This window comes from Streptomyces sp. NPDC048506, assembly GCF_040651315.1.
GTDB lineage: Bacteria > Actinomycetota > Actinomycetes > Streptomycetales > Streptomycetaceae > Streptomyces.
This window is the reverse complement of the sequence record NZ_JBEZIX010000029.1, coordinates 1-57,671: the sequence shown is the minus strand read 5'-3', so window position 1 is coordinate 57,671 and position 57,671 is coordinate 1. Positions and strand designations below refer to the sequence as shown.

The following is a 57,671-nucleotide window of genomic DNA, read 5'->3' as shown; positions in this document are numbered from 1 at the left end:
GTCAGCTTGCTCCTGCACGCCCGAGCCGAACGCCGACTCCATCCCCGACTGGCCGCCCACAATCGCGGCCAGCGCACTGTTCAACGCCGACGTGATCTCGTCCGCCCGCGACTTGAACGAGTCGAACGCCGCCTTGCCCGAGCCGTTGAACTTGCCCTCCAACGGCTGCGCTGCCTGGACGAGCTGGTGGATCAACGTCCCCAGTTCCGTGCTCGACCCCTGCGATTTCGACCTCAGGGTCGAGAGCGTCTGCGCCCCCATGTCGAACTTCATCGGGCTCCCCCCGCCGGACTTGACGATCGTATGTACGGTCATGCCTATCAACCGGGTCATGGCCGGTGCAATTCACAATCACTATGTTATGAGCAGGGTGTGACAATGGCTCAAAGCTGCCAGGAGCCCCACCCGTCACCTGCTGCGATGTGCTGGAAGTTGTGGATGTGCACAGGGGTGGCCGGCTGGCCCCAACGTCCAGGTGCTCTCACGCGCCTTTCAGATGCCGCATCAGGCGCTCGAAGTCCTGCCAGCCGGACAGATCCGATGGGTCTCCCGGCAGCGGGTAGTACAGCGCAGGGCAGTTCTTCGGGCCGAGGGGGACCGGCGGCTGGGACAGCGGCGTGTTCCGGGCACGGTCGCCGGGCATCTGGCGGACTTCCTCCGCGCCGAGCACGAAAGCCAGCGGGACACCGGGCCCCTCGAAGCGAGGCGGCACCGTCAGCTCGCGTTGAGCCTTGCGGAGCTGGACGAGCATCGACAGGAGCCGGTGGCGGGTGGCGAGCTGCTCCGCTGCTCTGGGCAGGGCGTCCACCGGCGGCTCCTCGTCGCCTCCGTAGCCGAACATCAGCGTGACGTACTCCTCCACGCCCGCCTTCGTACGGCTTACACGCACCGTAGCCAGGCCCGGCCGGGCACGGCTGCCGACCACCACGAACCAGGCCGGCTCCGGCGCCCGCTCGTAGGCGAGGTCGGTCATCTGACGCGGCGACCAGGGGAGGTTGGCGGGTTCCGCGGTTCCCCAACCGGCGGGGGCATCACCGGTGAGTTCGCGCCAGATCGACTCCAGCGCACCGCCAAGGACCAGACGTTCGTCAGCGGGGTGGACCGTGCGGAATGTGATGGCCAGCTGATGCTCGCCAGTGGCCGTGGCCTCCTGGTAGGACGATGCCACCGGGGTCCGGGGGGCGTCTGCAGTTGCGTCGGCCGCCAGTACCGGTGCGAACATGCCGTCCTTCCAGCGCACAACGGCTCCGGACAGCCCGTCGTAGTAGCCGTCCTGCTCGTCGCGCACGACCCAGCGGGAGGGCCAGTTGCTGAGGCTGTGGCGTACGGCCGGGGAGAGCATGGTTCCCGGCGGGGTGACGACCTGGAGGCCCAGCTCGGCGTTGGCGGCGGTACGAATAGCGTCCTGGAGCCAGGCCGTCATGGCGATCACCGGACGGTCCATGATGACGACGGCGACCTTGTCGGTGAGCACGTCGACGGCTGGCTGCGCGGCATCGGGCGTGGACGCCACGCTCACACCGTCGGTCTTCACCACGGCCAGGGACTGCGCTGCCTCCGGCGGCCAGGCGGAGCCGTCGGCCAAAGCCGCCAGCCGGGCAGCGAAGGTACCGGCGAGCCGCTCGGCTTCTTCGACACCAGTGGTGGCGCGGGCTTCGGTCCACCAGTACGGAAGCGCTGGCGGGGTGGCTCCAAGCAGCCGCTCGGCCTCCCCGTCGACCTGCACGAGCAGCGGTGCCTCGACGGAGACGAGCGGTCGGCCCTCAGCGTCGCACAGTCGCACGACGGCGCCCTCGCCCGCCATGTCCACCAGATTGTCAGGGCCTCCGGAGAGCAGGCCCGCGAGCATGGTGGCTGGGTTGGGCATGCGCTGGGTGAGGGCGATGACGTCCTTGGTCATGGGGTCGTCTGGTCCTTCGTCGTTCGTGGCATGGATGCCGTACGGGGCGTGGCTCGGGTGCGCGGGAGGGCTCTCCGGTGTCACCCGGGGGAGTAGACGGTCTGGATCAGGCGGTTGGGCTGGCCCCTGCGGATGAGGACGCCGCGGCCGGCTGGCTGCTGAGAGGCGTAGACCCCGGGGAACAGTTGACCCTCGCCGCGGTCGCCCGCCATGAGGAGTGCCGAGGATCCCGATTCGCGCAAGCCCTGCACCAGGGGTTCGTAGATGCCGCGTGAGGCTCCTGCCACGCGGCGGGTCAGGACGAAGTGGAGGCCGATGTCCGCCGCGGAGGGAATATACGGAAGGAATGGTTCCAGCGGTTCCTGACCGGCGGTGGTGAGCACGTCGTAGTCGTCGACGAGAACCACGATCCGCGGACCGCCGCCCCAGCTTCCGGGTTCCAGGTCCTGGGGGCCCGCGGCGTCATCGGGCAGCCGCTTGTCCAAGACGGTGGCGATACCGGTGGCCAGGCCCGCGCACATCTTGGCGTTGTAGGCGTAGCCGCCGTTGAACTCCTCGGGGATGGCGCCGCGCAGGCTGCGCCGGGGGTCCATGACGGCGAAGACCAGCTCGTCCACGCCGTAGCGCTCGATGAGGCCGCCGGCGATGGTCTTCAGGAGATTCGTCTTGCCGCATTCGCTGTCGCCCATGACCAGCAGGTGCTGGTCATGTCGGAACAGGTCGAGCAGAACGGGATTGAGCGCCGTCTGGTCCAGGCCGATAGGTACCCGCTGGGGTTCGGCGACCGGACCCGGCAGGAGGTGAGGCTCCAGGAGGTGCGGCAGCACTCGCACCGGCTGGGCGACCTCGCCGCTCCAGGAGGCGCGGATCGTCCGGACTGTCCGCTCCAGGACGGCGCCGAGGTCCGCGGTGTCGGCAAGTCCGTCCGTACGGGACAGCGCCACCTGCGCAAAGAGTTTGCGATCGGTGAGCACGCGACCGGGCTCGTCGGGCGAAAGGGTCGCGGCGAGCTTGTGGTCGATGCTGGACTCGCTGGGGTCGTTCAGCCGCAGCTCGACACGGGTGCCGAAGTTCGACTGGACGGCGATGCGCACGTCGTTCCAGCGCAGCATCCCGGCCACGACGTGGATGCCGTAACCGCCACCGCGCTTGAGAATGTCGGAGATGCCGTCATCCAGCTCTTCGAAGTCGTCGCGCAACGCGCCGAAGCCATCGATGACGAGCACGATCTCGGCGGAGGCCAGCTGGGGCAGCCGGCCCGCCACGTGCAGGTCACGCAGCTGTGAGATGGAGTCGATGCCGTGCTCGCGGAAGAGATCCTCGCGGGCCGCGAGCATGCTCCGTACTTCGTCTACGGTGCGGGCCGCGCGCTCGCGGTCGGCGCGGCTCGCGATGCCGCCGACGTGCGGCAGGCCCGATAGTGCGGCCAGGCCGCCGCCGACCAGGTCGAGGCCGTAGATGCCGACCTCCTGCGGGGTGTGGGTCAGTGCCAGTGAGAGGACGAGGGTGCGCAGGAGCGTCGTTTTGCCGGATTGTGGGCCACCGATGACGGCTGCGTGGCCGCCCGCCAGCGTGAGGTCCAGGTACCACTGTCCTTGCCACTGACGGGTCGGGTCGTCGAGCATGCCGAGGGGTACCTCGAGCGGGCCGCGGCGCTTGGTCAGCTGCATCCCGCGCAGGCCGACGTCCAGGGGACCGGCGACCGTGTCGAGGCAGAGCGCGTCGGGCAGCGGGGGCAGCCAGATGCGGCGCACCGGTCTGGCGGCGTGCGTCAGCTGCTCCACCATGACACCCAGCTCCGTCGGCCCCATCTCGCGACGCCGCACCGCTGGTTCCGGCGTGCTCGGATCATCCGCATCGACGGTGCTGTTGAAGGTCTCGTAGGAGAAGGCGAGGGGCCCGGCGTCCTCTTCCTCCGAGCGCTGCACGGGGCCGCGATAGGCACCGGAGACGTAGCTCGCCTTGAAGCGGTCGTAGTGGCTGGTATCGACCTTGAGGTAGCCGAATCCGGGCAGCGGCGGCAGATGGAAGGCGTCCGCGGTGTCCAGCACCGTACGGGATTCGTCGGCGGAGAAGGTCCGCAGGCCGAGCCGGTACGAGAGGTAGGTGTCCAGGCCCTTGAGATGACCGCTCTCGATCCGCTGGCTGGACAGCAGCAGATGCACCCCGATGGAGCGGCCGATTCGACCGATGGACAAGAACAGGTCGATGAAGTCCGGTTTGGCGGCTAGGAGTTCACCAAATTCGTCGATGACGACGAACAGATGCGGCAGGGCCTCCAGGTCGGGCCGCCGGCTGGCGCGCAGGGCCGCGTAGTCGCCGATGTCGGCGACGTTGCCCGCGTCCTTGAGGACCTGCTGGCGGCGCTTGACCTCGCCGGCGAGCGAGGCGTGGACGCGCTCGACCAGGCCCGCCTGGTTCTCCAGGTTGGTGATGACACCGGCAACGTGCGGGAGATCGGCGAACGGCGCGAAGGTCGCACCGCCCTTGTAGTCGACCAGGACCAGGGCGAGGTCCTCGGGTGGGTGGGTGGCCACCAGCGCGAGGACGATGGTGCGCAGGAGTTCCGATTTCCCGGAGCCGGTGGCGCCGACGCACAGGCCGTGCGGGCCCATGCCGAGCTCCGAGGACTCCTTCAGGTCCAACAGCACCGGCTCGTGGGAGTCGTTGATGCCGATGGGGACGCGCAGGAAGGCACGTTCGCCGCGCGGCGCCCACAGGCGCGGGAGGTCAAGTTGTGCCACGTCGTCGACACCGAGCAGCTCGGCGAAGTCGACGGGCCCGGTCAGCGGCGCGTCGGTGAGTGATTCGGCGGACAGCCGCAGCGGTGCCAGCATCCGGGCCAGGCCCTCGGAGAACGGGATGGCGACCTCGTCCACAGTGCCGTGCGCGCTGACCGGCTCCTGCCCGCGCAGGTCCTCGATGACTATCTGGTCGCCATCGAGGGTGATCCGGACGGCGACATGCCCCGGCTCCTGCACCCGCTGCTCAAGCAGATAAAGGACGGTGACACCCATCTCCCGCAACCCGACCGCTTCGTCAGGACGCGGCAGGTCCACGGCGTCCTCGCCGTGTCCGTCAGCGACGACAAGCAGCCGCGATGTCATGGACAAGGCGTCATTGTCGGCCAACCCGCGGCGCACCTCGGCCGCATAGGACGCTCGGCGGCGCAGTTCGGGGCCGAGCTGTCGAGCAAGCTGCAGCGCGGAGGGGGCGATACGGCGAGCGGCGACCGGGCCATCGAGCTGCTCGGCATCGAGCAGATGCGGCATCCACTTCGCCCATTCCCAATCGGCGAGCCGGTCGCCGGGCACCGCGAGCGCCATTGCCACGTCGTCGGGGGCGTGCAGGGCCGCGGTCTGGACGAGCAGAGCGCGGGCGACGCGCAGGCAGTCCTCGCGGGGGCCGATGACGCTGATGTTGCCGACGCGGTCGAGCGGGACGGTGAGGGGGAGTTGGGTGCCGGTGCGGAACCGCCCCATCAAAGCCGACGCCTCGTTGAGCATGAAGCGGTCAGGCGGGGTGAGGACGGACGAGCTCTGCTGAGCGATCTGCAAATCGCGCACCGGCATCTCGCCCGTGCCGACACGTACGCGCAGGAAGTCGCCATCGATACGACGGCGCTCCCACAGGCGAGCCGGATCACGCACGATGTCATACAGGGCAGGCGGCGGCGGATTGAGGACCTCGGCGCGCTCGCGCCGCGCGCGCTCCTCGGCAGCCAGCTCCTCGCGCAGGTCCTCCAGATAGGCGAGATACGCCTCGCGCTGGGTGCGCCGGGTGCGTTGGGCCTTGCCACGCTGGGAGAAGACGAGCGCGACGGAGCCGATGACGGTGACGACGAGGATGATCGCGCCGAGCCCGGCGAACTGACTGTTGCGCACAACCGTCATCATCACCACGGAGGACATGACGCCGGCGACGGGCAGCAGCGACATCGCGATGTTGCCCGCCTTCCCTTCAGGGAGGTTGGGCGGCGCCTCAATGATGCGCGCCTCGGGGGTGGCCGGAGGCCGTGTGGCCCTGGCCGGGCGATGTATCAGTCGGGTACTCATCGTCGTCCGTCATTCACGGTCGGGCTCGGCATCTGTTCAGTGACGCTTCTAGGAGAGGGAGAGTTGGAAGACGTCCGCAGCGAGGCGGGCGGCGGCTTTCCTAGTCGGGTGCGCGAGCATGGTGGTACGGATCGGGCCACCGCCTGCCAAGTGCCGGTCGTACGGCAGGACCTGGACGCTAGCCCCGGTGGTCCTGAGCTTCTGGGCCGCCTCGTCGAGGTCGAGTCCTGAGTGGGGCATCATTTCGGTGAGCACGACGACCGTGCCGGCCATTACATGGCGGGGCAGTCCCTGCATCCACTGGAGCACCGAGTACGTGCTGGTGATGCCTTCCGGAGTGGCGGGGGTGGTCAGAACACGGCCATGGGCGGCGGCGAGTGCAACACGGGCAACTTCCGCGGGGAGCGTCTCGCAGTCGATGACCATCACACCGAAGTAGCGCCGCAACGCAACCACGGCCCGCTCGTATGCCCGGCTGTCCAACATCACGCCGATCTGGCCCTGGCTCGCGGGCAGCAGCCAGGCGTTGTTAGGGAGCTGGACGAGATAGCCGGTCACGTCAAGCAACGACATATTCGGCTTGACGATGTCCGCGATATCGCTGGTGGTCCAGCGACACGACTTGGCACCGAGCCGCAGCGGCAGCGAGCCGAGCGCCGGATCGGCCTCCAAGAAGAGGACCGGGTCTTGCCGGTAGTGCGCGTACGTGGCGCCCAGGAGCGTGGTAACAGTCGACTTCCCGGATCCGCCCCGAATAGAGGTGACGGCGATCTGCCGGCCGGTCGTCACGGGCTGCTGGAGCATCCAGGCAGTGCGGGTGATCTCGGCGACCTCACGGGCGGCTGAGGAGGAGAGCGTACGGCGCACCGCGCGTACAGCACGCGCGGCGAAGGGCTCACCGTACAGCGGCTTGAGGCGCACCGCGTCGTCCAGGCCCTTGTCCACCACCGGCGGGGAGTCAGGAGTGTGGGCGATCGGAGCCCGTTGCGTCTGTTCCTGGTACGCGGCCGGCTGCTGCTCCCCGCCCTGATAGCCCGCCTGATGCTCCTGCCCCTGGTACGGGTAGGCGAACTGCCCCGGCGTAGTACCCGCATGGGTGGTGATCGGCGGCTGGGCGCTCTGCGAAGGCAGGTCCGGATCCTGCGCGGAAGCGCGGTGCGCCTGCCCGTCGAGGCTCGGCGCACCCTGCTGGACGCCGCCTCTCAGGTCGCGCAGCACGTCACCCTGCCAGCCGTCTCCGTTCGGCATACCTGCCCTTCACCCCCACCCTGCTGCCCCGCCCGGAGCGCCTGTACGTCGACTCAGAACTGGTTGAGCAGTTGCCCGTATACCCCGAACACACCGAAGACCAGCGGGAAGAGCCCCACCATGCCAACGGACTCGACCAGATCGCCCATACGCCGCAGCCGCACCTGCACATGCTCGGGCACCTGCACCGCCAAGACGACCAGCGGCAGCGCCGCAGCCACACACAGCACGGCCAGGGGCCCGGCACCGCCCGCATGTTCCATCCACACCATCACCAGGCGCACCACGAGGCACGACGCGGCGATGAGGAGCGCAACAACCTCAGCGATCAGCGGGAAAGCTCGCGTCCTCGACGCAAGCACTACGACGATGAGCGATGCCAGCGCCACGGTCCATATGGTCGGCTTCTCGGCCAGAGTGAGCAGCCAGCCGGCAGAGGTTGCCGAGACCGCGGTGACGATCGTCGAGAGGGCAAGGCCGCGGTGTGTCCCCGCGAGCGCGGTACCCACCTGGTGACGGCTGACAGAGATACCGCCCGAGCGCCGGTCATCGAGCGCGGTAAGCCCCGACGCCATCAGGGCAAGCCGCGGCAGCACACCGAGCACCACCAGCGAGAAGACAGCCATGACGGCACCGAGCCGGGCCGGATCACCCTGAACAGCGGCAACCGCTTCCCACACGGCGGCGATCGTGGCCGTCGTCACGGCGCCAACGAGCCCGCCCTTGCCAAGCGGCGAGAAGTAACCGAGGAACACAAGCGTCAAGACCAGCGCACCCGCCACGCCGGCGAGCCGCGCGGTACCCGGCCAGCCGTACGCGTCGGCGGCTGTCCACGCGATGAGAACGCCAAGCCCACCGGAGGCGACCAGAAGCGCGGTCGCCAGACCCCGGTTTCCTCGTCCTATCCTGGCGACGAGCGCACCGGCCGCCAAGAGCACGAGGGCGACGGCCGAGAGAACACCGACGAGGGCGCCGAGCGGGAACTCACGACGGGCGAGCAGCGCGGCGGTCACTGCGAAGGCGACGGTCGCCGCACCCGCGCTGGCCCGGCGTGCGACGGGACGCCAGCGCCAAGCACGCAAGTCGAGGTCGTTAGCCACCTGATCGGTGACATCGTGTACTACGGGAGCGGGCGGCGCAGAGTGCGTCGTGACAAGCCGAAGTACAGCGCCGTCGGCTATCCCGGCCGACACCAGCGTGCTGTCGTGCGGCAGGACAGAGCCATCGGACGTAACCAACTGCCGCGCCATCGGACGGGATGCGGGCCGATCGCCCAGCAGCTGCAATACATCCGGGAGCAGCTGCCCCACAGGCATGTCGGAGCGCAGGACGACGTCAGCCCGGCGTCGCTCGCCAACCAAGGTCACTCGGCTCAGTTGCGCCTGGGAAGTCGTTGTTCTGCTCACCACTTACGGGAACCTATCATCGCGGCGTTGACGAACCCTCGGGCCAAACTGGACAGCTGTGCTGCAGACTTCCATTCTGGCCCCGCGTCAGGGAACCCCTCTCCCACGACGGGGAGCTCTTCGCGGATTTGCCAGGAACGCTGCAGACTCTGTCCGAATCCAATCTGTGGACTTCTAGGGTTTCGCCGATCTCGTCGACTGCTCGTACTGCTGCATCTGACGCTGCTGCTTCTCCTGCTCAGCCTTCTGCTGTGCCAGCGTGTGCTGAAGGAACGACCACCCGACACACCCCGCACACAGGACAGCCGTGATGGCGATCCCCGCGAACACCTTCCCAAGGCGCTCGTCTGCGGTGCGCCGCCCCCGTTGCGCGCCGAACAACAGGGCATCCCGCAACCTGCGCCGACGTACCGCCACCGACTCCAGCAGCTGACTGTCGTAATCCCGTGCCATCTCCCCGTCCGTCGCCTCGATCGCCCGCGCCTCAGCCGCGGTTGATGAACCTCGACCATATGCGGCGATGCGCTGACAGCCACCCCGAGGTCCTCCCACATGATGGCGCACTTCTGAGGCTGCCGGAGCAGTCGGCCCATCGGCACCTTGATATGCCGTGCGTGCGCATACGGTCCCTCACTACGGCGCCTGGCTGACGCGCCCAATGCCCAGCGACCCTTGCGTGCCCGGATTGACGAGACCCTTGTTCGCTGAGCAGCCCTGTCGGCCTCGGGTGCCACACCAGGGACGGGCTGCGCTCGACACCAAGGGCGGGTACTCCTGCAGGCACGGGGGCCGCACCACCGTCTGTGTGCCGTCGTCGACTGCCGCTCACCCGCAGGCGCGCAGAGCGTGCGACCAGACCACAGCGACAGAAATCTCTCGGTCAGCTCACGGAAGAGCCACCGTTCAACTGCTCGCCGGAGTTTGCGCCATAGGGAGGTACAAAGTGAAGGTGGAGCCGCGATTTGGCTCACTCGTGGCGTGGATCTCACCGCCCAGCAGCCGTGCCACTTCCTTGCAGATCGAAAGCCCCAGTCCGGTACCGCCATACTTGCGGCTGGTGGTCCCGTCTGCCTGCTTGAAGGCTTCGAAGATGACATCCATCTTGCCGGGATCGATACCGATTCCGGTGTCGGCTACGGAGAAGGCGAGCATGTCGGCATCTGGGAAAGGTAATGAACCCCACTCCAGCAACAGTTTACGGATAGCGACCGGGACATCGGCCCCGGCCTGCCGTATGACTAGCTCGACGGTACCGTCGTCGGTGAACTTCACCGCATTGGATAGCAGGTTGCGCAGTACCTGCAACAGCCGTCGTTCGTCGGAGTGCAGCACCTCAGGAAGGTCCGAGGACGCGCGTACGAAGAAATCGAGCCCCTTCTCGGCGGTCAGAGGCCGGAACGTCGCCTCGACATAACCGATGAGTTGCGCTAATGCGATTCGGGTTGGAAAAACGTCCATTTTCCCGGCCTCGACCTGCGACAGATCGAGAATATCATTAATGATCTGGAGGAGATCGGACCCGGCTCCGTGGATGGTTTCAGCGAATTCCACCTGCTTCGGGGACAGGTTTCCTTCGGCATTATCGGCCAGTAGCTGAGAAAGAATCAGTAGCGAGTTGAGAGGGGTGCGCATCTCATGGGACATGTTCGCCACGAACTCTGTCTTGTGGCGCATGGCTACCGCGAGGTACTCGCTGCGCTCTTCCAGGACCTGCCGTGCCTCCTCGATTTCGTGGTTGATCACTTCGATTCTTTGGTTCTGCGCACGCAGTTGCTCGGCCTTCTGCTCCAGTTCAGCGTTCGAAGATTCCAGGTCGTTTTGTCGCTTCAACAGCTCGTCGCCACGATCCCTCAGCTGTTGAGTCAATTCCAGTGACTTAACGAGTTGCGACTCGGTCTTCTCGTGCTCTATCACCTGTCGGTGACTCTCATCAATCAGGGTGGTCACGTTGGCTGGGATATCTTGGGCGCGCTCACTTAACCAACCCTGAGCTTCGGCCACGCGCTGCGCCGAGAGGAGATCACCTTCGGCGGCTCTTTCTTCCATCATTGTCAGCCACCTCTGGAAGTCCGCATCGGCATCCACCCAGTTGCTGAGCCTTCGCCACTCGCGAATGAGCGCCTCATGGGCGATTTCAGCGGTACCTGGACCGTGCGACCCCAGCACGACGAGGCGGTGTTCCGGGGCCGCCAATTCCTGAGCGACGTGCCAGTCGTGCTGAAGGTGATCTTGATATGCCGTGGCGCGCACTGCATCAGCGGCCCCGCTGCGTGCTCTCACCAGCGACAGCAGCACGCGGCGGATGCGGTCCTCTTCCAGGCGCCGCGCCAGCGAGGAGAAAGCCTGCTCAGCATGCCGGTTCAGCGCCCCCGTGACACCTCCCACGCTGTGATAGCTGTCATAGGTGATGTGATGCTGCCTTTGCTGAGGCCAAAGTTCAGTTAAGGCGAACTCCAAGAGTGGTAGACCGCCGGGCCCCTTGCTTGCGTCAGCCGCAATCATTTCGGGCAGCCGTTCGGCGAAGGTGACTCCCGTCATCCGCGCCGGCTCAACGATCACCCGAGTCATTGCTGTCTCGTCCAGAGGCGAGACGTTGAGCTGTCGGTCTTGTAGGCGCGATCCAATGTCCGGAAGATTCAGTAAGGTGGGTAAAAAGTCAGATCGCAATGTGCACACCAGGCGCACGTTCGGAGTGTGAGGATACTCCTGAGGAGGTAGAAACCTTTGCAGAAAGTGCAATGTTTCCTCTGCCTCCCCGTCTATAGAACTGAGAAGTTCTTCGAACTGATCAGCAACAAGAATGAGCCGCTGATTCGATGCGAGAGCAGTCTTCGCCGCAACGTGCCAGAACCCCTCCTCGCGCAGAATCTCCGCCATGCCATCGAGATCCTTTACCCGGTCGCGCCCGGAACCTTCGACCTCCAATAGTGCACGGGAAACCGCATAGAACGGAGAAGAGCCGGGCCGAAACGTGACTACTCGCCACCCCTCAGCTTGCAATGCAGGCTTTAAACCGGCTGCTACAAGGGACGTTTTCCCCACTCCAGAGGGCCCCGTCACCATGGCCAAAGGCTGCGCCTTGACCATCTCGTGCAGGCGGGACACTTCACTCTCCCGCCCGACAAAGAGACCAGCTTCCGCGTCTTCCGGGGTGAAGGCATGGAGGCCGCGGTACGGACAGGCGGGAAGCATGCTGCGCCCAAGCACCTGAGGCCAGGCCGCTGCCACCTCCGCTGCCGGAACGGCGTACGCATCGCCGGCAGTCTCGACCCGACTGGCCACCGCGAGCATGGCTACAACAGCATCGCCCCACTGGTCCCGGATCACGACCGGAGCGCCACTGTAGCCGGGCTGCACCCTTAACGCTGACTCCGATTCCCTATCCAGTTGGATCATGCCGCCGCCAACGGCCCCACGGAGCAAGCAACTGCTCCAGGCGCCCGTCGCCGGTCGCGAAGGACTTGAGGGATATCCAAAGACGTCGGCTTCGTCGGCGCGACTTGCAGGAGCATCCAAGAGCCGTGCTGCGCCGGCGCCGGCTGGCAACGGCTCACCCCCAACCATCACCAAGCCGGCAGTATCACGCCCAGATTCCCCATCGCCTGCTGGCGGATCCCAGGCGTCGATCCGGCAGTTCCGCAACGGTGCGCCTTCGGCATCGCCGAGCAACACGAACTCAACCTGGACTCGCGCATTGGCATTGGGGCGGGCTCTGGTGGCCTTGTCCCGGCCCAGAGCCACGTTCACTACATGGGCACACGTCACAATGTGCTTCTCACCGACGACATAACCGACGCCCGCAGCTTGCCCGCTCGCGCTCTGTCGGATCTTGACGATGAAACCTTCTCGCGTCGCTGACACCGCTTTAGCTGGCGTCCGCCGTGCGCGCCCACTTGAGGCGAACGGCGAAATTCACTTCCGCTGTTCCCTTCGCGATGATCACCGAGGTGTCGCCGCCCACCTTGAGCCCGAACTCAACCTCGGCCTCATCGGGGCCCAGTTCCCGCAACGTATCAACCACCCGGGCAAGTGTCGGCCGGACCTGGGCCATGGCATCGTCCAAAGACACGCGCGCCCGGGCCACCACACCAGCGTCTCCCGCTGCAAGTTCAAGATCTGAGCCGACGAGTTCGACGTCAGTCTCGAACACCGTGGGTTCTTTGTCCCCATCATTCAACGGTACTGCGATAAGTCCCATACTCCACATCCCTGTTGGGCGACGTCCGCGCGCTGCCACTGCCACCACTGGCTGATGATCAGAGTAGGCAGCACTGGACTTGGGCGTGGAAGGTTCAGCCAAATGGCATCGTCGCGGCGACCCAGAACAAGGACATGCGTGTGGAGAGGCGGCACAAGCAGGCCCGACAGTCGCCGACGTCACCCGTCTTGCGCGGCCTACGTCGAAGACGGCGAGAGGGCATCGTGGGCAAGGAGCCCGGCCTGGGGCGGCATCTTGCGGTGATTCCGCAACTTCGACCGTGCATGAGGCCGAACCTGCCCGTCACCACAAGGCCGGTTACGTAGACAGGCGTGTCGGAGGGCGCCAGCGCGGTCCCAGCGTCGTGTCCACGAGGGGAGGGCGTCCCCGGGGGCTGCCATCGTCCATCGCCCGCGTCCCGATGCCGGGCTCGAAAACGCTGGTCAGGCCGCTCCGAACCGAAGGCTTCCCAGGGATTTTTCAGGGACTTTCAGCTCTGCCTCAGGGACTTTCCAGGGACTTTCCGCGGAGTAAGCAGGACAGGCCCTGACAGCCCTGAAAGGTGCAAAGTGCCTGGTCAGAGCCAGTTCCTTACCAGTTGGCGACGCTCATCAGGCCGTGCCCCTGTGCAGGTCACGTCGGCCGGGCACAGCTGCATGGACGAGGGTCCCGTGAGAGGTGTAAGTGTCACCCGTCGGCAGCCCCCTGCTGGCGCTGCTCCGGATGAACTCTCCCCGGAACAGCGCCAGTTGGCGGCATCGCCGCACTCGTCAGTACGAGTAGAACCCCGACCCCGACTTCCGCCCCAGCCGGCCCGCGTCGACCATGCGCTGGAGCAGCGGGGGAGCGGCGTAGAGCGGCTCCTTGTACTCCTCGTACATGGACGCGGCGACCGAGGCCACGGTGTCCAGGCCGATCAGGTCGGAGAGCTTGAGCGGGCCCATCGGGTGGGCGCAGCCCAGTTCCATGCCGTTGTCGATGTCCTCGCGGCTGGCGATGCCGGACTCGAACATCCGGATCGCGGAGAGCAGGTACGGGATGAGCAGGGCGTTGACGACGAAGCCCGAGCGGTCCTGGGCGCGGATGGCGTGCTTGCCCAGGACGTTCTGGACCAGTGCCTCGGAGCGCTTGATGGTCTCCTCGCCGGTGGTGAGCGCGGGGATCAGCTCCACCAGCTTCTGCACCGGGGCCGGGTTGAAGAAGTGGATGCCGATGACCTGGTCGGGCCGGGAGGTGGCGACCGCCAGCTTCACCAGCGGGATGGACGAGGTGTTGGAGGCCAGGATCGCGTCCGGGCGGGTCACCACCTGGTCCAGCACCTGGAAGATCTCGGTCTTGACCTGCTCGTTCTCCACGACGGCCTCGATGACGAGATCGCGGTCGGCGAACTCACCGAGGTCGGTGGTGAAGCTGAGCCGGTCGAGCGTCGCATCGCGCTCCGCGACGGTGATCTTGCCGCGTTCGGCGGCCTTGCCGAGGGAGTTGGTCAAGCGGGTGCGACCCAGCTCCAGAGCCTCGCCGGTGGTCTCGGCGACCATCACGTCCAGCCCGGCGCGGGCGCAGACCTCGGCGATGCCTGCGCCCATCTGGCCGCAACCGACCACTCCGACGCGTGCAATGTCGGCAATTGAGTTGGTCACCTCGTGCCTTTCGCTGATCTTCAGGGCCGGCGGTACGCCGTAAGGGTCCGACGCCCGGCCTCGGCCCCGACGTTACTCCGCGCGGTGCTGTGCTCCGGGCGCCGGGGCGGGCATTCTGAAGTCTCAGGACGGGATGAACCGGACAAGCTGGGGACTTTTGATGAAACGGATCACACGAAGGGGCTTTGCGGTGGCCGCGCTCGGCGCGGCCTCTTCGCTGCTCACCGCGGGTGCCGCGGTGCCGTCGGGCGGCACGGAGCGCCGCGAGATGCGGGGGGTGTGGCTGGCGACCGTCGGCAACCTGGACTGGCCGTCCCGCGCCAAGCTCACCCCCGCCGAGCAACAGCGCGAACTGCGCGCCCACTTCGACACCGCCGTCCGGCACCGACTGAACACCGTCTTCCTCCAGGTGCGCCCCACCGCGGACGCCCTGTGGCCCTCCCGGTACGAGCCCTGGTCGCAGTACCTGACCGGGCAGCAGGGCCGCGACCCGGGCTGGAACCCGCTGGACTTCGCGGTCCGCGAGGCGCACCGGCGCGGTCTCGAACTGCACGCCTGGTTCAACCCGTACCGGGTCGCCAACCACACCGACCCGGAGCGGCTGTCCCCCGACCACCCGGTGCGCCGGCACCCCGACTGGGTCGTCCCGTACGGCGGCAAGCTCTACTACAACCCCGGGCTGCCGGAGGTCCGCGGGTTCGTGCAGGACGCGATGCTGGACGCGGTCGAGCACTACCCGGTCGACGGGGTGCACTTCGACGACTACTTCTACCCGTACCCGGTCGCCGGCGAGAGCTTCGACGACGACGACGCGTTCGACGCGCACGGCGGCGACTTCGAGACCCGGGGCGCCTGGCGGCGGGACAACATCGACCGGCTGATCCATGAGACGGCACGGCGGCTGGACCGGGGCGGACGGCAGGAGGGGCGCCGGGTGCGCTTCGGCGTCAGCCCGTTCGCGGTCTGGCGCAACGCCGCCAGCGACCCGCTGGGGTCCCGCACCCAGGCGGGGGTGCAGACCTACGACGACCTGTTCGCCGACACCCGCCGCTGGGTGCGCGAGGGGTGGCTCGACTACGTCGTGCCGCAGGTCTACTGGCCCCTCGGCAGCAAGGCGGCCGACTACGCCGAGCTGGTTCCCTGGTGGGCACGGACCGTCGACGGCACCGGCGTCGAGCTCTACATCGGCGAGGCCCTCTACAAGCAGGGCGACGCCGAGCCGGCGGCCTGGCAGGACCCGGCCGAACTCTCCCGGCACCTCACCTTCGCCCGCCGCTACTCCCAGGTCGGCGGCCATGTCTACTTCTCGGCGAAGGATGTGGCCAAGGACCGGGTGGGCGCGATGGCACGGGTCGTGCGCGATCACTACGGCGGCGCGGCACGGCCGTGACCGGCCGTCCGCGCGGCCGCAGCGGGATCCGTGTGCGGTTCCCTACCGGCCGGGGCCGACATCGGAGGCCTTGGCGTGCTGGACGACCGAGTCGGGGCCCGGCGACATGATCGTCTCGTGCCCCTCGGCGTCGCGGATGCGGTAGGGCGGATCGCCGTTCGTACCCAGTACTTCGATGATTTCGACGACGTGGTCGCGATGCCCGACGGTCCTGCCGTGCACCACCAGCCGGTCGCCCTTGGTCGCGTGCATGAGCGGTCCTCCCCGCTTCGGGCGGCCATGCGACCCGGACGGCCGACGACGCGACGGCCGAGCGGATGGACGGCCAACGATTCCAACGGTGTGACGAGCCTGAGGGTGGCCCGGACGGCCGTACATGCCATCGCGGCAAGTTTACGTCCGGAGGCGGCCGGCGCACCTGGGCGGCGAGCCGGAAGTGCGGCGCCCGCCCGGCCGGTGTGCGGTCGTCCCGCCGGTTTCCCCGGCCCGCCCCGACGGGTGTGGGCGGGGCAGGGGGCCGGTGCGGCGCTGCCCGGTGGCGCCGCGGTCAGCTCCGTGTCCTCTGGGTGACCGCGATACAGGCCAGGACCGCCAGCGCCGTCGCCGGGGCGGCCGGCGGGAGCCGTTCGCCGAGCAGCAGCACGGACCACACCAGGGTCAGCAGCGGCTGGGCGAGCTGGAGCTGGCTCGCCTTGGAGATGCCGATCGTGGCCATCCCGCGGTACCAGACGACCATCCCCAGGAACTGCGAGCCGATCGCCAGCCACAGCAGCCCGCCGATCGCGTGCGCCGTCAGGTGCAGCGGCTCGGTGGACAGGGCGACCACGGCGCCGACCGCCGTCACCGGGAGCGAGAGCACCAGCGCCCAGCCGATCACCTGCCAGCCCGGCATGTGGCGGGCCAGCCGCCCGCCCTCCGTGTAGCCGGCCGCGCACACCAGCAGCGCCGCGAACAGGTACAGGTCGCCGCGGCTCGGCGTGCCACCGCTCTGCTGCACCGCGAAGCCGATGACGACGGTGGCGCCGACCAGCGCCGCGATCCAGAAGGTGCGCGAGGGGCGGGCCCCGGTCCGCACCGCCGAGCAGGCGGCGGTGGTCAGCGGCAGCAGACCGACCACGACGGCGGCGTGCGAGGTGGTGGAGGTCTGGAGGGCGAGCGTGGTCAACAGCGGGAAGCCGAGGACCACACCGCCGGCCACGACCGCGATTCCGGCCCAGTGGCGCCGCTCCGGCAGGCGCACCCGGCACACCGCGAGCGCACCGCCGGCCACCGCGGCGGCCAGCACGCTGCGGAGCATCACCACCGTCCAGGGGCCCATGCCCTCCAGCGCCAAGGCGGTCGCGGGGAAGGTGAGCGAGAAGGCGGCGACGCCGAGGGCGGCGAGCAGGGCGCCCCGGGCGGCCAGGTTGCCGCGGGCGGCAGGCGCGGCAGGCGCGGCAGGCGTGGCAGGCGCGGCGGCGTCCGGGACGGCGGCGGCGGGCGTCCGCGGGGTGGTGACCGCTATCGGGGCCGGTGCAGTAGCGCTATCGTTGGCTCTCATGCAAGAGCGTAGCAGCGTTGCTGAACTGGCCGCGATCCTCCGGAGTGAGCTGAACCGCTACTCGGCAGGGGAGAAGCTGCCATCGAGTCGTGCGCTCGTGGAGCGACATCGGGTCAGCCCGGTGACGGTCTCCAGGGCGCTCGCCGAGCTGGTCGCCGAGGGCCTGGTCGTCACCCGGCCCGGCGCCGGCGCCTTTCGGGCCGAGCCGCGCCACGAGGCCCCCCAGCCGGTCGACACCTCCTGGCAGGAGATCGCGCTGAGCGCCGAACCCGCCGGCGACCAGGTGCCGCGGAGCGTCGACGCCACGGGAGTGCTGGCCACCCTCGCCACCCCGGCCCCCGGCGTCGTCGAACTCAACGGCGGCTACCTCCACCCCGATCTACAGCCCGGACGCGCCCTCGCCGCCGCCCTGGCCCGCGCCGGGCGCCGGCCGGGTGCGTGGGGACGGCCGCCGGTCGAGGGCGTACCGGAGCTGCGGGCCTGGTTCGCGCGGGAGATCGCCGGCCCCGGCGGTGCGGTCGCCGCGAGCGATGTGCTGGTCACCGCGGGCGGCCAGAACGCGCTGACCGCCGCGCTGCGGGCGCTCGCCGCCCCCGGCGCCCCGGTGCTCGTCGAGTCCCCGACCTACCCGGGCATGCTCGCCGTCGCCCGCGCCTCCGGGGTGCGGCCGGTGCCGGTGCCGATGGACGCCGACGGCGTCCGTACCGATCTGCTCGCCGACGCCTTCCGTGTCAGCGGCGCACGGCTCTTCGTCAGCCAGCCGCTGTTCCAGAACCCGACCGGAGCGGTGCTCGCGCGGGAGCGGCGCCGCGAGGTGCTGCGGGTGGCCCGCGCGGCCGGCGCGTTCGTGATCGAGGACGACTTCGCGCGGCTGCTCGCCCACGACGACGCCCCCGCCCTCCCGCCGACCCTGATGGCGGACGACCGGCACGGCACGGTCGTCCACATCCGCTCCCTGACCAAGGCGACGTCGCCCAATCTGCGGGTGGGCGCCCTGGCCGCCCGTGGTCCGGTCCTGGACCGGCTGCGCGCCATCCAGGTCGTGGACAACTTCTTCGTGCCCGGACCGCTCCAGGAGGCCGCCCTGGAGCTCGTCGGCTCGCCCGCCTGGCCCCGGCACCTGCGGCTGATCGCCGGTGAGCTGAGCGTTCGCCGGAACGCCCTGGTCACCGCCTTGCGGACGCAGCTGCCCGGGCTCGCCGAGCGGGGCCTGGGGCCCGGTGCGACATACGGCAGTGGCCCGGGGTCGGGCGAAGGGTCGCGGCTCCCGTACGGCGGCTACCAGCTCTGGCTGCGGCTTCCGGACGGTACCGACGAGGCGGCGCTGGCCGGTGCGGCGCTGCGGGCCGGGGTCGCGGTCGCGGCCGGCCGCCCGTACTTCGCCGCCGAGCCACCGGCCGCGCACCTGCGGCTGAGCTTCGCGGCGGCGGCCGGCGTCGGTGAGATCACGGAGGGCATCCGCCGGCTGCGCACCGCTTGCCTGGAGGTGGGGGTGCCGGTGGTCTGAGCGCCCCGTCGGCCCGCCTATCCGTTCGACGCCGCCCCCGATGATCTGCGAACCTTCGCGGCATGACCGCGCACGCCCTCGACGGCTACCAGATCTCCACCGACCCGGCCCGGCTGGACGCCGACCTCGTCCACCACTGGCTGTCCACCGACGCCTACTGGGCCCTGGACCGTCCCCGTGACCTCCATGACCGCGCCGTCGAGGGCTCGCTCAACTTCGGCCTGTACGAGTCCGGTTCAGGGCGACAGGTGGCCTATGCCCGGATCGTCACCGACCATGCCACCTTCGCCTGGCTCTGCGACGTCTACGTCTGCCGCGACGACCGCGGCAAGGGACTGGGCACCGCCCTGGTCGAGGCCGTCGCCGAGCACATGACGCCCTGTGGGCTGAGCCGGATCACGCTCGCCACGAAGGACGCGCACGGCGTGTACGAGAAGATCGGCTTCCGCAGGATGGCGGCGCCCGAGCAGTGGATGACGCTCGGACTCATCGATCCCGGCCCGATGGGGATCTGACCGTCCCCACGGTGAGGGGGCTTCGGCGCCGAGGCGATGGGACCGCCGTCCCGAGGCGATGGGGGCCGTTCCCGACCTGCCGGGTTCTGAGCGGGATGTGCGCATGGCCGTCCGCGGAGCGCGGCACTGCTCTTACCATCGGCGAATGAGCGTTCGCCTCAAGCTGCTCGCCGCGGCCCGCAGCTCCTCGCTGCTGGAGACGCGGTTCGACGACGACCGCCCGCTCGACGTCGCCGGATGGCACGAGACCGAGCGGGCGGCCCCCGTGCTGTGCCGGCTCGCCGCCGCCGAACTGCGCTACTGCTCCCCGTCCGCCCGCTGCCGGGAGACCGGCGAGGCCCTCGGTCTGCGCCCGCTCGCCCAACCGGCCCTGCGGGACTGCGACATGGGGCGTTGGCGCGGGCGCACACTGGCCGAGGTGACCGCCGCCGAGCCGCGGGCGGTGGAGGCCTGGCTCGCCGACCCGCGCTCCGCCCCGCACGGTGGGGAGTCGCTGCTGGCGTTCATCAGGCGCGTCGGCAACTGGCTGGACACCCGGCCGACCGAGGACGCGGCCGGACTGCTCGCGGTGGCCGAACCGGACGTCGTACGGGCCGCCCTGGTCTATGCGCTCCAGGCGCCGCCGCACTCGTACTGGCGGATCGACGTCCCGCCGCTGTCGGTGACCACCCTCAGCGGCCGCCCCGGCAGCTGGAGCCTCCAACTGGAGGTGTGAGACGAGCCGCTGCCGACCGGCGACGCAGCCGCACGGAGGTGAGCGCGGCCTGGAAGGCGAGCGCGATCAGCACCGCGCCCGGAACCTGCCAGGCAAGGGCGCCGGTCGCGGCGAGCACACCGCACAGCAGGACGGCGAGCAGGGTGGGGACGGTGGAGGCGACGGCGATACGGGTACGGGTCCGGCGCTGCACGACAGACTCCTTCGGGTGCGGGTGCGGGTGCGGGTGCGGGTGCGGGTGCGGGTGCGGGTGCGGGTGCGGTGCGGGGCACGGCGTACGAGCGCGCGGGTGTCAGGGCTGGTCATCGGCGGTCCGGGCCCGGTCCAGGTAGGCGGTGAGGTCCTGCCAGCCGTCGGCCGGTGCCGCCGGGTCCCCGGACAGCGCGGCCGGGTCCGCCCGCCACGCCGCCCGCACGCCGCTGGAGATCTCCCGGTCGCCGCCGGTGAACAGCGTGCTCAGCTCGTCCATCCGCGCCACCAGCCGCCGCACCCGGCGGTCGCCCGGCGCGACGCCCGCCGTGCGCAGGCGTTCGGCCCGCCGGTACAGCTCGGGCCACTCGACGTCCAGGAGGTAGTGCGTCAGCGGGCCGAGCGAGCTGCCGTGCGCCCGGAGGGCCTGGAGCTGGTCGGGGTCCAGATGGCGGCGGAGCACCGTGTCGCCCTCCGTGCCGCTCGCGCCGGTCGCCCGTAGCGCGTCGAACAGCGCCGCCACCGTCGGCTCGCGTTCGGCGGTCAGTTCCCCGTCGAGCCGGCGCAGGGTGTGGCGCAGCCCCTCCAGCGCCGCGATCGACGCCTCCACCCCGGCGAGGTGGTCCCGTACGACCCGGGCCGGGTCGACCCCGCTGTCCAGGCACACGGCGATGGACTCCAGGTCGAGCCCCAGGTTCCGCAGCGCGAGCACCTGATAGAGCCGGACCACATCGTCCTCGGTGTACTCCCGGTGGCCGCCGGGGGTGCGTTGCGAGGGGCGCAGCAGGCCGATGGTGTCCCAGTGGTGCAGGGTGCGTACGGTCAGGCCGCCGGCGTCGGCGAGCGCCCCGACCTTCCAGGTGGAGGTGGTCATGGGGCAACGATGCATCCTCACGCGATGTGAGGTTCAAGTGCGCCGCCCCGCCCGGGTGCGCCACCCGGAAGGCCCAGCCGGCGCCTTCGGCCGTCCGGGGCACGCGCACCGCTGTGACCTGCGGGAAGAGGATGCGGGTCGGCGTCGGGCCCGGTGGATGGCCTCGGCGGGGGGCGCCCATCGAGGTGCGCGCCGCCGGGCCGGGCGCTTCTCTCGGGGTATGCGGATACGCCACATTCCCCTGTACGCGTTGGTGGCCGGCGCGCTGGCGGTGTCGGTCATGGTCTTCGGCGACGACGGTGCGGACGCCGCCACCGATGCCGCCGCGGATGCCGTGTCCGGCGTGGTGCACGACGCGGTGCACGACGCGACGACCGGGGCGGTCCCCGGCTCGGCCCCCGACCGTCCGGTGGTCGTCGAACCCGGCACCGTCGCACCGGGCGCCGCCTTCTCCGTCTCCGACGGCGGCAACTGCGCGGGCGATGTGGCCGAGGCGACCTTCGCCGGCGCCGACATCCCCGCCCTGCGACTGTCACCCCTGAGCAACCAGGTCAGCGGCACCGCGATCATGCCGGAGGGCATCGCGCCCGGTGCGTACACGGTGACCGTCACCTGCGGCCGCGGCGCGGGCGGCGCGCCGAGCCCCGCGGCGTACGACGGGTCCGCCGGGCGTCGGACCGCCGCGGACCGCGGTCCGACGGGCGCGGTCGACCAGGACGAGGACCGGGGCGGGGACCGCGGACAGGGACAGGAACAGGGACAGGAACAGGGACAGGAACAGGGACAGGAACAGGGACAGGAACAGGGACAGGAACAGGGACAGGAACAGGGACAGGGACAGGGACAGGGACAGGGACAGGGACAGGAACAGGAACATGGGGCGGACCGCGGCGGCGACGGGCGGACCTACACCGGCACGGTGACCGTCTCCGACGGCTCCGAGGAGGTCCTGCCACGGGGCGGCTCCCACACCGGCCTCGGGGGTGCGCACGGAACCGGCCCGGCGAGCACGGCGCTCGGCGTCCTGCTGTTCCTCGGCGCGGTCGGCTGGGGAGCCCTCGCCCAGCGCCGCCACGCCCGCACCACCCGGGACTGACGGCGCCCCTGACCGGTTCGTAGCTACGGGGGAGTGGCCCGACCGGCGGAGCCACCCTCCCCGGAGGACCCCGGTCAGGCCGGAACGGCCGGCGCGGTCGTGGCGGTCGTGGCGGCCGGGTGTTCCGCTGCGGGCGCTGCGGGCGTCAGGGCGTTGCGCAGGGCGCCCAGCCAGTGCGTGGTGGTGCGCCGGGCGAGGGCGCTCCCCGGTGCGTACGCCTCGAAGAAGTGCCAGGCGCCGGGGACGTCCTTGACCTCGACCGGCACGTCCGCCGCCATCAGCCGGTGGGCGTAGTCCAGCCCCTCGTCCCGGAGCGGGTCGAGCCCGCAGGTGAGGACGTAGGCCGGCGGGAGGCCGGCGAGGTCGGTGGCGCGGGCGGGGGCCGCGTACGCGGGGACGTCGGGGCCGCGGTCCGGGCCGAGGTAGGTGTCCCACGTACGCGCGATGCCGCGGCCGTTGATGATCCGGCGGTCGGTGATCCGGCGCCGGGAGGCGGTGTGGTCCCGGTCGTCCAGGCAGGGGATGAGCAGCCCCTGCCAGGCGATCCGCGGCCCCTGGCGGTCGCGGGCCATCAGGCACACGGCGGCGCTCAGACCGCCGCCCGCGGAGGCACCGGTGACGGCGATCCGCCCGGTGTCGACGCCGAGTTCGGCCGCGGACGCGACCATCCACTCCAGGGCGGCGTAGCAGTCCTCGACGCCCGCCGGGTAGCGGTGCTCGGGCGCCAGCCGGTAGTGGACGTTGACCACCACCGCACCCGCCGCGGCGCAGGCGTCGCGGGCCATCGGACTGGGCCCGTCCAGCTCCCCGTACGCGAAGCCGCCGCCGTGGAGGTACAGCACGCCCGGCAGGACCCCTTCGGCGCCGGCGGGGCGCAGCACCTGCACGTCGACGGTGTTGCCGTCGGGCCCGGGGAACGACGTCCGGCGGACGGTGACCCGGGTGTCGTGCGCGGTCATCAGGGGTGCCATCAGCGCCGCGAAGCCGGTGCGGAGCGCGGCGATGTCGGCGTAGGGGTTCTCCGGCCGCTGTGGCAACGCGGCGAGGATCTCGGTCAGTTCGGGATGTACGTAAGGGTTTTCCGGCGTGCTGGTGTGGGCGTCCACGCGGTATCCGTCCCCGTTCGCGGGCAGGGAGATGGCCGTCGAGATGAACCATCTCATTGATATGGTTTCAGTGAGAGGGAAGGTATGGTCTCAATGAGACCGTGTCAAGGGCGGTGCGGATGAGCGGGCGGAGGACGATGGCGGAGTACAGCCCGGCGAGGTACGTCGTGCTCGGACTGATCGCCCGGCACGGGCCGACGACGCCGTACGAGCTCAAGGCCCGGGTCGAGGACGACATCCAGCCCTTCTGGCCGATCCTGCACGCGCAGCTCTACCGGATCCCGACCGAGCTGGCGCAGGCCGGTCTGCTGCGCGAGGAGACCGAGGCCACCGGGCGCCGCCGGCGGATCTTCCACCTCACCGACGCCGGCCGCGCCGCGCTGGCCCGCTGGCTGGCCGACCCCGACACCCCCGAGGCGGAGACCCGCGACCCGGCGCAGCTGAAGCTCTTCTTCGCCGACCTCGGCGACCCGTCGGACGTCGTCGCGCTCGCCGCCCGCCAGGCCGAACGGCACCGCAGATGGCTCGCGCACTACGCGACGCTGCGCGCCGCGCTCGATCCGGCGCAGGACTCCCGGCAGCGGTCCCGGGCGCGGCTGCTGCGGCTCGGCGTGCTGCACGAGCGGGCCCATGCGGAGTTCTGGGAGTCGGTGGCCGAGGACCCGGAGCGGTTGGACGACTGAGCCGCGGGCCGCGGAAGGATCGGGAGGGCGCCCCCAGGGGCTGCCCGATGGGTCAGCGCCCGCTCCGCGTCGCCGTCGGCCCGCGCGTCAGCCAGGCGTTCGCCGCCGCCACCCGGCTGCCCACCCGCAGCTTGGCGTACGCGTGCTCCAGATGCTTGTCGACGGTGCGCGGGCTGATGTCGAGGCGGTGCGCGATCTGTTGGTTCGTCAGACCCTGGGCGAGCAGGGCGAGGACGGCGGATTCGCGGAGGGTGACGCCGGGCGCGGCCGGTGTCGGCGGGGACAGCCGGTCGAGGGCGTGACTGAGCCGGATGCGCAGCAGGGCGGCGTTTGCCACGTCGTCGTCGGAGAAGTCGGAGCCGCTGCCGCTGCGGCTGATCGCCACGCACACCTTGCGCGGAGCGCCGTCGAGGTAGCCGGCCGGGAACGACATCGCCAGCTGCTGCTCGGCGCCGAACGGCCGGTAGACGTCGGAGTAGGCGGCCAGGGCGTGGAACTCGCTGCGGGTCTGGAGCGTCGAGCGGCGCATCGGGGTACCGGGGCCGACGGTGGTGTGGGTCACCAGGGAGTCGGTCGCCGCCTCGCGGGTGAAGGCGTCCCGGACGTCCTGGCTCAGCAGGTCGGCGGGGAACGTGAGCGTACGGTCGGAGGTGCCGGCGCGCGGCGCCCAGATGATGCTGTCGCCGGGGACCGCGGAGAGCAACACCGGGAGCAGCGCCGGAACGAGGGTCTCCTCGTCGACGGCGTCGATCAGGAGGTCCACGACGGCCAGAATGCGTCGCAGACCGGCCTCCGCGGCCGCACTCATACTCCCAGCCTACGAGGGGGCGGGGGTGAGTCAAGGCGCGCTTGCCGGGCCCCCGGGGTGACACCCGGCCGGCCGGGGGAAGACCGGCCGGGCGCGTCAGGCGCGGTTAACGCCCGACGGCATAGACGCGGTTGACGGGGCTCTCGGCGGCGAGTCGCCAGTGGTGCAGACCGGCCTCGTCGGCGATCCGCCGCATCGCCTCCTCACCCGCGTGGTTCCCCAGTGCCTGCGGGCCGTGCTGGGCCAGCGCGGACGGCAGGCAGACGGCGACCGAGGCGGCGGTCACCGCCCGGCCGATGGGGTTGGTGTTCTCCAGGGCGTTCGCCGACGCGTTCGGCTCGACGATCATGCAGAGGCCGCCGTCGGCCAGCGCCTGCTCGGCGTGGCGCAGCGCGCCGCCGGGGTCGCCGAGGTCGTGCAGGCAGTCGAAGAACGTGATCAGGTCGAAGTCCTCGCCCGGGAAGTCCTGGGCGGTGGCGACGTCGAAGCTGACCCGGTCACCCAGTCCGTGTTCGGCCGCGATCCCACGGGCCGTCTCGATGGACGGGAGGTGGAAGTCGAAGCCGTGGAAGTGCGACCGGGGGAAGGCCTCGGCCATGAGCGTCGTGGAGTAGCCGTAACCGCATCCGACGTCCGCGACCCGCGCACCGCGCTCCAGCTTCTCCAGCACGCCGTCCAGCGCGGTCAGCCACTCCGGGACCAGCGCGGCGGTGTACCCGGGGCGGAAGAAGTTCGCGGTGCCGGCGAACAGTGCCGGGCCGTGTTCTTCCCAGCCGACGCCCTCCCCGGTGCGGAAGGCGCCCATCAGGCGGTCCTCGGTGGCGTAGAGGGACTGGAGCATGGTGAAGAAGCCGGCCGCGTAGGTGGGGAGTTCGGGGTCCGCCAGGACGGCGGCGTGCTCGTCGGGCAGCCGGTAGGTGTCGGTGTCCGGTGCGTAGGCGACGTACTCCCCGGCCACCTGGGCGGCGAGCCACTCGCGGACGTAGCGCTCGACGAGGCCGGTGCGGCCGGCGAGCTCGGCGGAGGTGAGCGGCCCTGCGCCGGCCATCGCCGCGTACAGGCCGAGCCGGTCGCCGAGCGAGGTGCACAGGCCGGCGACCGCGGCCCCGCCGTCGGTGATCACCCTCTCCAGGAACTCCTGCACCCGGCCGTCGTCCACTGCACCCCCGCGCGTGACGCCGGCCGACGTGGTCATGGCATTCACCTCTCCTTCTCCACTCCAGCAGTGCGGCCGCCCGTGCGCCATACGGGATTCGCCGTATGCGACGGGTCCGGGCACGGGCCGACACTGGGAGTGAGGAGGTGCTCCATGCGCAAGAAGATCGACTGCCGGGACTACCCGAGCGAGACGAAGTGCAGCCTCGTCATCTCCGGCGAGGAGGAGGAAGTGGTCCGCGCCGCCAGCGAGCACGCGGTCTCCGTCCACGGCCACACGGACGGCCCGGAGCTGCGGGAGCAGATCAGGTCGTCGCTGAAGAACGAGATGCCGCAGCACGCCTGAACCGCAGCACGCCTGAACCGCAGGACGCCCGAACCGGTTCCCGGCCGGCGCCGCACCTGCCGGGGGCGGGGGTCTTGCTGCGCCGACGGCCCGTCGCGCGGCGACGGGCCGTGGCCGAGCTCAGGCCATTGCATAAAACTGCCGCTGTCCGTATAGTCATGCCATCAAGGAGGAGGGTCCATGACGGTACGAGCAGCAGTGGCCGGTGCGAGCGGGTACGCGGGCGGTGAGGTGCTCCGCCTGCTCCTCGGGCACCCCGAGGTCGAGATCGGCGCGCTGACCGGGCACTCCAACGCGGGCCAGCGCCTGGGGGCGCTGCAACCGCAGCTGCTGCCGCTCGCCGACCGGGAGCTCCAAGCGACCACCGCCGAGGTGCTGGCCGGGCACGACGTGGTCTTCCTCGCGCTGCCGCACGGCCAGTCCGCCGCGGTCGCCGAGGAGCTCGGGCCGGACGTCCTGGTCGTCGACATGGGCGCCGACTTCCGGCTCAGGGACGCGGCGGACTGGCAGCGCTTCTACGGCAGCGAGCACGCCGGCACCTGGCCCTACGGCCTCCCCGAACTGCCGGGCGGCCGCGCTGCGCTGGAGGGGTCCAAGCGCATCGCGGTGCCCGGTTGCTACCCGACCGCCGTCTCGCTCGCGCTCTTCCCCGTGTACGCCGCCGGGCTGGTCGGGAGCGAGGCCGTGATCGTCGCCGCGTCCGGCACCTCCGGCGCGGGCAAGGCGGCCAAACCGCATCTGCTCGGCTCGGAGGTCATGGGCTCCATGTCCCCGTACGGCGTGGGCGGCGTGCACCGGCACACCCCGGAGATGATCCAGAACCTCAGCGCGGTCGCCGGTGAGCGGGTCACCGTCTCCTTCACGCCGACCCTGGCCCCGATGCCGCGCGGCATCCTGGCCACCTGCACGGCCGCGGCGCGGCCCGGTGTGGACGCCGCCGCGGTACGCGCCGCGTACGAGAAGGCCTTCGCCGACGAGCCGTTCGTGCACCTGCTGCCCGAGGGCCAGTGGCCGGCGACCGCCTCCGTCTACGGCTCCAACGCCGTGCAGGTGCAGGTCGCCCACGACGAGGCGGCCGGCCGGGTGATCGCGATCAGCGCCATCGACAACCTGACCAAGGGCACCGCCGGCGGCGCGGTGCAATCCATGAACATCGCCCTCGGTCTCGACGAGACCACCGGGCTCTCTACGATCGGAGTCGCGCCGTGAGTGTGACGGCAGCCAAGGGGTTCACGGCGGCGGGCATCGCCGCCGGGATCAAGCAGAACGGCAACCCGGACCTGGCCCTCGTGGTCAACACCGGTCCGCGCCGGGCCGCCGCGGGCGTCTTCACCTCCAACCGCGTCAAGGCCGCACCGGTCCTGTGGTCCGAGCAGGTCCTCAAGGGCGGCACCGTCTCCGCGGTCGTCCTCAACTCCGGTGGCGCCAACGCCTGCACGGGCCCCAAGGGCTTCCAGGACACCCACGCCACCGCCGAGAAGGTCGCCGAGGTCCTCGACCTGAACACGGGGGAGGTCGCCGTCGCGTCCACCGGGCTCATCGGCGTCCTGCTGCCGATGGACAAGCTGCTCCCCGGCGTCGAGACCGCCGCCGCCCACCTCTCCGAGCACGGCGGCGAGAAGGCCGCCATCGCCATCAAGACCACCGACACGGTGCACAAGACCGCCGTGTACGAGGGCGACGGATGGACGCTCGGCGGCATGGCCAAGGGCGCGGGCATGCTCGCGCCCGGCCTCGCCACCATGCTCGTCGTGCTCACCACCGACGCCGACGTCGACAGCGACGTCCTGGACGGAGCCCTGCGCGCCGCCACCCGCGTCACCTTCGACCGGGTCGACTCCGACGGCTGTATGTCCACCAACGACACGGTGCTGCTGCTCGCCTCCGGAGCCTCGGCCGTCACGCCGGAGTACGCGCAGTTCGCCGAGGCCGTGCGGGTCGTCTGCGACGACCTCGGGCGGCAGCTCATCGGGGACGCCGAGGGCGCAAGCAAGGACATCAAGGTCGAGGTCGTCAACGCCGCGACCGAGGACGACGCGGTCGAGGTCGGCCGCTCCATCGCCCGCAACAACCTGCTCAAGTGCGCCCTGCACGGCGAGGACCCCAACTGGGGCCGGGTGCTGTCCGCGATCGGCACCACCTCCGCGGCCTTCGCGCCCGACCAGCTGAACGTCGCCATCAACGGCGTGTGGGTCTGCAAGAACGGCGGCGTCGGCGAGGACCGCGACAAGGTCGACATGCGCTACCGGGAGGTCCACATCGTCGCCGACCTCGCGGCCGGCAGCGAGACCGCGACCATCTGGACCAACGACCTCACCGCCGACTACGTCCACGAGAACAGCGCGTACAGCTCATGAGCCAGCCCACCGCCCGTAAGCACACCGCGCTGCCCAAGGTCCGCACGCTCATCGAGGCGCTGCCCTGGCTGACCCGGCACCGCGGCAAGACCGTCGTGATCAAGTTCGGCGGCAACGCGATGGTCGACGAGGAGCTGAAGGCCGCCTTCGCCCAGGACGTCGTCTTCCTGCACCACGCCGGGCTGAGGCCGGTCGTCGTGCACGGCGGCGGCCCGCAGATCAGCGCGGCCCTCGACCGGCACGGCATCGTCAGCGAGTTCAAGGCCGGCCTGCGGGTCACCACCGAGGACGCCATGGACGTCGTACGGATGGTGCTCGCCGGGCAGGTGCAGCGCGAGCTCGTCGGGCTGCTCAACCAGCACGGTCCGCTCGCCGTCGGCCTCACCGGCGAGGACGCGCACACCATCACCGCCACCAAGCACCAGCCCCGCATCGAGGGCGAGTTGGTCGACATCGGCCGCGTCGGCGAGATCACCGCGATCGACACCGGCACCATCGAGGCCCTGCTCGCCGACGGCCGCATCCCGGTCGTCTCCTCGATCGCCCGCTCCCAGGACGATTCGCATGTCTACAACGTCAATGCTGATACGGCGGCTGCGGCTCTCGCTGCGGCGCTGGGCGCCGAAACGCTGATGGTCCTGACCGACGTCGACGGGCTCTACGAGGACTGGCCCCACTCCGACGAGGTCATCAGCCGGCTCACCGCCACCGAACTCGAACGGCTGCTGCCCGAGCTGGCCAGCGGCATGGTCCCCAAGATGCAGGGCTGCCTGCATGCCGTCCGCAACGGCGTGCACACCGCCCGGGTCATCGACGGGCGGGTCCAGCACTCGATCCTGCTGGAGATCTTCACCGACGAGGGAATCGGCACGATGGTCGTGCCGGACGCGGATACCGACGCGGACACGGACGCGGACACGGGCACGGGCACGACCGAGGGGGCGGAATGAGCGAGCGGAGCGAGCGAGCCGAGGACGGGTGCGCGCCGAGCGAGTGCGGGGCCGAGCGAAGCGAGGTATCGGCATGAGCCGGTCGACACACAGCCAGGGCCCGGTGACCAACGAGGGGCTGACCCGGCGCTGGCAGGGCGCCATGATGGACAACTTCGGCACCCCCCGCATCCCGCTCGTCCGGGGCGAGGGCGTCACGGTGTGGGACGCCGACGGCAACGCCTACCTCGACTTCCTCGGCGGTATCGCGGTCAACGCCCTCGGCCACGCCCACCCGGCGGTGCTCCGCGCGGTCTCCGACCAGGTCGCCACCCTCGGCCACGTCTCCAACTTCTTCATCGCCGAGCCCACCGTCGCCCTCGCCGAGCGGCTGCTGGCGCTGGCCGGCGGGCGCCCCGGACGGGTCTACTTCTCCAATTCCGGTGCCGAGGCCAACGAGGCCGCCTTCAAGATCGGCCGGCTGACCGGGCGGACCCATATGGTCTCGACGACCGGCGGCTTCCACGGCCGGACCATGGGCGCCCTCGCGCTGACCGGCCAGCCCGCCAAACAGGCCCCGTTCGCCCCGCTCCCCGGCGACGTCAGCTACGTCCCCTACGGGGATGTCGAGGCCCTCCGCGCCGCGGTCACCACCGACACCGCCTTCGTCATCCTGGAGCCCGTCCAGGGCGAGAACGGCGTGGTCGTGCCGCCGTCCGGCTACCTCCGGGCCGCCCGCGAGATCACCGCCGCCACCGGCACCCTGCTCGTCCTCGACGAGATCCAGACCGGCATCGGCCGGACCGGGCACTGGCTGGAGTCCCAGGCCCAGGGCGTCGAGGCGGACGTCATCACCCTCGCCAAGGGCCTCGGCGGCGGCCTCCCCATCGGCGCCACCCTCGCCTTCGGCCCGGCCGCCGACCTGCTCACGCCCGGCTCGCACGGCTCGACGTTCAGCGGCAACCCGGTCGTCTGCGCCGCCGCGCTCGCCGTCCTGGACACCATCGAGAAGGACGGCCTGCTGGAGAACGTCAAGCGCGTCGGCGAGCGGCTGCGCGCCGGGATCGAGGCCCTGGCGCACCCGTTGGTCGGCCAGGTCCGCGGTGCGGGCCTCCTCCTGGGTATCGTCTTGACGGAGCCGCTCGCGCCGCAGGCGCAGCGGGCGGCTCAGGACGCGGGCCTCCTGGTGAACGCGGTCGCGCCGGACGTCATCCGGCTCGCCCCGCCGCTGATCGTCTCCGACGGGGAAGCGGATACGTTCCTCCGGAAGCTGCCCGCCGTCCTCACTGCGGCCCAGCAGGGGGCCGACGGGGCACAACGATCCGGAGACTGACGAGACAGATGACCCAGCCGCAGGACAACGGGGTGCACAACGGCGGCCCGGCCGTACCGCAGACCCGCACCGCCCGCCACCGCCGGATCGTGGACATCCTCAACCGGCTGCCGGTCCGCTCCCAGAGCCAGCTGGCGAAGCTGCTCGCCGACGACGGCCTGTCCGTCACCCAGGCGACGCTCTCCCGCGACCTGGACGAGCTGGGCGCCGTCAAGATCCGCAACACCGGTGGTGAGCTGATCTACGCGGTGCCCAGCGAGGGCGGCGACCGCAAGCCGCGCGCCCCGCTGGGCGAGTCGGCCAAGGAGGAGCGGATGCGCCGGCTCTCCGGCGAACTCCTGATCTCCGCCGAGGCCTCCGCCAACCTCGTCGTCCTGCGCACCCCTCCGGGCGCCGCCCAGTTCCTGGCCTCCGCCATCGACCAGGCCGAACTGCACGACATCCTCGGCACCATCGCCGGCGACGACACCCTGATGCTCATCAGCCGCGACCCGCACGGCGGCCAGGCGCTCGCCGACCACCTGCTGCGACTGGCACAGAAGACGCACTGAAGACGCGCTGAAGACGCACTGAGGTGCAGTGAAGGCGCGCCGAAGACGCACTGAAGGTGCAGTGAAGGCGCGCCGAAGACGCACCGAAGACGCGCTGACGCCCCCGGACGCGCCTCGTCGCGCCCGAAATTACCGGTTGCTCCGAAATGTATGCATATAGTGACGGAGGTCTCACCATCCTCTGCTGCGTCGACCGAGCCCGGTCCGCAGGAAGGAGCACCGGAGCGTGAAACTCCAGTGGAAGGGCGGGTCGCGCATCGGGGCGGCCGGCGCAGCGGTCCTCTCCGGCGTCCTGACCCTGAGCGGCTGCGGTTCGAGCGGCGGTGCCGATACCGCGGCGGCGCCGTCCAGCGCCGCTGCCGGCGCGCACACCTCCGGCGGCATCGCCTGCGGCAAGGCGGCCACCCTCCAGGCGTCCGGCTCCACGGCGCAGCAGTACGCCATGAAGTACTGGATCAAGAGCTATACGCACGCCTGCCCGGACACCAGGATCAACTACACCGGCAACGGCTCGGGCGCCGGCCAGGACGACTTCCTCGCAGGGAGGACGGCGTTCGCCGGCTCGGACTCCCCGATGACCGCCGACCAGGTCGACCAGTCCAAGAAGGCCTGCTCGGGCAGCGGCCACGCGATCCACCTGCCGATGGTCGGCGGCCCGATCGCGGTCGGCTTCAACCTCCCCGGCGTCGACCGGCTGGTCCTGGACGCCCCCACCCTCGCGAAGATCTTCGACTCCCGGATCACGAAGTGGAACGACCCGTCGATCGCGCAGCTCAACAAGGGTGTCAAGCTGCCGCCGACGGCGATCCAACAGTTCCACCGCTCCGACTCCTCGGGCACCACGGACAACTTCACCTCGTACCTCGCCGAGGCCGCCCCGGACGCCTGGACGTACGGCCACGGCAAGGAGTGGGCGGCGCACGGCGGCCGGTCCGCCAAGGGGTCCTCGGACCTCGCCGCCCAGGTGCAGCGGACCCAGGGTGCGATCGGCTACTTCGAGCTGCCGTACGCGGTCGCCCGCATGATCCACACGGTCTCGGTCGACACCGGCGCCCCGGCTCCCGTCGACCCCAATGTGATCGCGGCGTCCCAGGCCATCGCCGGCGCCAAGACCGTCGACACCGGCAACGACCTCATGCTCACGCTCGACTACGGCACCAAGGCGCCCGGCGCCTACCCCATCGACGTCGTCACCTACGAGATCGTCTGCGACAAGGGCAACAAGTCGTCGACCTGGCCCGCCACCAAGGCGTTCCTGACCTACATGGCCAGCCAGAAGGGGCAGGAGAACCTGACCTTCCAGGGCTATGCCACCCTGCCGGCGAAGGTCGTGGACAAGGTCCGCAGCGAGATCGGCGGCCTGTCCTGACGCCCGTCCGGCGCGCGGGGAGTCGGCGTCCCCCCGGGTGACCGGGGCTGCGGGAACGGCCAGGGGCCCTGTCTCACCAGTGTGAGACAGGGCCCCTGAACTGCGATTGCACCGTCGGGACGACAGGATTTGAACCTGCGACCCCTTGACCCCCAGTCAAGTGCGCTACCAAGCTGCGCCACGTCCCGGTGCTCGAACCGGCCGGAGAGATCCCGGCCGGGGCGTGCAGAAGAAAAATACCCTGTCCCGGCCCATGAATCCAAAGCGGGTCCTCACGGGGGTGATTCCGGGGGGCTCGGCGGGGGTCGGTCTTCCGTGCTTCGATGGAGATATGGGTGAAATGTTCACCAGGGGTGGTGTCCGTGTGCGCCGGGTGTACGAGCCCGCGGAGACGGCGGACGGGACGCGGGTGCTGGTGGACCGGTTGTGGCCGCGCGGGATGGCCAAGGCGGACGCGCCGTTCTCCGAGTGGTGCAGGGACGCGGCGCCCTCCAACGAGCTGCGGCGCTGGTACGGCCATCAGGGGGAGCGGTTCGAGGGGTTCGTGGAGCGCTACCGGGCGGAGCTGGCGGACGCCGCCGCGCAGCGGGCGCTGGGGCGGCTGCGGGAGCTCGCCGACGAGGGGCCGCTGACGCTGCTGACCGCGACGAAGGAGGTGCCGGCGAGCCATGCGGCGGTGCTCGCCGAGGTGCTGTGTGAGGGGTCGGGGGAGCGGAAATAGCGAAGACTGCGGGCCTGCGATGCATCGATATCCCGTCGCTGACCTGCGCATTCGTCACTCCGTTGACGAAACATACGGTGGAATGCATACTTATACCAATCGCGAATGCACCGCAACGCGAATGCACCGTAAGGAGAAACCCGTGACCGAGCGCGTCGTACTCGCCTACTCGGGCGGCTTGGACACCTCTGTCTGCATCGGCTGGATCGCCGAGGAGACGGGCGCCGAGGTCATCGCGGTCGCCGTGGACGTCGGTCAGGGCGGCGAGGACCTGGAGGTCATCCGCAAGCGTGCGCTCGCCTGCGGTGCGGTCGAGGCCGAGGTCGCGGACGCCAAGGACGAGTTCGCCGACGAGTACTGCCTGCCGGCGATCAAGGCCAATGCGCTGTATATGGACCGCTACCCGCTGGTCTCCGCGCTGTCCCGGCCGGCGATCGTCAAGCACCTGGTCGCCGCCGCCAGGAAGCACGGCGCGACGACCGTCGCCCACGGCTGCACCGGCAAGGGCAACGACCAGGTCCGGTTCGAGGCCGGCATATCCTCCTTGGCCCCCGACCTCACGTGCATCGCCCCGGTCCGTGACTACGCGATGACCCGGGACAGGGCGATCGCGTTCTGCGAGGAGAAGAACCTCCCGATCGCGACGACCAAGAAGTCGCCGTACTCGATCGATCAGAACGTCTTCGGGCGGGCCGTGGAGACCGGCTTCCTGGAGGACATCTGGAACGCGCCGATCGAGGACGTGTACGAGTACACGGAGAACCCCGCCACGCCGCGCGAGGCCGACGAGGTCGTCATCACCTTCGCCGAGGGCGTGCCGGTCGCCCTCGACGGCAGGCCCGTCACCGTCCTGGAGGCCGTCCAGCAGCTCAACGCGCGGGCCGGCGCCCAGGGCATCGGCCGGATCGACCTGGTCGAGGACCGGCTGGTCGGCATCAAGTCCCGCGAGGTGTACGAGGCGCCCGGCGCCATCGCGCTGATCACCGCCCACCAGGAGCTGGAGAACGTCACCGTCGAGCGCGAACTGGCCCGCTACAAGCGGCAGGTCGAGCAGCGCTGGGGCGAGCTGGTCTACGACGGCCTGTGGTTCTCGCCGCTCAAGCGGGCCCTGGACGGCTTCATCGACGAGGCCAACCGGCAGGTCTCCGGCGACATCCGGATGACCCTGCACGGCGGACGCGCGGTGGTCACCGGCCGGCGGTCCGAGCAGTCCCTGTACGACTTCCACCTGGCCACCTACGACACCGGCGACACCTTCGACCAGTCGCTCTCGAAGGGCTTCATCGAGATCTTCGGCATGTCGAGCAAGATCGCGGCCAAGCGCGACCTGGCCTGAGCCGGTCTCGTTGACCTGACGACACTTCGTACGACGGCCACCTCCCCGCCCCCGCGGTGGGCGGGGGTCCCCGGTCCCTACGGCCTTGGGGGAGGTGGCGGCACATCACCACCCTTGCGAGGAGCAGCAGTGAGCAGCAACAGCGGTGACGTCCGGCTCTGGGGCGGTCGGTTCGCCGACGGTCCCGCCGAGGCCCTGGCCCAGCTGTCGGCATCCGTCCACTTCGACTGGCGGCTCGCGCCGTACGACATCGCCGGGTCCCGGGCGCACGCGCGCGTCCTGCACGGGGCGGGGCTGCTGTCAAAGGACGAGCTGGCGCGGATGATCGCCGGGCTCGACCAGCTCGAAGCGGACGTCGCCGACGGCTCGTTCACCGGCACCATCGCCGACGAGGACGTGCACACCGCACTGGAGCGCGGGCTGCTGGAGCGGCTCGGCCCGGACCTCGGCGGCAAGCTGCGGGCCGGCCGGTCGCGCAACGACCAGGTGGCCACGCTCTTCAGGATGTACCTGCGCGACCACGCCCGGATCATCGGCGGTCTGATCGCCGACCTCCAGGAGGCGCTGGTGGGCCTCGCCGAGGCGCACCCGGACGTCGCCATGCCCGGCCGTACGCATCTCCAGCACGCCCAGCCGGTGCTCTTCGCGCACCATGTGCTGGCGCATGTGCAGTCGCTGTCCCGGGACGCCGAGCGGCTGCGGCAGTGGGACGAGCGGACGGCGGTCTCGCCGTATGGCTCGGGAGCGCTGGCCGGCTCCTCGCTGGGGCTCGACCCGGAGGCGGTCGCCGCGGACCTCGGCTTCGAGCGCGGCTCGGCCGGCAACTCCATCGACGGCACGGCCTCCCGCGACTTCGTCGCCGAGTTCGCCTTCATCACGGCGATGATCGGGGTCAACCTCTCGCGGATCGCGGAGGAGGTGATCATCTGGAACACCAAGGAGTTCTCCTTCGTGACGCTCCACGACGCCTTCTCCACGGGCTCGTCGATCATGCCGCAGAAGAAGAACCCGGACATCGCGGAGCTGGCGCGGGGCAAGTCGGGGCGTCTGATCGGCAATCTGACCGGGCTGCTGGCGACGCTGAAGGCGCTGCCGCTGGCGTACAACCGCGACCTCCAGGAGGACAAGGAGCCGGTCTTCGACTCCTGCGACCAACTGGAGGTGCTGCTCCCGGCGTTCACCGGCATGATGGCCACCCTGACCGTCAACCGCGAGCGGATGGCGGAGCTGGCGCCGGCCGGCTTCTCGCTGGCCACCGACATCGCGGAGTGGCTGGTCAAGCAGGGCGTGCCGTTCCGGGTGGCGCACGAGGTCGCCGGCGAATGCGTCAAGGAGTGCGAGGCGCACGGCATCGAGCTGGACGAGCTGACCGACGAGCAGTTCGCGAAGATCTCGCCGCATCTGACGCCGGAGGTGCGCGGCGTCCTGAACGTCCCGGGTGCGCTCGCCGCGCGCAGTGGCCGGGGCGGTACCGCCCCCTCGGCGGTGGCGGTGCAGCTCGCCGAGGTGCGGGCCGATCTGGTGGTGCAGCAGGAGTGGGTGGCGGCCAAGCAGCCGCGGTAGTCAGGACAGGCACGTGACGGCGGCCCGTACCCGGAGTGACCGGGTACGGGCCGCCGTCGTGCGGGCGCGGACGCGGGAAAAGATGAGACATCAGTGTCTCATTCGGTTAGGCTATGTCTCATGGCTGTGGATCGTGAACGAGTGCTGAAGGAAGCCGCCGCGCTGCTCACCCGCCGGGCGACGACGTCGATGGACGAGATCGCCCGCGCCGCCGGCATCAGCCGCGCGACTCTGCACCGGCACTTCGCCGGCCGGGACGCCCTGATCAGGGCGCTGGAGGAGCACGGGATCGCCCAGTTCGGGCAGGCGTTGGACACCGCGCGACTGGAGGAGGGGGACGCGCCCGCAGCGCTGCGCCGGCTGATCGCGGCGTCCGAACCGGTCGCCGCCGTGCTGGCCTTCCTCTTCACCGAGAACCAGCTCTTCGAGGGCGGCGAGGTCAACGCCGGCTGGGCCGAGCTCGACGCCCGGATCACCGCGCTGTTCCGTCGCGGCCAGGACGAGGGCCACTTCCGGATCGATCTGAGCCCCGCCTGGCTCACCGAAGCGCTCTACGGACTGATGGGCGCCGGCGCCTGGGCCGTGCACGAGGGCCGCGTCGCCCGCAACGACCTCAACCACTCGATCGCCGAGCTGCTGCTCGGCGGCATCCGACGGAGCATGGAGAAATGACCGAGACCATAGCGTCGGGACGGGCCGGTTCGGCCCATGTGGACGACCAGCCCCGGCCGGGTCGCTGGCTCGCGCTCGCCGTCCTCGTCCTGGCCGTCCTGCTGGTCGGCGTCGACGCCACCGTCCTCGGCCTCGCCACCCCCTTCCTCAGCGAGGACCTGCGCCCCTCGGGGACCCAGCTGCTGTGGATCGGTGACATCTACTCCTTCGTCATCGCCGGTCTGCTGGTCTCCATGGGCAGCCTCGGGGACCGCATCGGCCGCAAGAAGCTGCTGTTGCTGGGCTCCGTGGGCTTCGGCGCGATGTCGGTGCTCGCCGCGTACGCCACCAGCCCGGAGATGATGATCCTGGCCCGCGCCCTCCAGGGCGTGGCCGGTGCGACGCTGATGCCGTCCACCCTCGCGCTGATCCGCAACCTCTTCCACGACCCCAGGGAACGCAGCCTGGCCATCGGCATCTGGGGCGCGATGGCCTCCGCCGGCATGGCCGTCGGACCGGTCCTCGGCGGCTTCCTGCTGGGGCACTTCTGGTGGGGATCGGTCTTCCTGATCAACCTGCCGGTGATGGCGCTGCTGGTGGTCGTCGGCGCCAAGGTGATCCCGGAGTCGCGCAATCCGGACCCCGGTCCCTGGGACGTCCCCAGTGTCCTGCTGGCCCTGGTGGGCATCGTCTCCGTCGTCTACGCCGTCAAGGAGGCGGCGGTGGAGGGCTACCGCTGGGACATCGCGCTGGCCGCCGCCATCGGTGTGCTGGCCCTGTTCGTGTTCGTCCGCCGGCAGCTCACCCTCGCCTCGCCGCTGCTGAACATGAAGCTCTTCCACCACCGGGGCTTCACCGGAGCGGTGCTGGCCGATCTGCTGACCATCCTCGGGCTGTCCGGGCTGGTCTTCTTCCTCTCCCAGTTCCTCCAGATGGTGCAGCTGCGCTCGCCGCTCAACGCCGGGCTGGTCGAACTCCCGGCCGCGGTCGGTGCGGTGGGCGCCGGACTGGCCGCCGGCTGGGTCGCCCGCCGGCTGTCCGTGCGGATCGTGGTGGCCGGCGGCCTCGCCATGGTCGGCCTCGCCCTCGTCGGCTGTACCACCCTGCACGGCGACACCGGCACCGCCGCGATGTGCGTCATCCTCTTCGTCGTCGGCGTCGGCGCCGGCTTCTCGTTCACCGTCACCGCCGACGTGATCCTCTCCAGCGTGCCCAAGGAGGAGGCGGGCGCCGCCTCCGCGGTCTCCGAGACGGCCTACGAACTCGGCGCCGCGCTCGGCATCGCCCTGCTCGGCTCCATCGTCACCAGCATCTACCGCGGCTTCGGCACCCCGGCCGGCGTCCCCGAACCGGCCGCCCACGCAGCCCGCGAATCGCTCGGCGGCGCGGTCGACGCGGCCGGGCAGCTCCCCGCCGACCAGGGCGCCGCGCTGCTGAAGGCCGCTCAGGACTCCTTCGTGGCCGGCGTGGACGTCGCGGCCGGGGTGGGCGCCGCGGTCCTGCTGGCCGCGGCCGGCGCGGCCTGGTTCCTGCTGCGCGGCCAGGAGCTGGCCAACAGCCCGGCCGCCGAACCGGTCCGGCCCCAGGAACCCGCCGCGACCGAGGCCCGGCACGGCTGACCCGCCGTCACGGCGGCCGGCACGGCGCGGTGCCGATCCGCCGGACGGCGGGCGCACCCGCTTCCCAGGGCGTGTCCGGTGGATCACACCGCCCGCACCCGCGATGATCCACGGGACACGCCTTGGGGGCGACTGTCCCCCGCCCGTTCACGCCCGGTACGCGCCCTGGTGACCGGTCGTCCCGCGCGGCTCGTTTGACTCTCCCGTCGTCCCCCTACGGACGGCCCGCTCAGGAGAGTGACGCAGTGCGCGACATCGGACGACGGTCCTTCTTCACCGCCGCGGGGGCCCTGGCCACCGCGAGCGCCATCGGAAGCAACGCCTACGCCACCGGCCACGCCCGCGACGCGGCCACCGCCGACGAGTACGTCGACGTCCAGCTCCTCAACATCACCGACCTGCACGGCTATCTACAGGGCGCCCCCGGCGCCCACTCCCGCATCACCGGGGCCGGCGGGAAGACCTACACCGTCGGCGGTGTGGCCTACCTGGCCGCCCATCTGGAACGCCTGCGCGACGGGCGCCGCAACTCCCTCTTCTTCGCGCCCGGCGACCTCTTCTCCGGCTGGGAGTTCGATGCCGCCGCCTTCTCCGACGAGCCCACCATCGAAGCGCTCAACGCCATGGGCATGGACTTCGCCTCGGCCGGCAACCACGAGTTCGACAAGTCCGCCCGGTTCCTGACCGAGCACATGGAGGACGGCGGGGGATTCCCGGTCGTCGGGCGGGACGACGACTTCGTCGACTCGACCGGCCACCGCTTCGCCGGCGCGCGGTTCCCCTACTACAGCGCCAACACGATCTGGCGGGACACCGGTGAACTCGTCCTCGCGCCGTACAACATCGTGGAGGTGGATGCCGGCCGGGGACGCCGGCTGCCGGTCGGCTTCATCCATCTGACCGCCATCGGCACCGAGTCGTTCCCCGGCTCCTACCAGCCCGGCCTGCGCACCCTGGACGAGTTGGAGACCGCCAACCGCTGTGCCGCGGAGCTCCGGTCGCGCGGCGTCCGGGCGATCGTGCTCAGCATGCACGACGGCGCGGTGGCCGGCAGCGACTTCACCAGCGGCAAGAACCCCTCCGGACCGGCGTACGAACTGGCCCTGCGCGCCTCGCCGCACATCGACGCCATCGTCACCGGCCACTGGCACAACGCCTTCACGATGATGCTGCCCGACCCCGACGGCCGGCCCCGCCCGTTCGTCGAGGCCGGCTGCTACGGCCAGATGGTCAACGAGATCAACCTGCGACTGGACCCGGACACCGGCGCGGTGATCCGGGAGCTGACCACCTCCGTCAACCACCCCAACACCCGGGACGTGACGCCGGACCCGGAGCTGAAGGAGATCGCCACCTACTGGGCCGACCGTGCCTCCCGGCGCGCCCGCTCCCCGATCGGCACCCAGACCGCCTCCTTCACCCGGCGGGGCAACGCGCAGGGGGAGTCCACCATGGGCGACCTCGTCGCCGACTGGGCGCTGTGGGCCGGTCGGCAGCCGCTCGGGCCGATGGACGATCCCACCGACCGCCCCGACACCCCCGCCCAGCTCGCCGTGATCGCCCTCGCCCCGCGCGTCGGGCAGACCGTCATCGCCGGCGACCTGCTCCGTGACGAGGAGACCGACGGCACCGTCACCTTCGCCCAGGCCTGGAACGCCGTCGGCTTCGGCGACCCGATCCTGACCGTCACCGTCAGCGGCCGGCAGATCCACGACGCGCTGGAGGAGCAGTGGGCGCCCACCACCGGCGGCGGCCTCGGCTTCTCCCCGCTGGCGGTCTCCGGCAACGTCCGCTACACCTTCGACGCCGCCGGCGCGGTCGGTCGGCGGGTCGACCCCGCCGACGTGTTCATCGACGGCCGCCCGCTCGACCTCAAGCGCCGCTACCGGCTGGCCGCTCCCTCCTACACCCTGATCAACCAGGACGGCTTCAGCGCCTTCACCGGATTCACCGCACCGGTCCGGCACACCCGCGACTTCGAGAGCTTCATCGCCTTCGTCCGCGCCAGGGAGGAGCTGGTGCCGGCCCCGCTCGACCGGGTGGCGGTCAAGAACGCCCATCTGCGCGGCGCCCGCACCGGCACCCTCACCGGGCGCCGGCAACTGCTCCCGGACGCCGGCATGGTGCCGCGGCCCGAGGTGGCGCTGCGCACGGCGCGGCCCGGCGGCGCCGAGGGCCAGCGCGCACCGGGCGGATTCCGGGTGCCCTGCTGACCCGGGGAGCACGACGCAGCGGGCCCCGTCCGGCTCTCGGACGGGGCCCGCTGACTGCGGTCGGTCGACAGGTCAGGCGGCCGCCCGGGCCTTGGTGGCGTAGATGTCGACGTACTCCTGGCCGGACAGCTCCATGACCTCGCTCATCACCTCGTCGGTGACGGCCCGCAGGACATAGCGGTCGCGGTCCATCCCGTCGTACCGGGAGAAGTCCAGCGCCTCGCCGAAGCGGACGGTGACCGGGGCGATCCGCGGACGGCCCTTGCCGCCGGGCTGCACCTTGTCCGTACCGATCATGGCGAACGGGACGACGGGGGCGCCGGTCATCAGGGCGAGCCGGGCGATGCCGGTACGGCCGCGGTAGAGCCGGCCGTCGGGGGAGCGGGTGCCCTCGGGGTAGATCCCGAACGCCTTGCCCTGCTCCAGGATCCGGCGGCCGGTCATCAGCGCCGCGACACCGCCGTGGCCGCCGTCCCGGTCCACCGGGATCATGCCGGCGCTGGTGAAGAACCAGGCCATCAGCCGCCCCTTGAGGCCCTTGCCGGTGACGTACTCGTCCTTGCCGATGAAGTAGACCGGGCGCTTGACGATCAGGCACAGGAACAGCGAGTCGATGAAGGTGACGTGGTTGCCGGCCAGGATCACCGGCCCGGTCGCCGGGATGCGCTCCATGCCCTCGACCTTGGGGCGGTACAGGACACGCATGACGAATCCGAGGATCGCCTTCAGCACAATGCGGGACAACGGGTCCTCCGGGTCGTGACTGGACAACGTCAAGCGGGCGCAGAACTCTGCAGCCCAGGACGATACTCGCGGGTTGGCGCCGCGCGCACATCGGGTTCACGAGGTCGATACGCACAGTTGACGTGAGTTACCACCATGTTCCCCCTGTTGTCGTCGTGCGTCTCCCCGACATGACCCGTCCGTGCCTACGATCGGCCCGGTTCCGCGGGCAGGTGCGCAACACGCCTTGGCGCACCCCGGAAAACACCCGGAAGCACCTGGAACACCACCGAAGACGCACACAAGGAGCGTGGGTATGCACAACGGGCAGCGGCCGGGACGACGGACGGTGCTGGGGGCCGCGGCCCTCGGCGCGGGGGCGGCGGTCCTCGGCGGGGCCGGCCAGGCGAGCGCCCGGGGGAGCGACGGGGCGGGCCACCGGCTGCCGGTGCCGCTGGTGATCGGCCACCGCGGCGCCTGCGGCTACCGCCCCGAGCACACCTTCGGCTCGTACCAACTCGCCCTCGACTTGGGCGCGGACGTCATCGAGCAGGACCTCGTCCCCACCAAGGACGGGCACCTGGTCTGCCGGCACGAGAACGACATCACCGCCACCACCGATGTCGCCGACCACCCCGAGTTCGCCGGCCGGAAGACCACCAAGACCGTCGACGGCAAGAAGCTCACCGGCTGGTTCACCGAGGACTTCACGCTCGCCGAACTGAAGACCCTGCGCGCCAAGGAGCGCATCCCCGACGTCCGCCAGCACAACACCCTCTACAACGGCCGCTGGGAGGTGCCCACCTTCGAGGAGGTCCTGGAGTGGGCCGAGCGCGAGGGGCGCCGGCGCGGCCGTCGGATATGGCTCTACATCGAGACCAAGCACCCCACCTACTTCCGCAAGCTGGGCATGGGCATCGAGGAGCCGCTCGCCAAGCTGCTGCGCCGGTACGGCCGCGACAAGGGAGGTTCCCCGAACTTCCTCCAGTCCTTCGAGCCCAGCAGTCTCCAGCGGCTGGGCCGGCTCGGCCTTCGGTGCCCGAAGATCCTCCTGCTCGACCAGCCGTCCGTCCGGCCTTGGGACTTCGTGGAGTCCGGTGACCCGCGCACCACGGCCGACCTGCTCAAGCCCGAGGGCCTGGCGTGGACCGCCGGCTTCGCGCAGGGCATCGGTCCCTGGTTGCCGCAGATCATCGCGCAGGACGCCGACGGGAAGCTCGGCGAGCCCACCACCCTCGTCCGCGATGCGCACGCCGCCGGGCTGGTCGTCCACCCGTACACCCTGCGCAACGAGAACAGCTTCCTGCCGCTGGACTTCCGGGTCGGCACCGATCCCGCCGCGTACGGCAACTCCCTCGGCGCTCTGAAGGCGTACTTCGCCACCGGTATCGACGGGCTGTTCTCCGACAACGCGGACACCGCGCTGCTGGCCGCCGAGGAGTTCCGCAAGCGCTGAGCCGGCCCGCCTCCCGGACCGGCCGCCGCCTCCCGACGACACCGCCACCTCGGCCACCGACTCTCATCTGCGTTGGGAATGTCACAGGCGAGCCGGTGGTCGGTCCGTTCCGCTTGTCCTGATTGCCTGCGCAGAATGCTCGTTGGCGGAGATTGCCGCCGCCACATTCCGGGGAGTCCGGAAGTCAGGGCACCACGTCCGGGCGCACACCCCTCTCACCCTCGCGCGTCCGGACCAACCGATAAGGGGAGGCATACGCGCATGGGCACGAGCGTGACCATCTCTGCGGCGACCGACCAGGATGCCGAGCAGATCCTCAAACTTCAGTACCTCTGTTACCAGACGGAGGCGGCGCTGTACGACGACTACGGCATCGAGCCGCTCACCCAGACCCTGGAGTCGCTCCGCGCCGAACTGGGCGAGGGCTGCGTGGTGGTGGCCAGACTCGGCACGGAGGTGGTCGGGGCGGTGCGCGGCACGGTCGACGCCGACGGCACCGCGTCGATAGCCAAGCTCATCGTGCACCCGCGGTTGCAGCGGCACGGCCTGGGCGGCCGGCTGCTGGCCGCCGTCGAGCAGCGCTTGACGGCCGAACGGTCCGCCAAGCGCTTCCGGCTGTTCACCGGCCACCGCAGCGAGGGCAACCTGCGGCTCTACCGCAGCCACGGCTATGCGCCGGTGGGCACCGAACAGCTCGGCCGGCGACTGAGCCTGGTGACGCTGGAGAAGGAGGCGCAGCAGCAGTCCGTCGCCACGGAGTTGGCGGCCCGGGCGTAGCCGAGCGGGCGCGGGCCCGCGTGTGGGGCGGGCCCGTACCGGCGACGGCGGACGGTGGTGACGACGCTGGACGGTTGTGACGACGGTGGACGGCTATGCCGTACGCGCCCGGCGCAGCCACAGCAGGCCGGTGATGGGCAGCAGGACCGGGATGAAGAGGTAGCCCATGCCGTAGTTCGACCAGACCGTGGTGTCGGGGAACGCGGAGGGCTCCACCCGGGTCCAGGTGCCCACGGCCAGCACGCCGACGAGCTCCACGGTGCAGCACACCAGGGCGGCCCGGCGGGCGGTGTCCCCGCCGCGGACGAGCGAGTAGGTGATGAAGCCGTAGACCACGCCCGCCAGTGCGGACAGGGTGTAGGCGAGCGGGGCCCGGTCGAAGTCCGTGGCGATCTGGAAGACGGAGCGCGACACCGCGCCGACGACCATCACCCCGTACAGCCAGACCAGCAGGATGCCGGGGCCGCTGATCAGTCTCCGGCGGGTGCGGGGCGCACCCTTCTCGGTGGACTCGTCGGTCGTCGCCACCTCAGCCTCCCCAGATGTCGAACAGGCGCACTTCGAGGACGGCCAGCACCACGCCGCCGGCGGCGACCGTGGCCGAGCCCCAACGGGTGCGCTCCGCAAGGGACATGAACCCCGCCGCGGGGATGCAGGCGAAGGCGCCGAGCAGGTACGCCACGAAGATCGTGGTGCCCTGCTCCGGCCTCTCGCCGCGCGCCAGCTGGACGATGCCGATGACGAGCTGGACCACGGCGAGCAGGCTGACCACTGCCATGCCGATGAAGTGCCAGTCCTTGGTCTGCTGGTCTCGGTAGGCGGCGAAACCGCACCACGCGGCGAGCGCGAGCGCGGCGACGCTGGTCGCGACCGTCAGGGCATCAAGCATGCGCAGACCCTATTACGGGCCAAAAGGCCCGAGGCGCGCACCCCCGGGGTGTCGCCCGTGGGGGCGGGCGGCACGAAGATCCCCCCGAACGCCCGCCCTCCGGCAGGGCCGGCCGCCGGCGGGCCGCGCGGCACGGACGCCGACCGTGGCGTTGACCACACGCACCACGCCGCGGAGCGGTCCGCCGCCGACCTCGTCGATGACCTGTCGGCGGTATCCGCGCAGGCCACGGAGGGGGCGGTGGCGATCGTCGGGGCCCGCCGGGGCGCCGTCCACGGGTCGGTCAGGCATGTCCGCTATACGGACAGGTTTGATCGGGCCGTCCTGCCGTCTGGTTTACTTGCCGCCATGACCACGACGAGCTACCGCACCCCTGCGACCGAGGCGAACCCGACGCCCGGTGCTCGTTGCATGTGTCGAATGTGTGACTGCTGAGGGCCCCCGCCTCAAGCCTCGCGCCCCGAAGCGAGACCGTCCCCCACGCTCCGAAGAATGGGCAGGGGGAAGCATCGCGAGCCGTACGTCGGTCCCCGACGCCCTCGGCCGCCCCGCGTCACCGGAACCCGGAGCCGGGCGCCCGCGCCCGCCGCCGCTTCCCGTTCCCCTCTGCCGCACTCGCAAGAATGCCCCGTGCCCGGCGCGATCCGCCGAGCACTCGACAGTGACGGAATTCCCTGTGATCACCACAACGGGCCTGACCAAGGTCTACCGCTCAGGAGACCGCGAAGTCACCGCCCTGGACGGCGTCGATCTGCACGTCCGGGAGGGCGAGGTGTACGGCGTCCTCGGACAGAGCGGCGCCGGAAAGTCCACCCTCATCCGCTGCCTCAACCTCCTGGAGCGCCCCACCTCCGGCACGGTCACCGTCGCCGGCCAGGACCTGACCGCCCTCGCCGGGCGGGGCCAGCGCGCGGGCGCCGCACTGCGCGCCGCCCGCAGCCACATCGGCATGGTCTTCCAGCACTTCAACCTGCTGTCCTCGCGCACCGTCCAGGACAACGTCGAACTGCCGCTGGAGATCCTCAAGGTCGACCGCCGCGAGCGCTCCCGCAAGGCCCTGGAGCTGCTGGACCTGGTCGGCCTCGCCGACAAGGCCAAGGCCTACCCCGCCCAGCTCTCCGGCGGCCAGAAGCAGCGCGTCGGCATCGCCCGCGCCCTGGCCGGCGACCCCAAGGTGCTGCTCTCCGACGAGGCCACCAGCGCCCTGGACCCGGAGACCACCCGGTCCATCCTGACGCTGCTGCGCGACCTCAACCGCCAGCTCGGCCTGACCATCGTGCTCATCACGCACGAGATGGACGTCGTCAAGACGATCTGCGACTCGGCCGCGCTGATGAAGAACGGCCGGGTCGTCGAGCAGGGCACCGTCGCCGAACTGCTCGCCACCCCCGGTTCCGAGCTGGCCCGCGAGCTCTTCCCGGTCGGCGGCGAGCCCTCGTCCGACGAGTACACCGTCGTCGACATCACCTTCCACGGCGAGGCCGCCACCCGCCCGGTGATCTCCGAGCTGTCGCGCACCTACAACGTCGACATCTCGATCCTCGGCGCCGCCATGGACACCGTCGGCGGCAAGCAGATCGGCCGGATGCGTATCGAGCTGCCCGGCCGCTTCGAGGAGAACGTCGTGCCCATCGGCTTCCTGCGGGAGCAGGGCCTCCAGGTCGACGTGGCCGACGTGGCCGGCGCCGCCGAGGCCGCCGCCCCGGCCGATGCCGCCGCTCCCGCGATCCCGGCGCCCGCCGCCCCGCTCCAGAAGGAAGGTGCCCAGTGAGCTGGAACGAGATGCAGCCGCTGCTGTACGACAACACCCTCGACACCCTGTTCATGGTGTGGTGGTCGACGTTCTACGCGGTGCTCATCGGCGTCCCGGTCGGGGTGCTGCTGCATCTGACCGACCGCGGCGCCCTCCTCCAGAACCTCGTGGTGAACAAGGTCCTCGGTGCGGTCGTCAACATCGGGCGGTCCTTCCCGTTCCTGATCCTGATCGTGGTGCTGATCCCCTTCACCCGGCTGGTGGTCGGCGTCTCCATCGGCCCGACCGGCGCGGTCGTCCCGCTCGCCATCGCCGCGATCCCGTTCTTCGCCCGGCTGGTCGAGGCCGCACTGCGCGAGGTCGACCACGGCCTGGTCGAGGCCGCCCAGGCGATGGGCGGCGGCACCTGGACCATCGTCTTCAAGGTGCTGCTGCCGCAGGCGCTGCCCGCGCTCGTCGCGGCCGTCACCACCACCGTCATCACCCTGATCGGCTACTCCGCGATCGCCGGTGCGGTCGGCGGCGGCGGTCTGGGCAACCTCGCCTACACCTACGGCTACCAGCAGTACGAGACCACGCTGATGATCACCACCGTCGTGGAGCTGATCGTCCTCGTCACCCTCGTCCAGCTGCTCGGCGACCTGGTCGTCCGCCGGCTCGCCGGCCGCGGCACCCGCGCCTCCTCCTCGATACGCGTCGGCCTGCGCCGCGCCCGTGCCGAGGAGCCGGCCGTCGTCACCGAGGCGGCCTGACCCCGGAGCCACCCGCTCCACCCAGGAGCCCGGACCCTTTGCCGGGCGGACACCACACGGGAACCCCTCGTGTGAACAAGAAAGAGGCACTCTTCGTGCGTAACACCGTCAAGATCACCGTGGCTGTCGCCGCCGCCTCCGCCGTCGCCCTCGGCGCGAGCGCCTGCTCGGCCCCCTCCGACACCACCGCCAGCAGCGACAAGAGCGACAAGAACGCCCCCCTGGTCGTCGCCGCGAGCCCCACCCCGCATGGCACCATCCTCGACTTCGTCAAGAACGAGCTGGCCGCGAAGGCGGGCCTCAAGCTGGTCGTCAAGCCGTTCAACGACTACAAGATCCCCAACAAGGTCACCGACGACGGCCAGGTCGACGCCAACTTCTTCCAGCACAAGCCGTTCCTCGACACCTTCAACAAGGAGAACGGCACGCACATCGTGCCCGTCCAGAACGTGCTCATCGAGCCGCTGGGCGTCTACTCCAAGAAGCACCACAAGCTCTCGGAGCTCAAGGCCGGCAGCACCGTCTCGGTGCCCAACGACCCGTCCAACGAGGGCCGCGCGCTCAAGCTGCTGGCCGACAACGGCGTGATCACCCTCAAGCCCGGCGTCGGCTCCGACGCCAAGCTGACCGACGTCAAGGACGACAAGGGCATCAAGATCACCGAGCTGGAGGCCGCGCAGACCGCGCCGCGCATCGACGACGTCGACGCCGCCATCATCAACGGCAACTTCGCCATCGGCGCCCACCTCAAGCCCTCCAAGGACGCGCTGGCCCTGGAGAGCGCGAAGGACAACCCCTACGCGAACTTCCTCGCCGTCAAGAAGGGCAACGAGAACGACCCGCGGATCAAGAAGCTGGCCAAGCTCCTGAACTCCCCCGAGGTCAAGAAGTTCATCGAGGACAAGTACAAGGACGGCTCGGTCATCCCGGCCTTCGGCCCGGCGAAGGCCTGACCCCTCCCCGGCGACCACGGGGCCCCGGCCGCGCACCCCGCGCGGCCGGGGCCCCCGCGCGTGGCACGCCCCCCGGCCGATGCTGCATGCTGGTGCATTCAAGACGGTCAAGATGCCCGTGACCTCGTGGTGTAACAGCCTGCGACGTCCTGGGTACCACGGTCAACGGCGTTGGAGCAGCGGTATGACATCCACCTTTCCGGACATCTCCATCAGCACGGACCGGTTGGTGCTGCGCCCCTTCGAGGAGGCCGACGTGCCCGCCCTGGCCGAGATGATGTCCGAGGAGATGGTCACCGCCTGGATGGCGCTGCCGCACCCGTACACCGCCGCCGACGCCCGCGCCTGGGCCACCGGCAAGGCCGCCGCGGTCCGCACCGAAGGCCGCGGTATCGCGCTGGCCGTCACCGAGTTCCTCACCCAGCGCCTGGTCGGCACCCTCCAGCTCGACCACACCGACTGGCGGGTCCGCAGCGCCGAGATCCGCTATGTCACCGCCCCCTGGGCCCGCGGCGAGGGCTACGCCTCCGAATCCGTCCTCGCGGTCGCGCAATGGCTCTTCCAGGACCAGAGGTTCGAACGCATCGAGCTGCGCACCGCCGCCGACAACGCCGCCGCCCAGCAGGTCGCCCAGAAGATCGGCTGCATCAGCGAAGGCGTCCTGCGCAACGCCTGGATAGCCCGCAGCCGCACGGAGGACGGCGGCTGGACGGAGATCCGTACCGATCTGATCGTGTGGAGCCTGCTCCCCGAGGACCTCGACGGGGTCCCCGGCCGGCTGGCCGACGCAGGCGGATTCACCTACCCCGAGTGGAACTGAGCGCCCGTCGGCGGTCGGGTCCGTACCGCACGGGGTACCCTCGGCCTGCCACGTACCCACGTGACCTGCACGACCAGCCCGGCTGGCGCGGTACCGCACACCACAGCGGCACCACCACCGGCCTGCGGCCGCCCCGCAGCCACCCCGCCCGCGTACCCACAGCAGCCCCAGGAGACTGACGAGCATGGCCGACCGGGTCACGGTGATCGGATGGGACGGCTCCCCGCTGACCGACGCCGCCCGCTCCGCCCTCGGCGCCGCCACGCTGGTGGCCGGCGCCGCCCACCACCTCGCACTGCCCGAAGTCCCGCCGAACGCCGAGCGGATCCGGCTTGGCAGCGTGACCCTGGCCGCCCGCCGGATCGCCCAGCACCGCGGTACCGCCGTGGTGCTCGCCGACGGCGACCCCGGCTTCTTCGGCGTGGTACGCACCCTGCGGGCGCCCGAGCACGGCCTGGAAGTCGAAGTGGTACCGGCCGTCTCCTCCGTCGCGGCCGCCTTCGCCCGCGCCGGTATGCCCTGGGACGACGCCCAGATCGTGGTCGCCCACAGCCGCGATCTGCGCCGCGCGGTGAACGTCTGCCGCGCGCACACCAAGGTCGCGGTGCTCACCTCGCCCGGCGCCGGGCCCGCCGAACTCGCCCTGCTGCTCGGCGGCGTCCACCGCACCTTCGTCATCTGCGAGGAACTGGGCACCGAACGGGAGCAGGTGACGGTCCTCACATCCGACAAGGTCCCCGACCACGTCTGGCGGGACCCCAACGTCGTGATCGTCGTCGGTGGTTCACCGGGCGGCGCCGCAGCCCAGGGGACCGGCTGGATCGCCGGCCACGAGGCCGGGCACCCGACGGGCCCGCGCGGCTGGGGACTTCCGGCCCGCGCCTACGGCGGCGCCCTCGCCGAGGGCGAGTCCGTCCAGCTGCGCACCGCCCAACTCGCCCGCCTCGGGCCGCGGGTGGGCGACCTGGTGTGGGACATCGGCACCGGCAGCGGAGCCGCCGCGGTGGAGGCGGCGCGCTTCGGCGCCGCGGTCATCGCCGTGGACTCCGACCCGGACGCCTGTGAGCGCACCGTCGCCGTCGCCCGCCGCCACGGCGTCCAACTCCAGGTCGTACACGGCCGCGCGCCGCAGATCCTGGAGGACCTGCCGGAGCCCGACGTGGTGCGGGTCGGCGCCGGGGGAGTGGAGGTGGTCACCGCCTGCGCGGACCGCCGTCCCGAACGGATCGTCACCCACGCATCGACCCGCGACGAGGCCGAGGCCCTCGGTCGGGCGCTGGCGGACGGCGGCTACGACGTCGAGTGCGCCCTGTTGCAGTCGGTGGACCTGGACGCCACCGTCTGGGTCGAACGCGAGCGGTCCGTGGTGTTTCTGCTCTGCGGGTATCGCGTTTCTCACCCGTGACCAGCACGGCTACCCGCGCGAGGTAGGCTGGCGGATCGTTGCGCCGCCGTTCCGCGTTCGGCTTCGTACGCCAATATCCGGAAATTGCCGTGGTTTTGGATGAATATGAAGCTCTGGAGAGCGGACGTGCCGCGAGGCGTGCTCGCTCGTTCTAGCAATCGGGGCGTCGGCGCGCCCCGGTCGAGCGTGTCGCACGAGCGGTTGGAAGGAGCACTACCAATGGGCGAGGGGTACGCATGACCGACACCGGCCGGGTCCCGGGCGAGGGACAGCCGGAGAACGCAGGCGGACATCCCGGGCAGCCGCAGCCGGCGGCTTCCCCCACGCTCGAAGGAGCAGGGGGGACCCCCATCTCCGCCGCCGACGCCGCACCGACGGAGCTGCCGGGCATGGTGGCCCCTCCGGGCGAATACCCCTATGTCGACCAGGCCGACGGCATCGCCGAGGACGACGACCTGCTGCTGATGCCCGGCGCCCAGGGCGCCTGGAGCGAGCAGCCGGCCCCCCAGCCGTTCGCGCAGGAGACCCACCAGGGCCCGACCCAGCAGCCGCAGCCCGGCGCCCAGTTCGACGCCGCCGCTCCGGTTGCCGCCGGTTTCGAGCCGCTGCCCGCCCAGCCCGGTGACCACGAGAGCGGCGGCCGGGACTCCGGCTCCGTCGACCTCAGTGCGGTCCGCATCCCCCAGCCCGCCGCACCGCAGCCGCCGGACCGCGCCCGTGCCGCCGCCCCGTCCCCGTCGCGCCGACCGCTGCACCTGGGCCCGCCCGTGCCGGACGCGACCGGCGGTGTCGTCCGCTCGCTCGCCGACCGCGGCCCCGCCGACGCCCCGGCCCAGGCCCCCGCCCGGCCCGCCGGACCGCCCACCGGCGGCCCGGAGTACTTCGACGCTCCGGCCGAAGGCCCCCAGGACCCCGAGACCGTGACGCCCGGACAGCCGGCGCCCGGCGCCCGGCCCGCGGCGGGAGCGCCGAACGCCGAGCAGCCCGCCGGGGACGCCACGGGGGCCGCACCGACCTACGCCGCCTACGGCGAGCAGGCCTACGGTGGGCAGTTGTCCGCCGAGCAGACCTACGGGGCCGCCGGGCAGGGCCCGTTGCCCGGCCCGCAGCTCGGTGAGATCCCGTCGCAGCTGCCGCCGTGGGGCGACCAGGCCCCCGCCCAGGCGGCGCAGGCACCGGTGGCCGAGCCGGTCGCGCCCGTCGCACCGGTCGCCGAGGCCGTGGCGCAGGGCGCGGTGCAGGACGCGGTGCCGCCGGCAGAGCAGTCGCCGGCGACGCCGCTGCCGGTCGCCGACCCGGCCGCCCAGGACCCCGCCGGGGCCGTGGACGCCGCTGCCGCCGCGGGGACCGTCGCTGCGCCCGACGCCGCGCCGGCCGCACCGGTTGACGGAGACCCGACGCCGGCCGCGCCGACGGGGCAGCCGGGCCAGGAAGTCCCGGAGAACGACGAGAACCACGCAGCCCAAGAAGTGCGGGAAACCCAGCAAACGCAGGAGACCCAGGCAGGTCAGGCAGGCCAGGAGAGCGCAGTCGCGCCGGAGGCGCCCCTCGCGGAGGCAGTCGAGGCCGCCGAGGTGCCGGTGGCCGACGCTCCCGTCGCCGAGGCCGAGGCTCTCGTCGCCGAGGCCGGTGCGACGGACGCCGTGCCCGCCCCGGTCGAGGCCGCCGACGCGCCTGCTGTTGCCCCGGACGCCGCGGCCAACGAGGCGCCCGAGGCCACCCAGCAGCCCGATGCGGCCGTCGTCGAGGGTCCGCAGCAGCCGGCGCCGGACCCGGCCGCTCCGGCCGCCGAGACCGCGGCGCAGGCCCAGCCCGCGGACGCTCCGGCCGCCCAGCCCGTACCGGAAGCGCCGGCCCCCGCGGCCGCCGTGCCGGACGCCGCCGATGCGGCACCCGCGCCGCAGGACCCGCCGACCGCCGAGCAGGCGCAGCCGGCCGGCCAGGAACAGCCCGCCGAGGAGCCGCAGGCCGCGCCCGCCCCGGCCGAGGCGGTCCAGCAGCCGCAGCCCGCCCAGCCGGCCACGCCGGCCGCCGATCCGCAGCAGCCCGAGGCCACCGCACCGGCCCCCGTGGCCGCCCCGCAGGGACCGGTCGCCATGCCCGCGGCCGAGGGCGGAGCGCCCCAGGAGCAGGCGGTCATAGAGCGGTCGGAAGCACCGCAGCCGGCCGCCGAACAGCCGCAGTCCGGCGCCGCCGTGGACGCCGCAGGGCAGCAGCCCGCCGAGGCGCCCGCGTCCCAGACCGCGCCCCAGACCGCTCCCCAGGTCGAGGACGCCCCGGCCGAGCCGTCACCCGCAGCGGCCGGTGACGACGCTCCCGCCCCGGCGGACGCCCCTGCCGCCGTGGCGGACCAGGACACCGCATCCGCCGTGGACCGCACGGCCGAGCAGCCGCAGGAGCCCGTGGACGGGCCGCAGCCCGCAGAGCCGGCTGCCGACGAGGCCACCCCGGCCGCCGACGCGCACACCGTCTCCATCCACATTCCGGCGCAGCTCACCGGCGACCAGCCGGTCGCACCGCCCGCGCCCGACACCGCTGCCCCGCCGGCCGCCCCCGCCGCCGAGGCCCCCCAGGAGCAGGACGCCACCGAACTCGTCCAGCTCGGCGAGGGCCACGACGAGGACCGGCCGCAGGCCGCGGACGACCAGCAGCCCGCGGACACGGTCGCCGCCGACCCGGAGGGCGTCCCCGCCGGGCCCCCGGCCGCCGGCTACGACGACTCCGAACGCGCCGCCGTGCACCGCGTGATGCGCGAGCGCCGCGACATCCGCAACGGCTTCCGCAGCGACCCGATCCCCAACGAGGTGCTGCTGCGCGTCCTGGAGGCGGCCCACACCGCCCCCAGCGTCGGCCACTCCCAGCCCTGGGACTTCGTCGTCATCCGCTCGGCCGAGACCCGCGAGAAGATGCACCAGCTCGCCATGCAGCAGCGCGAGGCGTACGCCAAGTCGCTGCCCAAGGCGCGCGCCAAGCAGTTCCGCGAGCTGAAGATCGAGGCGATCCTCGAAACCCCGGTGAACATCGTCGTCACCGCCGACTCCACGCGCGGCGGCCGACACACCCTCGGGCGGCACACCCAGCCGCAGATGGCCCCGTACTCCTCCGCGCTCGCCGTCGAGAACCTCTGGCTCGCCGCCCGTGCCGAAGGCCTGGGCGTCGGCTGGGTCAGCTTCTTCGACGAGCGGGAGATGGTCCGCGAACTGGGCCTGCCCGAACACCTCGAAGTCGTCGCCTACCTGTGCGTCGGATACGTCGACGAGTTCCCGGACGAGCCCGAGCTGCTCCAGGCCGGCTGGTCCAAGCGCCGCCCGCTGTCCTGGGTCGTCCACGAGGAGACCTACGGCCGCCGCGCGCTGCCCGGCGAGACCCCGCACGACCTGATCCAGGAGACCCTCCAGGGCATCCGCCCGCTGGACGCCAAGGCGCTCGGCGAGGCCTGGGAGCGGCAGAAGCGGATGACCAAGCCCGCCGGGGCGCTGGGCATGCTGGAGATCATCTCCGCGCAGCTGTGCGGGCTGTCCCGCAAGTGCCCGCCGCCGATCCCGGAGCCGGCCGCCGTCGCGATCTTCGCCGGCGACCACGGCGTACACGCCCAGGGGGTGACCCCCTGGCCCCAGGAGGTCACCGGCCAGATGGTCGCCAACTTCCTGGGCGGCGGCGCGGTCTGCAACGCCTTCGCCCATCAGGTCGGCGCCGAGGTCTGTGTGGTGGACGTCGGCGTGGCGAGCGAACTCCCCGCCACCCCGGGCCTGCTGCCCCGTAAGGTCCGCGCCGGCACCGCCGACTTCACGGCCGGTCCGGCGATGACCCAGGAAGAGGTCCTCAAGGCCATCGAGGTGGGCATCGAGACCGCCCGCGACCTCGTGGCGGCCGGCAACAAGGCGCTGCTCACAGGAGAGATGGGCATCGCCAACACCACCACCTCCGCCGCGCTGATCGCCGTCTACACCGGCGTCGACCCGGTCGAGGTGACCGGCCGCGGCACCGGCATCAACGACGAGACGCACGCCCGCAAGGTCGATGTGGTCCGCCGCGCCCTGGAGCTCCACCAGCCCGACCCGGCCGACCCGGTCGGCGTCCTCGCCGCGATCGGCGGCCTGGAGCACGCGGCCATGGTCGGTCTGATCCTCGGCGGCGCCTCGCTGCGCACGCCGGTGATCCTGGACGGGGTGAGCGCCGGCGCCGCCGCCCTGGTGGCCCGCGCCATCGCCCCCGAGGCGCTGGCCGCCTGCATCGCCGGTCACCGCAGCGCCGAGCCCGGCCATGTCGCGGCCCTGAACAAGCTCGGCCTGCGCCCGCTGGTCGACCTCGATCTGCGCCTCGGCGAGGGCACCGGCGCACTGCTCGCCCTGCCCCTCGTGCAGAGCGCCGCCCGCGCCATGCACGAAGTCGCCACGTTCGACTCCGCCGGAGTGTCGGAGAAGAGCTGACGCGGTGCGGCCCGTGCCCGGGCCGCCCGTATGACCCCCGGCCCATAGCCCCCTAGGCTGTGGGCCGGGGCCGTAGCGCCCCACGGGCCGTACCACCCCTCATCAGCCGCTCCAGAGCCGCAGCGACTGAGCCGGTCGTCGAACTCGCACCATCCGCACAAGGAGCCGTACCGCCATGGCTGAGCATGCTGCCGAACACGCCGCCTACCCCGTCGGACTGCGGCTCTCCGGCCGTCGGGTGGTCGTCCTGGGCGCCGGACAGGTGGCCCAGCGCCGCCTCCCGTCGCTCGTCGCCGCCGGTGCCGACGTCCTGCTGATCTCCCCGTCCGCCACCCCGTCCGTCGAGGCGATGGCCACCGCGGGCGAGATCCGCTGGGAGCGCCGTCGTTATCAGGCCGGCGACCTCGCCGAGGCCTGGTACGCGTTGATCTCCACCGACGACCCGGAGGCCAACGCCGCCGCCTCCCAGGAGGCCGAGGACCGCCGGGTGTGGTGCGTCCGCGCCGACGACGCCGAGGCGGCCACTGCCTGGACCCCGGCCACCGGCCGCAGCGAGGGCGTGACCGTCGCCGTGCTCACCGGCCGCGACCCGCGCCGGTCCGCCGCCGTACGCGACGCCATCGTGGAGGGACTGCGCGACGGCAGCATCGCCGCCCCGCACCACCGGCGCCCGCACACCCCGGGCGTGGCGCTGGTCGGCGGCGGCCCCGGCGACCCGGACCTGATCACCGTCCGCGGCCGCCGCCTCCTCGCCGAGGCCGACGTGGTCATCGCCGACCGCCTCGGCCCCCGCGACCTGCTCGCCGAACTCCCCCCGCACGTCGAGGTCATCGACGCCGCGAAGATCCCCTACGGCCGGTTCATGGCCCAGGAGGCCATCAACAACGCGCTGATCGAGCACGCCAAGGCCGGCAAGGCGGTGGTCCGCCTCAAGGGCGGCGACCCGTTCGTCTTCGGCCGTGGCATGGAGGAGGCCCAGGCGCTCGCCGAGGCCGGCATCCCCTGCACGGTCGTGCCCGGCATCTCCAGCACCATCTCGGTCCCCGGGGCCGCGGGCATCCCGGTCACCCACCGCGGGGTCGCCCACGAATTCACCGTCGTCAGCGGACACGTCGCCCCCGACGACGAGCGCTCGCTGGTCGACTGGCCGTCGCTGGCCAAGCTGCGGGGCACCCTCGTCGTCCTGATGGGCGTGGAGAACAGCGGTGCCATCGCCGCCAAGCTCATCGAGCACGGCCGTCCCGCCGACACCCCGGCCGCCGTCATCCAGGAGGGCACCACCGCCGCCCAGCGCCGGGTCGATGCCACCCTGGCGACCCTCGGCGAGACCGTACGGGCCGAGGGCGTGCGCCCGCCGGCGGTCATCGTCATCGGCGAGGTCGTCACCGTCGCCCCCGCCCCTACCCACAGGTAACCGGTCCCGTACGCGGCATTGGCACCTCGACACCGACAAGGCACTATCTCCCCGTGGCAGACATCATCACCGTCGATGACCCGGACGACCCGCGGCTCGCCGACTACACCGGCCTGACCGACGTCGAGCTGCGGCGCCGGCGCGAGCCCGCCGAAGGGCTCTTCATCGCCGAGGGCGAGAAGGTCATCCGGCGCGCCCGGCACGCCGGGTACGCGATGCGCTCGATGCTGCTCTCGGCCAAGTGGGTCGACGTGATGCGCGATGTCATCGACGAGGTCCCGGCGCCGGTCTACGCCGTCAGCCCGGACCTCGCCGAGCGGGTGACGGGCTATCACGTGCACCGCGGCGCGCTCGCCTCCATGCAGCGCAAACCGCTCCCGCCGGCCACCGAACTCCTGGCCGGCGCCCGCCGCATCGTCGTGATGGAGGCGGTCAACGACCACACCAACATCGGCGCGATCTTCCGCAGCGCGGCGGCCCTCGGCATGGACGCGGTACTGCTCTCGCCGGACTGCGCCGATCCGCTCTACCGCCGGTCGGTGAAGGTCTCCATGGGCGCGGTGTTCTCCGTGCCGTACGCCCGCCTGGAGAGCTGGCCCCGCGACCTGGCCACCGTACGGGAGGCGGGCTTCACCCTGCTCGCCCTCACCCCCGCCGAGCAGGCCACCGCCATCGACGAGGTCGCCCCGCACGCCCTGGAGCGCGTCGCCCTGATGCTGGGTGCGGAGGGCGGCGGGTTGACCACCGGCGCCCTGCGGGCCGCCGACGAGTGGGTACGCATCCCGATGGCCCACGGCGTGGACTCGCTCAACGTGGGCGCCGCCGCAGCAGTGGCCTTCTACGCCGTCTCGACCGGCCGTCCCAAGTAGGGGAGTCCCCCTGGGGCGTGCCCACAAGGCTTCATGGGGCGCCCCGCCGACCCGGCCCGCCCGAACACCGTGCCCAACAGGGCTTGCCCGAACACCGTTCCCATAGGGCCGGCTGGAACGCCCTGCCCACCTGGGGCAAGGCAACGTACGGAACCGACCTGACCGGCCCGAACCGCCTGGCCGACCAGAACCGACCGGCCCGAACCGACCTGAACGTCCCGCCCTCGCCAAACCGTTCTGCCACGGCCCGTGCCGCCCCTCCGGAATACTGCCGAAGCCCCCCCACGTTGTGGCCCCGCAGGGGGCGCACGCATCCCCTAGGGGCAATACTGGTGACTTTGGGCTTTGGGGGTCGTTGAGGGGGTGTGCCAAGGCCCGGACAGACGAAGTCGTCAGCAGGTGAGCGTTTGTCGGATC

The 57,671-nt window shown here is 71.3% G+C and carries 47 protein-coding genes, 1 tRNA gene and 2 pseudogenes (1 of these 50 running past the window's edge); 29 read left to right on the top strand and 21 right to left on the bottom strand.

The genetic code is table 11. From position 1 onward, the window contains the following. The 10 genes and pseudogenes from AB0C96_RS23565 to AB0C96_RS23520 all read right to left on the bottom strand — a co-directional run. Positions 1-273 carry the 5' portion of a hypothetical protein gene (locus AB0C96_RS23565; protein ID WP_362919680.1) on the bottom strand. 60 nt of this gene lie to the left of the window's left edge, so the window shows 273 of its 333 coding nt (coding positions 1-273); it begins with the start codon at positions 271-273; its stop codon lies off the left edge, out of view. Between the two features lie 208 nt (positions 274-481). Continuing rightward, positions 482-1,900 (bottom strand): DUF6177 family protein, encoded by a 1,419-nt coding sequence (locus AB0C96_RS23560; RefSeq protein WP_362919679.1) that lies wholly within the window; start codon positions 1,898-1,900, stop codon positions 482-484. Positions 1,901-1,980: 80 nt separating this feature from the next. Then, a complete protein-coding gene (eccCa, locus tag AB0C96_RS23555; RefSeq protein WP_362919678.1) occupies positions 1,981-5,955 on the bottom strand; it encodes a type VII secretion protein EccCa in 3,975 nt (1,324 codons plus the stop codon). 48 nt (positions 5,956-6,003) lie between these two features. Beyond that, entirely contained in the window at positions 6,004-7,203 is a 1,200-nt protein-coding gene (locus AB0C96_RS23550; RefSeq protein WP_362919677.1) for a MinD/ParA family protein, read from the bottom strand. 53 nt (positions 7,204-7,256) lie between these two features. Beyond that, positions 7,257-8,612 (bottom strand): type VII secretion integral membrane protein EccD, encoded by a 1,356-nt coding sequence (eccD, locus tag AB0C96_RS23545; RefSeq protein ID WP_362919676.1) that lies wholly within the window; start codon positions 8,610-8,612, stop codon positions 7,257-7,259. 171 nt (positions 8,613-8,783) lie between these two features. After that, positions 8,784-9,062, bottom strand: a complete 279-nt coding sequence (locus AB0C96_RS23540) for a hypothetical protein (protein WP_362919675.1) — start codon at positions 9,060-9,062, stop codon at positions 8,784-8,786. 474 nt (positions 9,063-9,536) lie between these two features. Continuing rightward, positions 9,537-10,592, bottom strand: a pseudogene (locus AB0C96_RS23535) (ATP-binding protein); the annotation flags it as partial. 105 nt (positions 10,593-10,697) lie between these two features. Then, positions 10,698-11,801 (bottom strand): annotated as a pseudogene (locus tag AB0C96_RS23530) (ATP-binding protein); the annotation flags it as partial. A gap of 673 nt (positions 11,802-12,474) precedes the next feature. Continuing rightward, positions 12,475-12,759, bottom strand: coding sequence for a CU044_2847 family protein (locus AB0C96_RS23525; RefSeq protein ID WP_362919674.1), 285 nt, complete (start codon positions 12,757-12,759; stop codon positions 12,475-12,477). Between the two features lie 818 nt (positions 12,760-13,577). Next, positions 13,578-14,435, bottom strand: a complete 858-nt coding sequence (locus AB0C96_RS23520) for a 3-hydroxybutyryl-CoA dehydrogenase (RefSeq protein WP_362919745.1) — start codon at positions 14,433-14,435, stop codon at positions 13,578-13,580. A gap of 172 nt (positions 14,436-14,607) precedes the next feature. Between AB0C96_RS23520 and AB0C96_RS23515 the strand changes: the two genes are divergently transcribed. Beyond that, positions 14,608-15,837 (top strand): family 10 glycosylhydrolase, encoded by a 1,230-nt coding sequence (locus tag AB0C96_RS23515; protein ID WP_362919673.1) that lies wholly within the window; start codon positions 14,608-14,610, stop codon positions 15,835-15,837. Between the two features lie 42 nt (positions 15,838-15,879). On the opposite strand, the gene AB0C96_RS23510 is transcribed toward AB0C96_RS23515, so the two are convergent. Then, positions 15,880-16,089, bottom strand: a complete 210-nt coding sequence (locus AB0C96_RS23510) for a DUF1918 domain-containing protein (protein WP_362919672.1) — start codon at positions 16,087-16,089, stop codon at positions 15,880-15,882. Between the two features lie 295 nt (positions 16,090-16,384). Then, positions 16,385-17,377 carry a DMT family transporter gene (locus tag AB0C96_RS23505; RefSeq protein ID WP_362919671.1) on the bottom strand — a complete coding sequence of 331 codons (993 nt, stop codon included), beginning with the start codon at positions 17,375-17,377 and terminating at the stop codon, positions 16,385-16,387. Between AB0C96_RS23505 and AB0C96_RS23500 the strand changes: the two genes are divergently transcribed. The 3 genes from AB0C96_RS23500 (at position 17,376) to AB0C96_RS23490 (ending at position 20,114) form a co-directional block, all read left to right on the top strand. Next, positions 17,376-18,884: a PLP-dependent aminotransferase family protein gene (locus tag AB0C96_RS23500; RefSeq protein WP_362919670.1), complete on the top strand. Its 1,509-nt coding sequence runs from the start codon at positions 17,376-17,378 to the stop codon at positions 18,882-18,884. The two genes, AB0C96_RS23505 and AB0C96_RS23500, sit on opposite strands and share 2 nt — an antisense overlap. 62 nt (positions 18,885-18,946) lie before the next feature. After that, entirely contained in the window at positions 18,947-19,399 is a 453-nt protein-coding gene (locus tag AB0C96_RS23495; RefSeq protein WP_362919669.1) for a GNAT family N-acetyltransferase, read from the top strand. 145 nt (positions 19,400-19,544) lie between these two features. Further along, positions 19,545-20,114: a histidine phosphatase family protein gene (locus AB0C96_RS23490; protein ID WP_362919668.1), complete on the top strand. Its 570-nt coding sequence runs from the start codon at positions 19,545-19,547 to the stop codon at positions 20,112-20,114. Here AB0C96_RS23490 and AB0C96_RS23485 read toward each other — a convergent pair. Both AB0C96_RS23485 and AB0C96_RS23480 read right to left on the bottom strand, forming a co-directional pair. Beyond that, positions 20,071-20,307 (bottom strand): hypothetical protein, encoded by a 237-nt coding sequence (locus AB0C96_RS23485; protein WP_362919667.1) that lies wholly within the window; start codon positions 20,305-20,307, stop codon positions 20,071-20,073. The two genes, AB0C96_RS23490 and AB0C96_RS23485, sit on opposite strands and share 44 nt — an antisense overlap. A gap of 99 nt (positions 20,308-20,406) precedes the next feature. Then, the gene (locus AB0C96_RS23480) at positions 20,407-21,177 is read right to left on the bottom strand and encodes a MerR family transcriptional regulator (protein ID WP_362919666.1); all 771 of its coding nucleotides are present in this window, start codon (positions 21,175-21,177) and stop codon (positions 20,407-20,409) included. Between the two features lie 220 nt (positions 21,178-21,397). Here AB0C96_RS23480 and AB0C96_RS23475 point away from each other — a divergent pair, with 220 nt between their 5' ends. Beyond that, positions 21,398-22,273 (top strand): hypothetical protein, encoded by an 876-nt coding sequence (locus AB0C96_RS23475; protein WP_362919665.1) that lies wholly within the window; start codon positions 21,398-21,400, stop codon positions 22,271-22,273. Positions 22,274-22,347: 74 nt separating this feature from the next. Here AB0C96_RS23475 and AB0C96_RS23470 read toward each other — a convergent pair whose 3' ends face one another. Beyond that, positions 22,348-23,436 (bottom strand): alpha/beta hydrolase, encoded by a 1,089-nt coding sequence (locus AB0C96_RS23470; protein ID WP_362919664.1) that lies wholly within the window; start codon positions 23,434-23,436, stop codon positions 22,348-22,350. A gap of 80 nt (positions 23,437-23,516) precedes the next feature. On the opposite strand from AB0C96_RS23470, the gene AB0C96_RS23465 reads away from it, so the two are divergent. After that, entirely contained in the window at positions 23,517-24,062 is a 546-nt protein-coding gene (locus AB0C96_RS23465) for a PadR family transcriptional regulator (protein WP_362919663.1), read from the top strand. Between the two features lie 52 nt (positions 24,063-24,114). Here the strand turns inward: AB0C96_RS23465 and AB0C96_RS23460 are convergent, their stop codons facing one another. Both AB0C96_RS23460 and AB0C96_RS23455 read right to left on the bottom strand, forming a co-directional pair. Beyond that, positions 24,115-24,870, bottom strand: a complete 756-nt coding sequence (locus AB0C96_RS23460; RefSeq protein WP_362919662.1) for a LuxR C-terminal-related transcriptional regulator — start codon at positions 24,868-24,870, stop codon at positions 24,115-24,117. Positions 24,871-24,976: 106 nt separating this feature from the next. After that, positions 24,977-26,065, bottom strand: a complete 1,089-nt coding sequence (locus AB0C96_RS23455; RefSeq protein ID WP_362919661.1) for a class I SAM-dependent methyltransferase — start codon at positions 26,063-26,065, stop codon at positions 24,977-24,979. A 114-nt stretch (positions 26,066-26,179) separates the two neighbouring features. Here AB0C96_RS23455 and AB0C96_RS23450 point away from each other — a divergent pair, with 114 nt between their 5' ends. The 7 genes from AB0C96_RS23450 (at position 26,180) to pstS (ending at position 32,910) form a co-directional block, all read left to right on the top strand. After that, positions 26,180-26,371: a DUF1059 domain-containing protein gene (locus AB0C96_RS23450; protein WP_362919660.1), complete on the top strand. Its 192-nt coding sequence runs from the start codon at positions 26,180-26,182 to the stop codon at positions 26,369-26,371. A gap of 180 nt (positions 26,372-26,551) precedes the next feature. Beyond that, on the top strand, positions 26,552-27,580 hold the full coding sequence (gene argC, locus AB0C96_RS23445) for an N-acetyl-gamma-glutamyl-phosphate reductase (protein WP_362919659.1): 1,029 nt from the start codon (positions 26,552-26,554) through the stop codon (positions 27,578-27,580). Continuing rightward, positions 27,577-28,728, top strand: coding sequence for a bifunctional glutamate N-acetyltransferase/amino-acid acetyltransferase ArgJ (gene argJ, locus AB0C96_RS23440; protein WP_362919658.1), 1,152 nt, complete (start codon positions 27,577-27,579; stop codon positions 28,726-28,728). The genes argC and argJ overlap by 4 nt, the downstream gene beginning before the upstream one ends. Beyond that, entirely contained in the window at positions 28,725-29,678 is a 954-nt protein-coding gene (gene argB, locus AB0C96_RS23435) for an acetylglutamate kinase (RefSeq protein ID WP_362919657.1), read from the top strand. The genes argJ and argB overlap by 4 nt, the downstream gene beginning before the upstream one ends. A gap of 73 nt (positions 29,679-29,751) precedes the next feature. After that, entirely contained in the window at positions 29,752-30,990 is a 1,239-nt protein-coding gene (locus AB0C96_RS23430) for an acetylornithine transaminase (RefSeq protein ID WP_362919656.1), read from the top strand. Positions 30,991-30,998: 8 nt separating this feature from the next. Next, a complete protein-coding gene (locus AB0C96_RS23425) occupies positions 30,999-31,541 on the top strand; it encodes an arginine repressor (protein WP_362919655.1) in 543 nt (180 codons plus the stop codon). 226 nt (positions 31,542-31,767) lie between these two features. Then, entirely contained in the window at positions 31,768-32,910 is a 1,143-nt protein-coding gene (gene pstS / locus AB0C96_RS23420; RefSeq protein WP_362919654.1) for a phosphate ABC transporter substrate-binding protein PstS, read from the top strand. Positions 32,911-33,024: 114 nt separating this feature from the next. Here the strand turns inward: pstS and AB0C96_RS23415 are convergent. Then, a tRNA-Pro gene (locus AB0C96_RS23415) sits at positions 33,025-33,098 on the bottom strand. 143 nt (positions 33,099-33,241) lie between these two features. Between AB0C96_RS23415 and AB0C96_RS23410 the strand changes: the two genes are divergently transcribed. The 6 genes from AB0C96_RS23410 (at position 33,242) to AB0C96_RS23385 (ending at position 41,013) form a co-directional block, all read left to right on the top strand. Further along, positions 33,242-33,631 (top strand): DUF488 family protein, encoded by a 390-nt coding sequence (locus AB0C96_RS23410; protein ID WP_362919653.1) that lies wholly within the window; start codon positions 33,242-33,244, stop codon positions 33,629-33,631. 142 nt (positions 33,632-33,773) lie between these two features. Next, entirely contained in the window at positions 33,774-34,967 is a 1,194-nt protein-coding gene (locus AB0C96_RS23405; protein ID WP_362919652.1) for an argininosuccinate synthase, read from the top strand. Positions 34,968-35,096: 129 nt separating this feature from the next. After that, positions 35,097-36,530, top strand: coding sequence for an argininosuccinate lyase (gene argH, locus AB0C96_RS23400; protein ID WP_362919651.1), 1,434 nt, complete (start codon positions 35,097-35,099; stop codon positions 36,528-36,530). 120 nt (positions 36,531-36,650) lie between these two features. Then, positions 36,651-37,202 (top strand): TetR/AcrR family transcriptional regulator, encoded by a 552-nt coding sequence (locus tag AB0C96_RS23395; protein ID WP_362919650.1) that lies wholly within the window; start codon positions 36,651-36,653, stop codon positions 37,200-37,202. Further along, a complete protein-coding gene (locus tag AB0C96_RS23390; RefSeq protein WP_362919649.1) occupies positions 37,199-38,800 on the top strand; it encodes an MFS transporter in 1,602 nt (533 codons plus the stop codon). Before AB0C96_RS23395 ends, AB0C96_RS23390 begins: the two co-directional genes overlap by 4 nt. Positions 38,801-39,045: 245 nt before the next feature. Beyond that, positions 39,046-41,013 (top strand): bifunctional metallophosphatase/5'-nucleotidase, encoded by a 1,968-nt coding sequence (locus tag AB0C96_RS23385; protein WP_362919648.1) that lies wholly within the window; start codon positions 39,046-39,048, stop codon positions 41,011-41,013. A gap of 72 nt (positions 41,014-41,085) precedes the next feature. On the opposite strand, the gene AB0C96_RS23380 is transcribed toward AB0C96_RS23385, so the two are convergent. Then, the gene (locus AB0C96_RS23380) at positions 41,086-41,757 is read right to left on the bottom strand and encodes a lysophospholipid acyltransferase family protein (RefSeq protein ID WP_362919647.1); all 672 of its coding nucleotides are present in this window, start codon (positions 41,755-41,757) and stop codon (positions 41,086-41,088) included. A 295-nt stretch (positions 41,758-42,052) separates the two neighbouring features. Between AB0C96_RS23380 and AB0C96_RS23375 the strand changes: the two genes are divergently transcribed. Together AB0C96_RS23375 and AB0C96_RS23370 are read left to right on the top strand one after the other, a co-directional pair. Continuing rightward, positions 42,053-43,192, top strand: coding sequence for a glycerophosphodiester phosphodiesterase (locus AB0C96_RS23375; RefSeq protein WP_362919646.1), 1,140 nt, complete (start codon positions 42,053-42,055; stop codon positions 43,190-43,192). A 261-nt stretch (positions 43,193-43,453) separates the two neighbouring features. Continuing rightward, positions 43,454-43,969: a GNAT family N-acetyltransferase gene (locus tag AB0C96_RS23370; RefSeq protein WP_362919645.1), complete on the top strand. Its 516-nt coding sequence runs from the start codon at positions 43,454-43,456 to the stop codon at positions 43,967-43,969. Positions 43,970-44,062: 93 nt separating this feature from the next. Here the strand turns inward: AB0C96_RS23370 and AB0C96_RS23365 are convergent, their stop codons facing one another. Continuing rightward, a complete protein-coding gene (locus AB0C96_RS23365; protein WP_362919644.1) occupies positions 44,063-44,497 on the bottom strand; it encodes a hypothetical protein in 435 nt (144 codons plus the stop codon). A gap of 1 nt (position 44,498) precedes the next feature. Then, positions 44,499-44,858, bottom strand: a complete 360-nt coding sequence (locus AB0C96_RS23360) for a hypothetical protein (protein ID WP_362919643.1) — start codon at positions 44,856-44,858, stop codon at positions 44,499-44,501. Between the two features lie 676 nt (positions 44,859-45,534). Here AB0C96_RS23360 and AB0C96_RS23355 point away from each other — a divergent pair. The 8 genes from AB0C96_RS23355 to AB0C96_RS23320 all read left to right on the top strand — a co-directional run bounded on the left by AB0C96_RS23355 (position 45,535) and on the right by AB0C96_RS23320 (position 57,254). After that, positions 45,535-46,629 (top strand): ATP-binding cassette domain-containing protein, encoded by a 1,095-nt coding sequence (locus AB0C96_RS23355; RefSeq protein WP_362919642.1) that lies wholly within the window; start codon positions 45,535-45,537, stop codon positions 46,627-46,629. Then, positions 46,626-47,363: a methionine ABC transporter permease gene (locus AB0C96_RS23350; RefSeq protein WP_362919641.1), complete on the top strand. Its 738-nt coding sequence runs from the start codon at positions 46,626-46,628 to the stop codon at positions 47,361-47,363. Before AB0C96_RS23355 ends, AB0C96_RS23350 begins: the two co-directional genes overlap by 4 nt. Positions 47,364-47,458: 95 nt before the next feature. After that, on the top strand, positions 47,459-48,316 hold the full coding sequence (locus AB0C96_RS23345) for a MetQ/NlpA family ABC transporter substrate-binding protein (protein WP_362919640.1): 858 nt from the start codon (positions 47,459-47,461) through the stop codon (positions 48,314-48,316). A 184-nt stretch (positions 48,317-48,500) separates the two neighbouring features. Then, entirely contained in the window at positions 48,501-49,136 is a 636-nt protein-coding gene (locus tag AB0C96_RS23340; protein WP_362919639.1) for a GNAT family N-acetyltransferase, read from the top strand. Positions 49,137-49,320: 184 nt separating this feature from the next. Continuing rightward, on the top strand, positions 49,321-50,541 hold the full coding sequence (gene cbiE, locus AB0C96_RS23335) for a precorrin-6y C5,15-methyltransferase (decarboxylating) subunit CbiE (RefSeq protein ID WP_362919638.1): 1,221 nt from the start codon (positions 49,321-49,323) through the stop codon (positions 50,539-50,541). A 236-nt stretch (positions 50,542-50,777) separates the two neighbouring features. Then, on the top strand, positions 50,778-54,971 hold the full coding sequence (cobT, locus tag AB0C96_RS23330; RefSeq protein ID WP_362919637.1) for a nicotinate-nucleotide--dimethylbenzimidazole phosphoribosyltransferase: 4,194 nt from the start codon (positions 50,778-50,780) through the stop codon (positions 54,969-54,971). 175 nt (positions 54,972-55,146) lie between these two features. Beyond that, the gene (gene cobA / locus AB0C96_RS23325) at positions 55,147-56,385 is read left to right on the top strand and encodes a uroporphyrinogen-III C-methyltransferase (RefSeq protein ID WP_362919636.1); all 1,239 of its coding nucleotides are present in this window, start codon (positions 55,147-55,149) and stop codon (positions 56,383-56,385) included. Positions 56,386-56,438: 53 nt separating this feature from the next. After that, the gene (locus tag AB0C96_RS23320; protein WP_362919635.1) at positions 56,439-57,254 is read left to right on the top strand and encodes an RNA methyltransferase; all 816 of its coding nucleotides are present in this window, start codon (positions 56,439-56,441) and stop codon (positions 57,252-57,254) included. Positions 57,255-57,671: the final 417 nt, after the last annotated feature.

Excerpts from the sequence above, each read along its gene's own strand:
- AB0C96_RS23560 (WP_362919679.1), bottom strand. The coding sequence starts at position 1,900 with ATGACCAAGGACGTCATCGCCCTCACCCAGCGCATGCCCAACCCAGCC.
- eccCa (WP_362919678.1), bottom strand. The coding sequence starts at position 5,955 with ATGAGTACCCGACTGATACATCGCCCGGCCAGGGCCACACGGCCTCCG.
- AB0C96_RS23550 (WP_362919677.1), bottom strand. The coding sequence starts at position 7,203 with ATGCCGAACGGAGACGGCTGGCAGGGTGACGTGCTGCGCGACCTGAGA.
- AB0C96_RS23540 (WP_362919675.1), bottom strand. The coding sequence starts at position 9,062 with ATGGCACGGGATTACGACAGTCAGCTGCTGGAGTCGGTGGCGGTACGT.
- AB0C96_RS23515 (WP_362919673.1), top strand. The coding sequence starts at position 14,608 with ATGAAACGGATCACACGAAGGGGCTTTGCGGTGGCCGCGCTCGGCGCG.
- AB0C96_RS23510 (WP_362919672.1), bottom strand. The coding sequence starts at position 16,089 with ATGCACGCGACCAAGGGCGACCGGCTGGTGGTGCACGGCAGGACCGTC.
- AB0C96_RS23500 (WP_362919670.1), top strand. The coding sequence starts at position 17,376 with ATGCAAGAGCGTAGCAGCGTTGCTGAACTGGCCGCGATCCTCCGGAGT.
- AB0C96_RS23505 (WP_362919671.1), bottom strand. The coding sequence starts at position 17,377 with ATGAGAGCCAACGATAGCGCTACTGCACCGGCCCCGATAGCGGTCACC.
- AB0C96_RS23495 (WP_362919669.1), top strand. The coding sequence starts at position 18,947 with ATGACCGCGCACGCCCTCGACGGCTACCAGATCTCCACCGACCCGGCC.
- AB0C96_RS23490 (WP_362919668.1), top strand. The coding sequence starts at position 19,545 with ATGAGCGTTCGCCTCAAGCTGCTCGCCGCGGCCCGCAGCTCCTCGCTG.
- AB0C96_RS23480 (WP_362919666.1), bottom strand. The coding sequence starts at position 21,177 with ATGACCACCTCCACCTGGAAGGTCGGGGCGCTCGCCGACGCCGGCGGC.
- AB0C96_RS23475 (WP_362919665.1), top strand. The coding sequence starts at position 21,398 with ATGCGGATACGCCACATTCCCCTGTACGCGTTGGTGGCCGGCGCGCTG.
- AB0C96_RS23470 (WP_362919664.1), bottom strand. The coding sequence starts at position 23,436 with ATGAGATGGTTCATCTCGACGGCCATCTCCCTGCCCGCGAACGGGGAC.
- AB0C96_RS23465 (WP_362919663.1), top strand. The coding sequence starts at position 23,517 with ATGGCGGAGTACAGCCCGGCGAGGTACGTCGTGCTCGGACTGATCGCC.
- AB0C96_RS23460 (WP_362919662.1), bottom strand. The coding sequence starts at position 24,870 with ATGAGTGCGGCCGCGGAGGCCGGTCTGCGACGCATTCTGGCCGTCGTG.
- AB0C96_RS23455 (WP_362919661.1), bottom strand. The coding sequence starts at position 26,065 with ATGACCACGTCGGCCGGCGTCACGCGCGGGGGTGCAGTGGACGACGGC.
- AB0C96_RS23450 (WP_362919660.1), top strand. The coding sequence starts at position 26,180 with ATGCGCAAGAAGATCGACTGCCGGGACTACCCGAGCGAGACGAAGTGC.
- argC (WP_362919659.1), top strand. The coding sequence starts at position 26,552 with ATGACGGTACGAGCAGCAGTGGCCGGTGCGAGCGGGTACGCGGGCGGT.
- argB (WP_362919657.1), top strand. The coding sequence starts at position 28,725 with ATGAGCCAGCCCACCGCCCGTAAGCACACCGCGCTGCCCAAGGTCCGC.
- AB0C96_RS23430 (WP_362919656.1), top strand. The coding sequence starts at position 29,752 with ATGAGCCGGTCGACACACAGCCAGGGCCCGGTGACCAACGAGGGGCTG.
- AB0C96_RS23425 (WP_362919655.1), top strand. The coding sequence starts at position 30,999 with ATGACCCAGCCGCAGGACAACGGGGTGCACAACGGCGGCCCGGCCGTA.
- AB0C96_RS23410 (WP_362919653.1), top strand. The coding sequence starts at position 33,242 with ATGGGTGAAATGTTCACCAGGGGTGGTGTCCGTGTGCGCCGGGTGTAC.
- AB0C96_RS23395 (WP_362919650.1), top strand. The coding sequence starts at position 36,651 with ATGGCTGTGGATCGTGAACGAGTGCTGAAGGAAGCCGCCGCGCTGCTC.
- AB0C96_RS23390 (WP_362919649.1), top strand. The coding sequence starts at position 37,199 with ATGACCGAGACCATAGCGTCGGGACGGGCCGGTTCGGCCCATGTGGAC.
- AB0C96_RS23375 (WP_362919646.1), top strand. The coding sequence starts at position 42,053 with ATGCACAACGGGCAGCGGCCGGGACGACGGACGGTGCTGGGGGCCGCG.
- AB0C96_RS23370 (WP_362919645.1), top strand. The coding sequence starts at position 43,454 with ATGGGCACGAGCGTGACCATCTCTGCGGCGACCGACCAGGATGCCGAG.
- AB0C96_RS23360 (WP_362919643.1), bottom strand. The coding sequence starts at position 44,858 with ATGCTTGATGCCCTGACGGTCGCGACCAGCGTCGCCGCGCTCGCGCTC.
- AB0C96_RS23340 (WP_362919639.1), top strand. The coding sequence starts at position 48,501 with ATGACATCCACCTTTCCGGACATCTCCATCAGCACGGACCGGTTGGTG.
- cbiE (WP_362919638.1), top strand. The coding sequence starts at position 49,321 with ATGGCCGACCGGGTCACGGTGATCGGATGGGACGGCTCCCCGCTGACC.
- cobT (WP_362919637.1), top strand. The coding sequence starts at position 50,778 with ATGACCGACACCGGCCGGGTCCCGGGCGAGGGACAGCCGGAGAACGCA.
- cobA (WP_362919636.1), top strand. The coding sequence starts at position 55,147 with ATGGCTGAGCATGCTGCCGAACACGCCGCCTACCCCGTCGGACTGCGG.